Origin of the sequence: Nitrospira moscoviensis (assembly GCF_001273775.1) — a bacterium.
Lineage (GTDB): Bacteria > Nitrospirota > Nitrospiria > Nitrospirales > Nitrospiraceae > Nitrospira_D > Nitrospira_D moscoviensis.
Genome location: NZ_CP011801.1, coordinates 3,251,456 through 3,308,045 on the forward strand (window position 1 = coordinate 3,251,456; position 56,590 = coordinate 3,308,045).

The following is a 56,590-nucleotide window of genomic DNA, read 5'->3' on the forward strand; positions in this document are numbered from 1 at the left end:
ACGGCGGCTGGGTCATGGGCATCGCGGCCGGCAGCTTCGCCGCCAATCTGGCCATCGCCTTGCTGCTGCAGCATGGGGCGAAAGACGATCTCAACATCCGCAGCGCCTTCTGGCACATGTTGACCGACGCCTGGGTGTCGCTCGGCGTCGTCCTGAGCGGCGGCGCGATCATGCTCACCGGCTGGACCGTCCTCGATCCGCTCGTGAGTCTGCTCGTGGTCGGGGCGATTCTTCATGGAGCCTGGCCCTTGTTCCGGGAATCCCTCGACGTGTTGCTCGAATCCACGCCGCCGACGATCAGCGCCTCGCATGTGGCCGCCACCATCGAATCCCTGCCGGGCGTGAAGAACGTGCACGACCTGCATATTTGGGCCGTGGAGCCGCGACTCGTCATGCTGACCTGCCACGTGCTGGCGGACGGCGACGACGCCGTGCTGACCAACGCGCTGCTGCGATCCATCAGAACCCGCATCGCCGCCGATTTCGGCATCAAGCATATGACGATCCAGATGGAGAGCTACTGCTGCCATCCCGACGCCGTCCATTGCGATCTCAGCCGGCTCGCTCAGCACCAGGAGCTGGAGTCCTTCTCTCACCGCCATTGATCTTTTCCAGCCGGCCGTATCCCGATAGAATGCAGTCGCTGCCGGCCGAAGCACGCGGAGACTGTCCATGCCCGTTCCCTTTTATATCCTGTGCGGATCGCTCGGCGCGGGAAAGACCACGCTGCTGATGCGGCTGCTGGAACATTGGAAAGCCGAGGGCCGCCGAGTCGGCGTGCTCATGAACGAGGCCGGCGCCATCAGCATCGACGGCCCGCGCGCCGGCACGCTGGCGGAGCAAGTGATGAATCTGGCCGGTGGCTGCGTCTGCTGCGACACCAAGGAAGACCTGTCCTGGGGCATCGCGCAGTTGGTGCGGGACTACGAGTCCGATGTGCTGATCCTGGAATGTTCGGGATTGGCCGATCCCGCGGAAGTGGTGGACGCGGTGACCGACCTCTACACCGCCCGGCTGGCTTCGCTGGAACGGATCATCGCGCTGCTCCATCCGGTATCCGCCGAGGCCAGCCACTCCAGCGCCTATGTCACCGCCCAGGCGATCCGCTGCGCCGACGAGCTGATCCTGAACAAGCGCGACCTCTATGTGCCCGGTCACTGGGAGCGGTTCAAGGCCGACATCCTCGCGCAGAACTCCTTCGCTCGCCTGTGGGAGACATCCCACGCGCGACTCGATCCGTCGGCCTTGCTGGCTCCGCGCCACACCGCCGCCCGATCGATGCCGACCAACGTCGTATTCGGCGGTTCCCGCACGACCGAGCATCGGACACGCGCCTCCTACCACCCGATCGCGACGACCGTCCGCTTACCGGGGCCGCTCGATCGCGACCGGTTCCTTGCCTGGTCCCGGGCGTTGCCCACAGAGCTGGAACGCGCAAAGGGGTTTTTCCGATTCGCGGGAGGACCGGAGCTGCAGGAATTCCAATACGCCCCTCCGGGGGAGCCGGCGATCGCGCCGGTGATGTTGTTGGACGAACCGGAGCCAGCCGTCGTGCTGATCGGGCGCGGCTATGACGTCGACGCCTGTGCCGCGGGTCTGTTGGCCTGCGCGGATCCTTCGACAGGCCCGGAGCGATCGGAATGATGACGGGGGTCAACCGACTTTCTCGACGCTCGCCGTGAGTGTCTTGTCCGTTTGTGGTGAGCCTGCCTGTGGTGAGTCGGGCCGACCCATCGAAGCACTCCGCAATTGGCAGAATACCGGCCACTGCTTCAACAGCCAGGCCGCCCCCGCTCCGCACAAGCCGCCGATCAGCCAGCCGGCGATGACATCCGTCGGATAGTGCGCGCCGATGTAGACGCGCGTGAGTCCGATGAAACCGACCAGCGGCCAGCTGATCCAGCCGGACCTCGGATAGAGCACGTGCAGAAAGCCGGCGACGGTCGCCGTATTGATGGCATGGTTGGACGGAAAGCCGAAGACTTTGCCGCAAGCTTCGATCTGATGGATGTCGGGCAACGCCATGCAAGGGCGCGGGCGGGCCGCGAGGTCTTTGAGGCGTGCGCCGACAAAATCCAGAACGCCGATGGAGGCGGCGAGCAGCGGCGCGGCGATCACCATCTCCCGCCAGGACAGCCAGAGCCAATACAGGGCCAGCAAAATCCCGGGCGCCCAGAGCAGGCCGGCGTTGGAGAGCATGAGCGCCAGCCAATCAAGAACTGCCGATTGCCCGGCGAGTCCATTGATGACGCGAAGCAGCGACTCGTCCCATTGCATGAAGGGACGATAAAGCGTCACGCGTCACGCGTCAAGGGTTATAGGGTCGCTCACGTCTATCTGGTCACCGCGTGCGGAAGTGAATGCGGACCGTCAGCTCGCCGTCGACCGGATCGTCGCCCTTCATCTGCGGATCGAAGGTCCATTTTTTCAACGCCGCCATGCCCGCCTGCGTCAGCTCCCGGTGCTTCGCCGGCTCCAAGATCACGACGGTCACCTTGGCGTCTTTGGACACCAGCATGCGGGCCTTCATCCAATCATCGAGATCCTTGCCGTCCAGCGAAGGCGGGATCGCCGGCCAAGGCGTCGACTTGGGCACCGGCCCCAGCTGCTGATCCTTGTTCAGCGAGAGCCCATGCACATGCACTTCCGGCAGCTCCAGCACGTCTTCCTGGTGGTCGCTTTCGTGCGTGGCTTCGTCACCGGCCGCCGCGAACGCGGCGGCCGGCCAAAGTGCCACACACAATGCGCAGCACGGGACAATCCGCCTGGTCGCTTGGAATGTCTGTCTGAGCGAAAGAGCCATTATGGATGCTTATATCAGAATACCCACTGAGCCCGAAAGAAAAACGACCGCGGCATGCCCGCATGGGATACGCCCAGGCCGATACTGCCCTCGCCCTGATTGATAAAGTACTTCTGGTCGAGCAGATTGACGATGTCGAACCCGAGCAGCAGTTTTTGTCCGTCCCAGGGCAAGGGGAACACGTGCGTTATGGACGCATTGTAAATGGTATAGGAGGGACTGTGGCTGGAGTTCGTCTTGGCCTCTTCGTCCACTGCGGTCCTTAGCCCGGACGCAAACAGCATCTGGCCCGTGAACGTCGTGCGCTCCTGCAAGCGGTAGCTCACGACTGCCGAACTGGTCAAGGTCTGCATGTGGTCGCAAAAGACGCCGCCCCGCGAGCTGATATCGTCGATTTCTTTCTGTTCGAGGAGGAAATGCCCGGATTGCAGGCCGTACCCCTTGCACTGCCCCCAGGCCAGATTCAACCGGGCGATCACATCGTTCATCACCTGCACCTTCAATGCACCGTCGATGCCGCGCTGCCAGCCCCGCTCGAACGCGAAAAAGTTCAACAACGGCGTCGTCCCGAACTGCCCGGCGTCGCTGAGATACCGCGACAGCTTGTAATACGCCGCCAACTCCAGCCAGGCCCAGTTGGTGAGGGCGTGATAGCTGCCGACTTCGAAATAATGCGCCCGCTCGGCGCGCACTGTATTGTTGGTCGTATTTTCCGGTTGCGCCGTCGTCCCGGCGGTGTTCAACTTGGCGAAGGAAATCGCTTCGAGGTTCGGCGGGGTGAACATGCGGCCGTAGTAGGCGTGGAAGACGTTGGCCTTGTTGTAGCGATAGGTCACGCCGATCCGCGGACTGACCTGTCCCTCGCTGGTCTGATACTGCACCGCGTCGCCGCGGACGCCGAGGTTGAACGTCCATTGCTCGTGCGGCGTCCACTGGTCCTGCACCCAGAATTCCTGCCGATAGCCGATCAGCCGGTTGTCCGAATTGATGTTGACGACGTTGGCAAGCGCCTCATCGAATGCCGTGATCCGTGTCTTGTTGACCGCCTGCGTGCGATCGAACTGGAAGCCCGTTTTGATGAGATGCTCCTTGCTGTGCACATAGGTGTAGTCCAGGCGCACGCCGCCGGAATAGGCCATGCGGTCCTGATCGGCCGCCTGGGCGCCCTCGATTTCAGGCGAGTAGGCGAGCACGTTGAACGGGTCCGTCCTGAACGTGGCTCGCGTGTGCCGGAAATAGCCCGCGAGCATGAAGAAATTGCTGCTGTTGATGTCGTGGCGCCAGACCATGTGGGCATACTGATTGTTTTCTTTCTGGTTCTCGTCGATCGCCTGCGAGGCCACGGGCGAAAATCCAGGCCGCACACTCTGAAGCAGCGGAACCGCCTGCCCGCTCGGATCCAACTCCTGTCCGGGCTGGGTCGGAATTTGATACTTCGCCACGGAGTTCAGGAACAGCCAGGTAAAGTTGTTGTGATTGTCGTGTTGATAGTCCCCGCGAATAAATGTCTGATTCCGCTCGCTCTGTCCGTGAAAGATCGAATGCCCGAGCGTCGGGGGCTCGATCCCGCGATTCGTCGTCGTATAGCTGTTCAGAATGTAGTAGCGGAACTTTTCGCCGATCGTGCCCCCGTATTCGAACGAGGGATTGATCGTCTGATTACTGCCCCCGAAGATCTGCGCCGAGCCGAACCCCGGTCTCGTGCCGCTCTTCGTCGTGATATCGATGACGGCTGCGGTGCGGTTCCCGTACTCGGCGGGGAGCCCGCCCAAGAGAATGTCCGCCCGCTCCCATGCCCGCGGCGTGATGACGTCAGTAAAGGTCGACGAGACCGTGTCCGGGATGGGCACGCCATCGATGCGGAATTGCAGATTGGCATGGTCCTGACGGATATGGACTTGTCTCAAGGCGCCATAGACGGCGCTCGGAATGGTGACAAGGACGTCTTCCAAGTTCACGTTGTTGCCGCGGGGCAACAGTTCCACATCCTTCCGGCTCACCCCGTACGTGGAGCTTGACGCCCGGTACTGGAGCGGCGGCAGCGGCGACACCACTTCGATGGCGAGTTCTGTTTTGGGCGCCAGCGTCAGAATCACGGGCGTCGCCTGCACGGCGTCGCCTTTCACGATCACATACTCGCTCTTGAGATTGCCCTGGACCGCACTGATCGAAAAGGTCCCGTCGCCTGGCAGCGTGATGTGAAATTCGCCCGCGTCGTTGCTGGCCGTCTCGGCCACGACTTGGCCCTCTTGATCCCGCACCTGGACCGTCGCTTGTCCCACGCGCCGCTGATCCTGATATTGCACCGTCCCTGTGAATGACTGTCCACCGGCCCCGGGCTCCTGTGCGAACGCCATCGTTGTCTGTTGCAGCGGGGACAGCCCCACACCGGCTGCGAGCAAGAAAGAACATACGGCACGACATCCCAACCGTCTCATGGATTCATTCCTCCTGATCATCGACATTCGGCGCGGACCGACACATCGGTCGGCGCCGGCCCGACTGGATTGACTATAGGCTGTTGTCTGGATCAGGAGCGCGGAGGCGCGCGGGAAGGACCGACTGAGGACAGCTCGACCGACAGCAGGACCGAATCGACGGGAGGCGCGTGCGGGCGAACCAGGCCGCAGGCCGCTAAGTGCGGAACGTCATCATCAATGGAGCCGGCCGTATGGTGCTGCACCCATTGGCAGAGGTCCGTGTCCGAGTGCTCATGCCCGTCGGTATCGGCCGCCGCCAATTCATGGTGGACGTCCTGAGCGACGGCGAGAGGGGCGAGGCCCAGCAGGACGGCAAGCAGAACGAGCGCGATCGCCGACCGCACCTCGATTCCGATGCCACGATGGAGAATGAGCCGGCTCATTGAAAACCTCAACGGCGGGCGCTCACAACGATTCGAAGGCCGCAAAATGTAAGCTCTTTTTCACCGGCTGTCAACAAGGTATAGACATTGGCCGGAATTCACGATAGATTTGGCGCAATTTTTAAGCGTATTTCCCGGCCGTTGCCAGGGATTTTCCCGTTTGCAGGCGCGTTATGAACAGACCCATCGACAATCAACATGTTCTTGAAATCAAGGCGCTGCCGTCTCCCCGCGCCATCAAGACCAAGCTGCCCATCACCGATCAAGCCGCCGCCCTGGTTGTGGAATCGCGCGCCGCCGTCCGCCGCATTTTGCACGGTCAGGATGCCGACCGCCTGGTCGTCATCGTCGGCCCCTGTTCCATCCACGATCCCGACGCCGCCTGCGACTACGCCGCCCGGTTGAAACCACTGGCCGACAACCTCAAGGACCGGCTGTTCATCGTGATGCGGACGTACTTCGAAAAACCGCGCACGACCATCGGCTGGAAAGGCCTCATCAACGATCCCCATCTGGACGGCACCTGCGACATCGCGACCGGCATGGAGTTGGCCCGCACCATCCTGCTCAAGATAAACGAGTTGGGCCTGCCCTGCGCCACGGAACTGCTCGATCCGATCAGCCCGCAGTACATCGCCGATCTCATCAGCTGGACCGCCATCGGCGCGCGGACGACCGAAAGCCAGACCCATCGCGAAATGGCGAGCGGCCTGTCGATGCCGGTCGGCTTCAAGAACGGAACGGAAGGCAGCCTGCAAGTCGCGGTCAACGCGATGACCTCGGCCCGGACGCCGCATCACTTCGTCGGCATCAATGCCGACGGCCAGACCTCGATCATCAAGACCATGGGCAATCCCGACCGCCACATCGTCCTGCGCGGCGGAGGCGGCAAGACCAATTACGACGCGGAGCACGTCGCCAGGGCGGAAGCCGCCGTAGCCGGCGAAGGCATCGCCCGGCCGATCATGATCGACTGCTCGCACGACAACTCCAGCAAGGACCATCGGCGGCAGGGCCTCGTGGCGCGGGAAGTGCTCCGGCAATTCCGCGAAGGCCGCCAGTCCATCATGGGCCTGATGCTCGAAAGCAATCTCCATCCCGGCAAGCAGACCTGGAAACAAGGCGTGCCCCTCGCCTACGGCGTGTCGATCACCGACGCCTGCCTCGGCTGGGATGAGACGGAATCGCTGCTGGTCGAGTTGGCCGAAGCCCTGGCGCCGCGGCCTGCTTAGACCGCGCTCCGTCATCCCCGTCATTGCTCCGTCGCCCGCACCGATGCCCGGCATCAATTCGCCGCCTCCCTGAACTCTGTGATTGATTACCACCCTTCCACCGTCCTAGAATTTGTCACCTACCTCTAGCCCAGGAGACAAGCATGGTCACCGTCCATCACGTGCATGACGCTCACGTGCACCGGCACGGACCCAATTGCGGTCACCGCGCCATCCACCATGAAGACCATCAGGACTACCTCCACGACGGTCATCTTCACCACCTGCACGAAGACCATGTCGACGAGCATGTCCTAAGCGTTTCGGCGGCCAATCCCGCAACCTGCACGCCGGGTCACGCCTGCAGCAGCCATGACACCACCCATCGTCACGGGGCCGACTGTGGTCACGACGCCGTTCCGCACGGGGACCATATCGATTATCTCGTCGACGGCCACCTGCACTTTGCGCACGGATCGCATTGCGATGATCACGGCGCCGTGCGGGTCGCTTAGTTCCGTCGAATCCAGTCTGCCGCAAGGTCGCCGAGGGCACAAGGGCCTCACCTAATGAGGCAACATCGTCAACGTCGCGATCGTCACCATGCCGGCGATCATCATGGCGAACTGCCAGACACCGCTCGCGGCGCCGATTCGTCCGTGCAGTCCGGGCACGAGATCGGCGAGCCCGATATAGAGAAAACTCGCCGCGGCGATGCTGAGCGCGTAGGGCACGATCGGCTCCGCATACCCGAGCCCTCCGTAGGCCGCCGCCACCCCCACGAGGGTGCCGAGCCCCGACAGGGTGTTCCAGAAGAAGGCTTTCCCACGCGAGAATCCGCTCGACAATAGGATCGTGAAATCGCTCAACTCCTGGGGCACTTCATGGCCCAAGACGGCCAGTGTCGTGACGAGGCCGAGTCCCGGAGAGGCCACGCACGCGGCGCCGATGGCGATGCCGTCCGCCATGTTGTGAACCCCGTCCCCGATCAGCACCAACATCCCGGTCTTCCGACCCAAGTCGTGTGCCTGGACCTCGCCGTGTGCGTGCCTTGCATGGTCGGGCCCGATGTCGGGAGCCCCTCCGTGTGCATGCCGCCAGATCACCGTCCATTCCAGCACGAAAAACAGCACGAGCCCGCACAACAATGAGACGCCCACCTCGTGAATGGGAATATGCTCGAGGGCCTCCGGAATGAGGCCGACGATGGCCGTGGCGAGCATCGTGCCTGTCGCATAACTGAGCAGATAGGGCATCACCCGCCGCCGCCAGCCGTCCGGAATGAACAAGACGACGGCCGCCGGCACCAGCGCCCCCAGGCTGCCGAGCAGGCCCATCATGACGGCGAACCACCAGGTAGATTCGGCGGCGATCGTCACCGCTTGTCACGCAGGCCATGCCGCCCCTTTTCCCTCACACTCGTTGCTCGCACCGTCTATCGGTCCCTTTCCTCCCGGCAGGTCAGCGCGTCGTGCACGACCGCGCACCAATGGCGAGCCTCGGACAACCGGACCATCCACCGCGCCTCGCCCTCCTCGTCTCCTGCCTCCGCCAGCAGATGCCGCACCGCTTCGGCCAGGGCCGCCGCCTCCGCGGCATGCTCAAGACGGCCGAGCGACAGCTCGGTGCTGCGGGCCAGTTCGGAGGCCCGGTGAAACAAGATGATCAGCGGCAGCATCGAAGCGGATTTGACTCGCTCCACCGGCAGGATCTCAATTCCCTTGCCGGCCTCCGGGCGAGAGCCCTCCGGAACCCCGCCCGACTCGACGCGTTCTTCGCTCATTCCGACACCTCGTGCGCGGCCAACTCGATCACCCGAGTCTTGACGGAACCGCGCTCGCCGAACGACACGCGGCGGCGCAGCGGCAGCCAGACCCCGTTCACCTCCGTGTACTTGGACATCACGGTCTTTTCCTTCTCGTCCGGCTCCATCGCTTGGTCTGGCGGGGCGGCCTGACGAGACACTCCGCGAGCCCCTTGAGGAAGCGTTCCCAGGGCACGCGCCGGCCGATCACGACGATCTGCGCGCGGGATTGCCTCCCGCCTTTGTACGGCGTGATGGCGAGCGATCCCATGATCCATTGCAGCTCTTGCCACCCGTCACGGCCCGGCACCTTGACGAATCCTTTCAACCGGACCACGGAGCGTTGAAAGCGCCGGAGCCAGTCCTCCAAGCGATCGGGATCCACCGGACGTAAAATCTTGAAACTTCCGCTCTGATAGCCAGCCGCCGAGTCCTTGACCGCGCCATTGGCGACGATCGCCGTTCGCCCTTCTTCCGGCACCTGCAACAAGCGGTCGACCGCGACTCTGCATGCACCGCCCTGACCACGCGCGCCCGGGGATTGACGGACCTGACCCGCCGCTCCACCAAGTCGGCTTGCCGTCCGTCGATCTGATCCAGCTTGTTGAGCACCACCGTATCGGCTTGCTTCAGGTGGTCTTCGGCCGCAGGCCAGAAGGCGCCGAGTTTCAGGAATCGCGGGGCGTCCACCATCACGATCACCGAGGCCAGCCTTCCTTTGTCCTGATGCTCCGCCAACGCCTGTTGGACACCGGCCACCACCTGGCCGGTGTCCGCCAAACCGGTCGTCTCGATGAACAGCGGCGCGCCCTGCGTCTCCTTCATGAGATGGCCGACCTTGTCGGTGAATTCTCCGGAGAGGTCGCAGCAGATGCAGCCGCTCAGCAGCGACTGGAGCTCCACATCCTGCAAGCGGGGATGCTCGTGGAGCAGCGCCCCATCGACATCGACTTCGCCGAACTCGTTCATCAACACCGCGGGTTTGACGCCCCGGTCCAACTCATACGCCAGCGCCCGCTTCAGCAGGGTCGTTTTCCCGCTGCCCAAGAATCCGGCGATCACGTAGATCGGCGTTCCGGCGGTCTGGGACTTGAGACGCTTAATGGACATGGTGCGGCTCCTCTCCTGCGGCCAACCGTTCGACGTCTGAGCGGGACACATCGGCGGCCGGCTTGTGGATCTTGTATTGCCGCCTGCGGCCCGGCCCTTCGAGCAGCGCGATCACCGTCTCGATCGGCGGGCAGCCCGGCTCCCGGCACTCCAACTCCGTGACCATGACCGTCATGTCTTCGGGCAGATGCCAGTATGCGCGCGCCCACTCTTTGACGCGTTCCGCCTGCTCCGGCGCAATGGTCCTGCGGCCGCCGAACAGATTCATGCTCCAATCCCTTCCACCGAAAACAACGAGACGACGCCGTCGCTGGAGCCGGTCGCGAGCCGCTTGCCTTGAGGACTCCAGGCCACGCATGACAGGCCCCCTTGCTTGTTCACTTCCTGACTGAAGAGCGGTTTGGTGCTCTGCGGCTCCCAAAGACAGAGCAGGCCGTCCTCTCCTACTGTGGCAACGATCGAGCGGTTGGGATGACAGGCGATCTCCTGAATCCAGCCCAGGTGCCCCTTGAAAAGTCGCCCGCCGGTGCCTTCGAACTTTTTCATATTCCATGACACCAGCGCAGGCCCGGAGGCGGTGAAGAGGTTCAGCCCGTTATGGTCGAACCGCACCGACGTGACCTTCACGGGGTAGCCGGACATGTGCCAATTCTGTTCGTTGTCCGTGCGGAAGAGATGAACCGATCCGTCGAGATTTCCCGAGGCCAGGTACTCTCCGCTGGGGCTCACCGAGATCGAGAGGAGCGCGCCGTCATATGGAAAGGGCCGGACCGGCTTGTCGTTGCCGATCTTCCACAGCCAGGCCCCGCCATAGCAGGACGCAAGCACTCCCTCGCCGCGCGGCATCCAGGTCAACGCCGAGACGGTCGTTTTGTGCGCGGGCACTTCACCGGCTGCCTGTGGAAGGGCGCCGGCCGGGACAGTCCAGATCCGCAGCAGCTTCCCGGCCGACGCGGCCAGAAACTTCCCGTCCGGAGACCAGGCGAGATGTTCCGCCCAGGCCTGCGGCGCGCCGACGGGCAACAGCGCGATGTCTTCGCCCGTCTTGCCGTCCCACACGCGCACGACGCCGTCCTGCCCGCCCGTCGCCAACTCGCTGCGCGTCGGATGCCAGGCCAGCGTCAGGGCCGACTGCTCGTGACCCTTGAGATCGCCGACCGGTTTCAATGACGGAAGCTGCCAGATCGACACCTGACCCGACGCAGCGCACGCGGCCAGGCAAGCGCCGTCTGCCGAGAAGGCCACCCGATTGATGTAGTCGCCGAGCGCGGCGTAGCCTACCGGACTCAGCGTGACGACCGATTTCGGTTTGGCTAAACGAGGCATGCCCGAAATCCCTTCTCCAACGCCGCACGATCCAGGTCCCGTCCGATGAAGACGAGTTGGTTGTTCCTCGCCTCCCCAGGCTTCCACGGGCGATCCGCCTTGCCGTCGAACAACATGTGCACGCCTTGAAACACGAACCGCTGGTCGCGGCCCTCGACGTTCAGGATGCCCTTCATCCGATAGATGTTCGTTCCCATGGTGGAGAGGACTTCCCGGAACCAGTCGTTGACCCTCCCCTCGTCGACGAGCCCGTCCTCGACCAGGGCGACGGAAAAGACGCTGGGATCGTGCTGGTGCGCGTCCTCGCCGAGAAAGTTCGGATCGATCTCCAGCTTGCGGCTGAGATCGAAGGCGCCGATGTTCAGCAGGCAATTGATTTCCACCTGGGCATCTTTCGTCCGATGGATCTTCGCCATCACGTTGATGGCCCGGATGCGCGCCTCCAATTCGTCCACTTCGGCCGGGGGCACGAGGTCGATCTTGTTCAAGAGGACCACGTCGGCGAACGCGATTTGCTCCTTGGCCTCCGGACTCTTGTCGAGATGCTCCCGGATATGTTTGGAATCGACGACCGTGACGATGCCGTCCAGCAGCAGGCGGCGCTTCATCTCGTCGTCGACGAAGAAGGTCTGCGCGACGGGCGCCGGATCGGCCAGGCCCGTCGTTTCGATGACCATGTAGTCGAAGCGGTCTTTCCGCTTCAGGAGATTGCCGATGATGCGGATCAAGTCGCCCCGCACGGTGCAGCAGATACATCCGTTGTTCATCTCGAAGATCTCTTCGTCGGCGCCGATCACGAGCTGGTTGTCGATCCCGACTTCGCCGAACTCGTTCACGATCACCGCTACGCGCTTGCCGTGCTCGGTGGTCAAGATGCGATTCAGCAAGGTCGTCTTGCCGGCGCCGAGAAACCCGGTCAGCACCGTGACCGGGACCAGTTCCTGTTCTGCCGTAGGCATAGCTTGCTCCTTCTTCTCAAGACGGGGATCGATCGCCGCGTCCTCTGCAGGACAGGATCACGCGCGGACACCGGGTCCCAACCCGATCCGTTCCTGCACGGGAAGCGGTGACAGAACTGATGGGGGTTAGATCAGAGCGGGGGGACCGCGTGAGGGATCGCTGAACAGGGGGATGGAACACAGCGGGGCTTGATAGGGAAGTTGGACCGGGGCGACACCCGGGGTCATGGTCAGCTCGGGGTGGGCGGACTGGAGGGACGTCCCGGCGACGTGGTCGAGCCAGGCGCAGACATCCGACTCGCTGTGATGGGAATCCGACGGAAGCGCCAGCTCATGTTGGAGGAGCAGCGGACTCAGGAACAAGGCGAGCATCAGATAGACCGACGCCAGTCCGAGCCTGAGCCAGCAGGATGTGGACGCGGCTATCGGCATTGCGGGCACCACCCGAAAAACTCCAGCGCGTGGCCTTCGACGGCAAACTTCGTCCGGGCCTCCACCAACTCGGTCAGCTTCTTGAGGGGACAGAGCATGAGGTCGACGATCTTGCCGCAACCGCGGCATTGGATATGGTGATGATGTTCCCTGCCATGCCGCACTTCGTACCGCGTCTGGCCTTCGTGGAGGCCGACGGGGTTCACCAGGCCGAGCTCCTGCAGCATCGCCAGGTTCCGGTACACCGTGACGAGATCCGCCGGCATGCGCTCTTTCTTGAGCCGGTCATGGACCTCCGCGGCCGTGATGGGCAGCGCGCTGCGTTCCAGGATGGCGAGAATCGCCTTCCTCGGCTTCGTCAGCTTTTTCCCGCCCGCTTTGAGGCTGTCAAAAATCGAGCTCGCCATCGCCAATTCTTAATTGCAAGTGACTTGCATTTACCACTGCGATGAAGCCGAAGTCAAGTCCGAAAGGCGACCGGCTCGTCTCTTCGCTGCCGGCATGCTAGGATGCGCCTATGTTGATCGACACGCACACCCATCTGGACGATGCCCGCTACAACGACGACCGGGACGCGATGATCGCGCGGGCCCGCGAGGCCGGCGTCGACGCGTTCGTCACCATCGGGTGTGATTTCGCGACGAGCCGCGCCGCCGTGTCTCTGGCCGAACGATATCCCTTCGTGTATGCCTCGATCGGGGTCCATCCCCACGAGGCCAAACACATGCAGGACGACTGGTACGACGAATTTCGCCGCCTCGCGAAGAACAAGAAGGTCGTGGCCTACGGAGAGATCGGGCTCGACTACCATTACAACCATTCCTCCCCGAAGGAACAGCGGGACCGGTTTCGCGAACAGATCCAACTCGCGCGCGAGCTGGCGCTGCCCGTGATCATCCACACGAGGGAGGCGCAGGAAGATACGATTGGGATTTTGAAGGAAGAGAAGGCGTCAGAGGTCGGCGGGGTGTTGCACTGCTTTTCCGGGGATGCTTGGCTGGCGAAGGAGGCGTTGGATTTGGGATTTTACCTCTCCTTTTCCGGCATCGTGACCTTTCAGAACGCGGCGATGCTGCGGGAGATTGCCAAGCACACACCGCTCGATCGCCTCCTGATCGAAACCGATTGCCCCTATCTCACCCCGGTCCCGCACCGGGGAAAACGCAACGAGCCGGCCTACGTCGCCCACGTGGCCCGGCAACTGGCGTCCGTTCATTTCGGCGAGGCCGATGCGATTGAGCGGATCGGACAGGCGACCACCGCCAACGCCAAACGGCTCTTCAAAATCGCTTGAGCTGCCTGGCGCGCCGGCGGAGCGCTTTCGGCAGTTTCCTGGGATTTCCCTTCTTTTCGGGCCCTCGTTGAGGCGGCTCATCCTCGGTGTCCAGTTCTTTGTGCGGAACGTTCGGGCTAGGGCCGGCCCCCTGCAGCCGCGCAAGAAACTCCTGCGCCTTCATCACCACTGCGCCGTGCGCCCTCGCCGTCGCGATGATCTCATGGTCGGAGCTGACCACGGCGCAGTCGCTCCCGTAATCGCGCGCGAGCCGCTGGATGACCTGATCGGCTTTTTCTCCCCGCTTGGAGTAGATCACCTGGACACCGGTCCGATATTCGCGCCCTTCCACCGGCTGTCCCTGCTGCCAACCGTCGAAGACGACCGTGATCGCATGTCCTTTCCGATGACGATAGGCGGCCAGATCCCGCAGAAGAGACTCCCGGGCCATCTCCGTCCTCGTAGACGAGACGGCGCCCAGAAGGTTGTAGCCGTCGATGATCAGATGCATCGCCATGGCGGGACGCTACCCTGTCGTCGAACGGGCTGTCAATGAAGGACCCTCGCCAGACAGTCTTCGCAATTGCTTGACAAGACACCGGACATCTGAGAAACATCAGTCATTCCCTGCCAAGCGACTCAGTCTAATGGGGTCACGCGTGCGTCGTCTTCGCTTTCATACCCTTTTCCTGCTGTTGTTGATCGGCCCGTTGTGGATCGGTGCCGACGTGCCTGCCGCTTGGGCCGGCCCCTCCGCGGACGGACCGCGGAAAGCTCGGCCGACGGACAAGAAGCGATCCCGCGTGAAGGGCACGCCGGCGTCTCTCCTGCCGGCAACGGTCACAAACTTCCGCGTCCTCACGAGCGAGGACAAGACGCGGTTGGTGCTGGATCTGGACCGCGAAACCAAGGTGGTGGAGCGCCGGGCCACGAATCCGGGCCGGATCGTCATCGCCTTGCCCAATACCGCCCTGAGCGCCTCGGCCCGGGTCAAGAGCGAAGACGGCACGGTGCCGGCTCCCTTCATCGTCACGCAAAGCGCCGCCCCATCCGTCGCGGTGACGTTGCCGGCGACGGGGTTCCGGACGTACAAACAGTTCACCCTTTCCAATCCACCCCGGCTCGTGGTCGATATTACCCCGCCGGCCGACCAAGGGCCTGCGCCGACTTCAGAAGTCCCCCCGGCGCTCTCTGTTCCAAGCCCCCCGTTGATCCAGCCGGCCGCGCCGCCGAACAAAGGGTACACGACCATCGTGATCGATCCCGGCCATGGCGGCAAAGATCCCGGCGCGCACGGCCTGCGCGGGACGGAAGAGAAAGACATCACGCTCAAGGTGGGCTTGAAGCTGCGCGACCTGTTGAGCAGGCAGCCCGGCGTGCGGGTGCTGATGACCCGCGACCATGACGTGTTCGTGGAGCTCGAGGACCGGGCCAAGTTCGCGAACGGCCACGGCGCCGACCTGTTCGTCTCGATCCACGTGAATTCCCATCCGTCGCGCCAAGTCAAGGGCATCGAGATGTATCATTTCGGCGAGGCGAAGGATCAGCGCGCGCTCGAGGTGGCCGCGCGCGAAAACGGCACGCCGCTCAGCAGCACCGGCGTCGGCTGGGAGTACTTGGTGGCCGATTTGCTGACGACGAAGAAGATCGAGGCCTCGCTGGAGCTGGCCTGGACCGCGAAAGAAGCGATGGTCGCCCGCATGAATGGCCATTACGCGCTCATCGATCACGGCGTCAAGACGGCGCCGTTCTATGTGCTGCGCTTCACCAGCATGCCGAGCATTTTGGCGGAAATCGCCTACATCTCGAACCCCGCCGAGGAAGACTTGCTGCGGAAGCCCGCCTTCATCAGAGACGTCGCCGAGTCCCTCTATCAGGGCGTCCTCGCGTACCTCGCCAATAAGTCGACTATCCGATAACTTCCCTCTACAATCCGGGCGCCATGCCCACGGTCAAGCTGATCCTCGAATACGACGGCACGGCGTATGCCGGATGGCAGCGCCAGCTCGATCAACCGACGATCCAGCAAGCGGTCGAGACCGCGATCGAAGCCGTCACGCAGGTCCGGGTTCCGGTAATCGGCGCCGGCCGCACCGATGCTGGCGTGCACGCATGGGGACAAGTCGCCAGTTTCCGCATCGAGCGCGAGATGACGCCGCTCGAATGGACCAGAGCGCTCAACGCCCGCCTGCCCGAGGCCATCTCCGTGCGGGCGGCCGAGATCATGCCCGACACGTTCCACGCCCGCCATCGCGCGACCGGAAAGCTGTACGAATACCGCATTCTGAATCGGCCCGAGCGCCCGGCGCTCGAGCGGCACTTTTGCTGGCACGTTTACAAGCCGCTGGACGACGCCGCGATGAACCAGGCGGCGCTGGCGCTCGTCGGCCGCCACGATTGTTCCTCGTTCGAAACGCAGCCGACGGAAAACGAGGACCCCGTCTGCCACGTCCAACGCCTGGCGGTGTTCCGTCAAGGCGACCTCGTGCGGATCGAGATCTACGCCGATCGGTTCCTGAAACAAATGGTCCGCTCGATCGTCGGCACATTGGTGGAAGTCGGCCTCGGCAAGCGGACGCCCGAGAGCTTCGCCGCCGTTCTCGCCGCGCGTGACCGCGCCGCCGCCGGCAAAACGGCGCCGCCTCAGGGCTTGTTTTTGGTGCGGGTGGATTACTGAGCGCTAGGAAGGGTCGGGAATTTTCGTCCTGGCGATAATCAAATCGTCATACCAGGTGTATCCCGGGGGATGGTCTTCGGCGGGGTCTTTGTAGGTGTTGTACGGCAGCAGCCAGATCTTTCCGTATTTCGCCTCGGGGTTGGTGTTGGCCAGATCGTAGCCGGATCCGGTTCCCGGTATGGTGAGGCCGAAGAGCACCGCCGGCTCCGGGCTGTGATTGACGACGAGCTTCGAGGGCCGGCCCTCACGCGCGACCCACAACTGGACCGTGCTGTCCTGGCGGTACACTCCATCGTTCTTGTACCACGTGCCGATCTTGACGTGGATCTGGAACGTCATCCATTCGTCCGGCGCGTAGCGGACGCTGTCGGATGCAAACAATCCGTCAAATTGCCCGTCCTTGGCTCCGCAGCTGTGATACATCGCCGGATAGCCGAGATGATAGGGGTTGTTGACCACCAATTCGAGCTGGGTGCAGGAATTGGCCGTGGAACCGGGCCGGTCTCCTTCGCCGATAATGATCTGCTTCCATCCGCCGCCGCCCTGATAGCTCGCCGCCAGGAAGTCTTTGGAGAATCGCTGCCGCCACTGCACATAGAACTCCTCGTGCTCGCCGAACTGGACCGAGAGATCGTCGGCAACGTTGAGCCAGAAGCTGCCGGAGCTGTCCGATCCGGACCTGGAGGGAATTTCAAAGCGCAGCGAGCCGGTTCCCGACGCCTTGACGTCGCTCACGACGACGGCGCGCTTCACGGTCTGTCCCCAGGGGGGATACACGTGGGGATCGGTTTCCGCGGCGGAGTCGAACCCGAAACAGCGCACGGCCGCTGCGGCGGCGCAGCGCGCCTGAAAATCCATGCCGGGCGTCTTGTTAAGCTGAGTGCCGGCGCATCCGGTCAAGGCGCTCAGCAGGCTCACACCGATTGAGGCGAGAAGATAGCGGTTCGCCATGTCGGACTTAGCTAGAACGGCAGCTGCGGATCCCGGTTGTCGAGCTTCTTGCGGAGCTCGATCAACTCCTGCTCGAGCGCGGCAAAGCGGTCCATGATGGGGTCCGGGATATTCGTGTGATCCATCGTCGCGTCCGGCAGGCGCTCGCCTTGGGATTTGATGATCCGCGCGGGCACGCCGATGACGGTGGAATTGGCCGGGACGTTTTTCAGCACGACCGAATTCGCGCCGATCTTCACGTTGTCGCCGATTTTGATCCCGCCCAGGATCTTCGCACCCGCGCCCACGACTACATGATTGCCCAGCGTGGGATGGCGCTTGCCGCGCTCTTTCCCCGTGCCGCCGAGGGTGACGCCTTGAAAGAGCGTGACGTAGTCGCCGACCTCGGCCGTTTCGCCGATGACCACCCCCATCCCATGGTCGATGAAGAACCCGGTTCCGATCCGGGCGGACGGATGAATCTCGATCCCGGTCAGCCAGCGGGCCAGCTGCGAAATCGCGCGGGGGAAAAACGGCACCCCGTGCATCTTGAGCCAATGGGAAATCCGATAGGCCAGCAGCGCATGGAAGCCGGCGTAGGTCAGCACCACTTCGAGCCGGCTGGTCGCCGACGGGTCCCGATCGAACACGGCCTGCAGATCGGCCTTAATGGTCTTAAACATGGCTGACAAGCTGACAGGCTGACACGTGGACACTCTCGGTAACTAGACTGCCTCCGATGACTCCAGGTGCTGAATAAATCTGAACAAGCCTTGCGAAAGAGCTGCAGCTTGGTTTTTCATTTTCTCAAACTCTGCTTGGTTAATGTAAGCCAAATCTCTGGCGACATACAAATGGCTCCTGACCTCTCCTGCCGACCCTCGTGCCATATAAAGAAACCTGACAAAGTCTCGTTTCGAGCCTCGCTCAAAACCTTCCGCGACGTTTGACATACTGGATACCGCCGCTCGTCTTACTTGATCGCATAACATGCGATCTTTCTGAACAACCTGCCTACTCGTCATGACATACATCGACCGGACCAATTCTCTAGCAAGTTGCCAGACCTTGAGGTCCTCAAACCCATGTGCTGCCATCAGCCGCCCTCCTTGTCAGCCTGTCAGCTTTCTCTCTTGTCAGCTAGATTCAATCAAACAGACGGCATGGGCGATCATGCCTGCTTCGTTCCCGACCGCATCCAGGCCTTCCCCGCTCTTGACTTTCACGTTCACGAGACCGGCGTCGATGCCGAGCGTCTCGGCCAGCCGTTTGCCCATGGCCGCCAAGTAGCCGCCGAGCCGCGGAGCCTGAGCCACGATGACCGTATCGATATTGCCGACCCGGTATCCCTTGGCCTTGAGTTTCGCCGCCACGTCCGCCAGCAGCGTCAGACTGGAGATATCTTTGTAACGCTGATCCGAGCTGGGATAATGGCGCCCGAGATCCCCTTCCCCCATCGCGCCCAGCAGCGCATCGCACACCGCATGCACCAGGACGTCCGAATCGGAGTGGCCCAGCAACCCCTTGTCGTGTGGAATCTCGATGCCGCCCAGGATCAGCTTGCGACCTGGTCCCAGCGGATGCACGTCGTAACCGTAGCCGATTCTCATGCTGACACCTCGTGATGAGTGACGGGTGATGAGTGATGAACGAATCCTATGCCGACGAACGCATCACACATCACTCATCACCGATCACTCGATTGTCGCGCCGCCCAGATCGCTTCGCCGATGATCAAATCTTCCGGCCGCGTGACTTTGATGTTCTCGCCGCTGCCTTCCACGACCGAGACCGGATGTCCGGCCCATTCGACCAGATAGGCATCGTCCGTGGCATGCACCCGTTCCGCGTGAGCCTTACGGTGGGCGGCCACCAGCCAATCGCGCCGGAACGCTTGCGGGGTCTGCGCGAGCCACAGCGGGCGGCGGTCGATCGTCCGTTCGATGACGTGATCGGCCCCCACGTGCTTGACCGTATCCTTCATCGGCAGGGCGACGATGGCGGCGCCTTTCGCCCGGGCCGCCGCGACCACTTCTGAGACCATGCGCTCGGTCAGAAAAGGCCGGACGGCGTCATGGATCAGGACGATATCGGTCTCGTCGCCGACCTCTTCCAAGGCGTGCCGGACGGAATCCTGCCGCTCCGCCCCTCCGGGAACGATTTTCGTGACTTTCGTGAAGCGATGCGGCGTGACGAGATGGGACAGGCAATAGTCCATCTCGCTCTGCGGCACGGCCAGGATGATTTCGTCGACGGCGGGCGACGCCTGCAGGACGCGGAGGGCATGGACGACGAGCGGCTGGCCGCCGAGCGCGAGAAACTGCTTCGGCACCGGACCGCCCATCCGGAGCCCCCGTCCGGCGGCCGGGACGAGGGCGACGGTACGGCTACGCACGGCCGGCGCTACCCACGAGCGACTTGCAATTCTTCACGCTCGGTTTCTTCTTTGAGTCTGGTAAAGATCATCCGGCCGGCGGTGGTTTGCAGCACGCTGGTGACGATCACATCGACGTTGCGGCCGATGTAGCGGCGCGCGTTGTCCACCACGATCATCGTACCGTCGTCGAGATAGGCCACGCCCTGCCCCGCTTCCTTGCCTTCCTTCAGGATGAAGACACGGATCGTTTCGCCCGGGAGGACGACCGGCCGGAGGGCGTTGCACAGTTCATTGATGTTCAGCACCCGCACCCCTTGCAGCTCGGCCACCTTGTTCAAATTGAGATCGTTCGTGACGATCTTCGCACCGACTTTTTTCGCCAGCACGACCAACTTGGCGTCCACCTCTTTCACCTGCGGAAAATCCTCGTCGACGACCCGCACGTCCAAATCGGCCATCTTCTGGATCTTGTTCAGGATATCCAAGCCCCGCCGCCCGCGCGCGCGCTTGAGCGAGTCCGAGGAATCGGCGATGTGCTGCAATTCGTTCAGGATGAACTGCGGGACCAGAAAGGTCCCTTCCAAGAAGCCGGTCTCGCAGAGGTCCGCCACGCGGCCGTCGATGATGACGCTCGTGTCCAGGACCTTCAGGCTGCTCTCGCCTTTCGGCAGCCCGGCGTCCGGCTGCTCATGAAGCGCGAATTTCTCCCGGCCGAACCGCGCGCCGAGGACCAATCCCAAATAGGGGAACCCCAACAGAAACACGAGCCCGCCGATATGGAACAGGAAGGTCTGGACGTCGAAAATCTCGCCCCCGACCCACTCCACCAGCCCCGTCAACAGGAGGCCGGCCGCCAACCCGGCTGTGCCGCCCACGATGATGCCGAATGAAAGCGTGCGTAACGCATATTCCCCGGCGACGATCAGCCCGCCCGTCACGGCGCCGATTCCGAACCCGTACAAGCCGAACAGCCCGCCGCCGTCCTGCGCCCGAATGAACAGGGCCATCCCGGCCAGCGCACTGAGAAGGATGAAGATGGCACGAGGGATCATACCGTGACCTCCTCTCCCTAACAGGACGCTGAAAAAACCGCTCTCCTCACCCACCCAGCCCGGCGCGCCGAGACGCGCCTTTCACCAGGCAGCGTTCTCGCTGCGGGCTTGCCGAACGGGCTTTTTGAGCGTCCTGCGATGATGATATCCCTACCCCTCAAGGGCGGAGCGTCAGATAAATCGTCCGCCCTTGCCGCTTCAGTAACAGCAAGACCGCTTGGTCCTTCGGGAGCTTGGCGGCGATCCGCTCATAGGTTTTGAGGGAGGTCACGGCCTGCCGGTTCACTTCCAGGATCAGATCGCCTTCGCGGACACCCATTTCCTCCGCCGTGCTGCCGGGCTTCACGCGCACCACCACGACGCCGCGCTCGCCGCTCTTCAGGCCGTAGCGGCTCGCCAATTCGTCGTTCAACTCGCGCACGTCCAGGTCCGACAGGACGCCCGTCGGGCTGGCCGATTCGCTCGTGTCTTCTTCGCCCGGTTGGGCCAGGGATTTGGGCTGTTCGGCGATCGTGAGCTCGATCGTCTTCGGCTTCTTGTCGCGGATGAGTTTGACGGCGACCTTCTTTCCGACCGGCGTCTGCGCCACGGCATTGCGCAGATGGGTGGGCGAATCCATCGGCTTCCCGTCGTACTCCACGATCACGTCCGCCCGCTCGAATCCCGCCTTCTTAGCCGGACTGTCGTCCATCACGTCGCTGACCAACACGCCTTTGGTGTCGCCCAGGCCGAATTGCGCGGCCAGTTCAGGAGTCAGCTCCTGGATCGAAACGCCGAGCCAGCCGCGAACCACCTTGCCGGTCTGCACCAGCTGTCCCATGATGGACTGCGCCATGTTGCTCGGGACGGCGAAGCCGATCCCCATGTTGCCGCCGCTCTGGCTGAAAATGGCCGTGTTGATGCCCACCAGCTCGCCGCGCACGTTGACCAAGGCGCCGCCCGAGTTGCCGGGATTGATCGCGGCGTCGGTCTGGATGAAATCCTCGTACTCCGCGATGCCGGCCGCGCGGCCCAGCGCGCTCACGATCCCCAGCGTAACGGTCTGGGTCAGACCGAAGGGATTGCCGACCGCGAGGACGAATTCGCCCACTTCCAATTTGTCCGAATCGGCCCAGGCCACGGTCGGCAGGCCGGTCGCATCGATGCGCACCACGGCGATATCCGTCTTGGGATCGGTCCCGATCAGCTTGGCCTTGAACTCGCGCTTATCCGACAACGTCACGCGGATCTCGTCGGCCTTGCCGACCACGTGATTGTTCGTGATGATCAAGCCGTTGGATTCGACGATGACGCCGGAGCCCAAGCCGCGCTCCTTCCGTTCCTTCGGCTGCTGCTCGAAGCGCCGGAAAAATTCGTCGCCGAAAAACCGGCGGAAAAACGGATCGTCGAAGGGCGTGGCGTGCGGGCCGTCGCTGCGGCCGCTCTTCGTCGCGTAGATGTTGACGACCGCCGGCTTCACCGCCTTGGCGATCTCGACGAAGCTTTGCCCGCCCATGCCGGGGAACACCGGTTGGGGCGCCGTCGCCACCGGACGGGCCGCCGGAGGCGCGGGGGCGTCGGGCACGGCGTGGCCGGTCGGGAGCCATCCCAAGTCGGAGGCCACGACGAAGCCGATGATCATGCCGGCCGTGAGCAGGGTCGCCGCCACGATCCAGCTGCGGTTGGAACGGCCGGGATTCTGATGCGGATACATATTCATCGCGTGGTTCTACCCCCGACGGATCTACTGTATCTCTCCCGCATAGATCCCCATGATCGTCTGCAAGAATTTGATGGCTTCGCCCTTCGGGCGCTGGAACGAATTGCGGCCGATGATGCTGCCGAATCCGCCTCCGTCGCGAATCGCGCGGGCCTCTTCGAACACGTTCTTGTCCTCGCTCTTGGCGCCGCCGGAGAAGATGACGATCCGCCGGCCGTCAAAAGCGCTTTGCACGACATGCCTCACGCGCTCGGCGAGGGTCTTGATCGGAATCTGCTCCGCCTCGTAGACCTTCTTCGCCGCTGGCTGCTCCAAATGGGCGCTCGGCAACTTCACCTTGATGACATGCGCGCCCAGCTGCGCCGCGATCTGCGCCGCGTAGGCCACCACATCCATCGCCGTCTCGCCCTCCTTGCTGAGGGCGGAGCCGCGGGGGTAGGACCACACGACGACGGCCAATCCCGCCTCTTTCGCCTCTTCGCCGATCGCCCGCAACTGCTCGTACATCGTATTGCAGTGGGCGGAGCCCGGATAAACGGTAAAGCCGACGGCGGAACAGCCCAACCGCAGGGCGTCTTTCACGCTGCCGGTCACCGAAGGCAATGGATCCTTCTCATCGTGCAGCACATCGTGATTGTTCAGTTTGAGGATCAAGGGAATCTGCCCGGCGAACTGGCCGGCACCCGCCTCCAAAAACCCAAGCGGCGCCGCGTACGCGTTGCAGCCGGCATCGATCGCCAATTGAAAGTGGTAGTGGGGGTTGTAGCCGGGCGGGTTAGGCGCAAAGCTGCGGGCCGGGCCGTGCTCGAAGCCTTGGTCCACCGGCAAAATGACCAGTTTACCGGTGCCGGCCAATTTACCCGAGCGCAAGAGGCGCGCAAGATTCGTTTTCGTACCTGCGTTGTCGCTTCCATACCAGCTCAGAATTTCCTGCACCCGGTCTCCCATGATGTCCCTCCGCGGATTGGTCTCTCAGGTTTGTCTGGTCTGTCTGGTCTATCTCGTCTGTCTCGTCTATCTGGTTTGTTTGGTTTGTCACCGTTTACCTTGGACGAACTCGTCGGCGATCTCGACGTCGCGGCGGCTTCCGATCATTAACGGCACGCGCTGGTGAAGTGACTTGGGCTCCACCTCAAGAATGCGTCCGGTTCCGGTGGTGGCTCTGCCGCCCGCTTGCTCCACTACCCACGCCAACGGATTCGCCTCGTACAAGAGCCGAAGCTTTCCCTCAGGCTTGTCGATCTCGCCCGGATACAAGTAGATCCCTCCTCCGATCAACAGCCGATGCACGTCGGCGACGAGACAGCCGGAATAGCGCCCGCTGTAGGGCCGTCCGGTCGCCTTGTCGGCCGCTTTCAGGTACTCGATGTAGCGCCGCATGCCGGTGGTCCACTTGTGAGAGTTTCCCTCGTTGGCGGCGTAGACCTTCCCCTGCTCCGGCATCCGTATGTGCTCATGGGACAGCACATACTCGCCGATCCCCTGATCCAGCGTAAACCCATGGACCCCCTGGCCGGTGGTGTAGACGAGCATCGTACTGGACCCATACAGCAGATAGCCGGCTGCCGCCTGATCCAGGCCTCTTGCCAGAAAATCCTGTTCGGACGGAGGCGTCTCTTTTCGGTAGGCCACCACGGAGAAGATCGCTCCCAGCGGCATGTTGCAGTCGGTATTTGAGGAACCGTCCAACGGATCGACTAAGAGCAGATACTCCGCCTGTGCATCACGTTGGGGGAAGACGACCGGCTCGTCCATCTCTTCCGACGCCAGCCCACGGACGGACGGCGCTCGCTCGAAGACGCTGAGAAAGATTTCATTCGCCCGCTCGTCGAGCTTCTTGACGGTCTCGCCCTGCACATTGATGCCGCCCGTCGTCCCCAACAGATTCAGCAACGCCGCGCAGCGCAGGTCCTGCGCCACCAGCTTGCCGACGAGACCGACGTGCGCCAGAAGATCCGCGAGCGGAGCTGGAATCGTGCGAGTAACATCGCTGAATGTAAGGGGAAATCCCATAATGAGAACGAGTATAACGGTTTTGAGAGTCCCGGGCAATCAATGTTCCGGCTTCCACTGCCACCCTACAATTTTGGCAGTCCGTCCATCAAGTCGGCGGTAATTGAACCGATGATCACCTTGGCTTTCATCCGTAACGGGATACGGCGCTCATCCGTGGTGAACCACACTCTGACGTTGCCTTGATTGAGGAAAATGCCTTGAAACGGCATGATCACCAGGACTCGCGCGGCTTCTCGCGTGCCCCACGGCCCCTTGATCTGTTCGATGTCCTCGACCCGGACCTCCAGTTTGTAGTTCTTCTTGTCATGATGCACGTTCATGGCGAGGCTTGCGCCGGCCTGAAGCGGTAAAGCGGTCCGCACGAAATACAGGCAGGAAATGGCATCCTGCGTGGCCGGCGGGATAGCAAGGACTTCGGAGCCGCCGTCCTTCACGGCTGTGACGGTCCCTTCGTGATGGCGGAATGTATAGTCGAAATCGTTCTTGCGCTTTCCTTCGCGCCGGCGAAAGGTCATATGCTGCGGCAGCAGACTATCGAGGTCGATCTGCGACTCGACCCGATTGTCGACGGGATAGAACTTCGTCACCAGCGGACTGGAGCGGGCGGTCGTCACCACGGTGGTCAGCGACGATGGATCCGAACCGGAAGACCCCATCACCTCCATGACCGCCGTGCCGGCGGTGATATTAAGCCAGGAAATGTCGTAGGTGAACCGTTCGCCGGGCTGAAACGGGCGAGCGGGACGGTCGGCCGCCTGGGCAGGGCTGAAAAAGCTTAGCGCGAGGAGAAGAACAAGAAACAAACGGGTCGCCATACCCGCCAGGCCGGCCCCCTCACCGTCTCCTCTCCCCCTCAGGGGGAGAGGGCAAGGATGATGGGATGCTGCGGGCGTGCGCCAGCTCGCTTTCGATGATGTCGCGGATCTCGGCCAGATGGTGATCGGATACCGCTTCAAATCGCAAGACCAGCGCCGGCTGTGTGTTGGACGCGCGGATCAGGCCCCAGCCCTGTTCGAAGACGGCGCGCACGCCGTCGATAGTGATGACGTCCCTCAAGCGCAGGCTCGAGGGCCCCAGCGCCTGCTTCGCCTGCAGATATCGCTCGAAGGCGCCGCGGATCCGCTCGACTACCGTGAACTTGATGGCCTCCGGCATGTCGACGCGGATTTCCGGCGTGACCACCGTGGCAGGCAGGTCGGCCACCAGAGCCGACAACGGCTTCTTCTCCTTCGCAAGGATTTCCACCAGACGGCAGGAGGCGTAAATCGCATCGTCGTAGCCGAAATAGCGGTCGGCAAAAAACATGTGCCCCGACATTTCACCGGCCAAGACCGCCGCTTCTTCTTTCATCTTCGCCTTGATCAGGGAATGGCCGGTCTTCCACATGATCGGGCGTCCGCCGCGCTGCGCGATGTCGTCGTAGAGGCTTTGCGAGGCCTTCACTTCGGAAATGATCGTACTGCCCGGCCTGGCGGCCAGGATCTCGCGTGCGTAAATCACCAGCAGCCGGTCGCCCCACAGCACCCGTCCCTGTTCGTCGATCGCGCCGATACGGTCCGCATCCCCGTCGTATCCGATGCCGACGTGCGCCTTGTGGTCCGACACGGCCTGCATGAGATCGGCCAGGTTCTCCAACACGGTCGGATCCGGATGATGGTTTGGAAACCGGCCGTCCAGCTCGCAGTACATGCCGGTCACCGTGCAGCCGAGCAGCTCCAACGCCTGTTTCGCCACCAGCGCCGCGGCGCCGTTCCCGCAGTCGATGACGACGTGGAGATGGCCGGCGTTGACGCCGGCAAAACTTTTCTTGATGTGGGCCAGATAGTCGGGAACGATGGGGTGCTCCGAGAGGCGGCCGCTGCCGGAGACGAACCGGCCGGCTTCCATCACCCGGCGCAGCGTTTGAATCTCTTCGCCGTGGATCGCTTCTTTCCCCACGCAGATCTTGAAGCCGTTGTACTCGGCGGCATTGTGGCTTCCGGTGATCATGATCCCGCCGTCCACCGGCAACGTGAACAGCGAAAAATACACCAGCGGCGAGGGGCAGACGCCGATGTCGATCACGTTCAGGCCGCCCGCCAGCAATCCGCGAACCAAGGCCTGATGCAGAGAGGGCGAGCTGAGCCGCCCGTCCCGCCCGACGCTCACCGTCTTCACGTTGCGGCCCTGGACGTGCGTGCAGTAGGCCCGCCCCACCTGCTCGGCGACGGCTTCGGTCAAATCCTGCCCGACGATCCCTCTCAAGTCATATTCGCGGAAGAGCCCCATGCTTGACTCCAGTGATGGGTGATGGGTGATGCGTGATGTGTGATCAGTGAGAGAAACGCTGACTGTCCCAACTCATCACTCGTCACCGATCACTCATCACTTCAGAGTTCGCCCGTAGTCGTCCTGGAACCGGACAATGTCGTCCTCGCCCAGATACGGGCCGTTTTGGACTTCGATGATGTGCAGCGTCTCCGCGCCGGGATTTTCCAGCCGGTGCTTCGTTTCGACGGGGATCGCGGTGCTCCGGCCGACTGTGAGATCGAACACGTCGTCCCCCCGCGTCACACGGGCGACTCCGGCGATGACCACCCAATGTTCGCTCCGTCGATGATGCATCTGGAGCGACAGGCGCCCGCCCGGCTTGACGGTCACGCGTTTGACTTTGAAACCAGGCCCCTCCTCCAGCACCGTATAGGACCCCCAGGGTCGCTGCACCGTCAGATGCTCCAGATGCTCCGGCGCCTGCTGGCGCTTCAACACGTCGACGACTTTTTTTACGTCCTGCGCCCGCGACTTCGGGCAGACCAGCGTCGCATCGGGCGTATCGACGACGACCATGTCGTTCAGCCCGATCGTGGCCACGACGCGCCGATCGGCATAGACGATCGACCGGCTGCTGTCGATATCCACCACCCGTCCGGTGATGACGTTCCCCGCTTGGTCCTTGGAGGCCACTTCATCCAGGCTTCCCCAACTTCCGACATCGGACCAGCGGAACCTGACCGGCACCATCGCGGCTTTCGCCGACCGTTCCATCACCCCGTTGTCGATCGAGACCGGCTCGATGGTCCGATAGATCTCGTCGACGGACTGTTTGGGCGCGCCAGAGTCGGTCAGCTTTCGGATGCGCTCCATCGCCCGGCCGAGCGCCGGCTGATGGTGCATGATTTCCTCCAGAATCGTGGCGGCCCGCCAGATGAACATGCCGCTGTTCCAATAGAAGTGGCCCGCTTTAAGATAGCGTGCGGCCTTGGCCGCGTCCGGTTTTTCCACGAACTGCCGCACGGGGTAGCCTTTGAGTGCGCCGCGCCGGCCGAGCACGGTCTTCGTGTCGGGCCGGATATATCCGTATCCGGTCTCCGGCCGGATCGGTTTGATGCCGAATGTCACAAGATAGCCCCCGACGGCCAACTGTGCGGCCAGGTTCACCGCCGCGTCGAAATCGCGCTGCCCTGTCACGATATGATCCGCCGGCACCACGAGCATCAGGCCTTCCGGATTGCGCCTCATGACTTCCAACGCCGCCAACGCGATGGCGGGCGCCGTGTTCCGCCCGTCGGGCTCCAGCACGAAGTTGTGCTGCAACGCATCCTTCCAGTCCGACAGCTGCCCCTTGATCAACTCAGCCTGCGAACCGTTGGTCGAAATCAGCACGTGGTCGGCCGGCGCACATCCCGCCACTCGGCGCATCGTCTGCTGGATCAGGGTGTCGTCTCCCCCGATGCGCAGCAGCTGCTTCGGGAAGAAATGCCGGCTCAGCGGCCAAAACCTGGTCCCACTGCCGCCCGCCATGATGACGGGATATAAGGAAGGTTCGAGGTTCGAGGTTCGAGGTTCGGGGTTCGGGGAAGAAGTGGGTGCGAAGGTCGAGGTTCGGGGTTCGAGGTTGGGAGCGGGACGTTCTGAGGTCAAGGTTCGACGTTGGGAGTGGGACGTTGGGCGTTTGCGACGCATCCTGAACCTCCGATCTATCGCTTCCGGGAACTTCGAACTTCGAACCTCGAACGTCGAACCTCTGATGTCGCACCTCGCACCTCGAACTCCGCCCCTTGGGCTTCCAAAATCATCTCGGCGATTTCCCGGACCGCCCCTTCGCCGCCTTTTTTCTCGCAGACGTAATCTACCGCCGCCTTGACGCGGGGCATTGCGTCCGCTGGCGCGGCCGAAAATCCGACGGCGGAGAGGGCTTCGAGATCGTTGATATCATCGCCGATGTAGGCGACCTGTTGGAGCGACAACCGGTAGCGATCCGCCATCTCGCGGATCATAGAGAGTTTATCCATCACGCCTTGATGCAGCTCGGGAATCGTCAGCTTGTCCGCGCGCCGGGCCACGAGCTTCGTGCGCTCCTGCGTGACGATCGCGGTGATGACGCCGGCCTTCTGCAGCAGCTTGATGCCCATACCGTCGCGGGTATTGAACTTCTTCAGCTCATCGCCCGCTTCCGAGTAGTACATGCCGCCGTCGGTCAGCACGCCGTCCACATCCGTCGCGAACAGACGGATGCCCTTGAGCACGCGCAGAAGCGCGTTCTTGGAATGTGCGGAGCCTGATGGAGATCGTCGCTTCATCCTGCGCCCTCTCGGAAGAAAGAGTAACCGTGGTTCTATAAAAGCATTCACCACCGCGAGGGTCAAGGATTTAATATGGGGACCGGACTGAAGGCAGGAAACTATGAGGAGGTTGCAAGAGGAGCGCGTTGGAGGCGCACGAAGCGTGACAAGGCCTGTCTCCAATCAGGAAGAACCTGACCCAGAGCTGCCAGGCGGTTATGGCTCAGAACAGAATAGGCCGGCCGTTTCGCCAAGCGGCCGGCCTGGGCGGTGGTGATCGGCAACACGGGCACCGTGAGTCCCATTTCCTGCACAATGGCTTGGGCGAACTCGTGCCAGGTACAGTCACCGCGATTCGTGACGTGCAAGACGCCTTCGACATCAAGATCGAGCAACGAGGCGAGGGCGTCCGCAAGGTCGCCCGCATAGGTCGGACAGCCGCGCTGATCGTCGACGACGTTCAATACGGGTTGTTCCTGAGCCGCCCGCATGATGGATTTCACAAAGTTCTTTCCCTGCATTCCATACAGCCAAGCCGTGCGAACCACCAGGGCTTTTGCGCCGGACGATAACACGGCTTGCTCCCCTTGCCGCTTGGTCAACCCGTACTGATTGAGCGGATGGGGCGAGTCCGTTTCCTCGTACGGCGTCCGTTTCGCGCCATCGAACACATAATCCGTGGACATGTAGATCAGCCGGGCGCCCGTTCGCGCCGCCGCCTTGGCGACCTGCTCAGTGCCCGTCACATTGACGGCCTTCGCACGGTCCGGTTCCCGCTCGGCCCCATCCACGTCGGTATAGGCGCCGGCATGGATGATGACGTCGGGCGCTACGTCAACGATCTCAGATTCGCAACGGGGACTCGAAAGATCGAACGCCGGCAGGTCTTTGAGAATCAACTGATGCTGCGACAGCGCCGATTGGAGCGCCGAACCAAGTTGACCATGGGCGCCGGTGATCAGGATACGCATCGTCGAATGAGGGCTAGAGGGCTAACGGCATAGCGGGGTAGCGAGGTGCTTACCCCATTACCCCTCTACTCCCACTGAGCCGCTTGCCGTACTGCGCTTCATAATACGCACGGAACTCTCCCGATTTAATGGGGCGCCACCAGGACTCGTGGGTCCGGTACCACTCCACCGTCTCTTTCAGTCCGCGTTCAAATGAAACGGCCGGCCGCCACCCCAGGCGCTTCAATTTGGCGCAATCGACGGCATAGCGGCGGTCGTGGCCGGGACGGTCTTGGACCAATCGAATAAGGCTTTTGGGCTTCCCTAGGTAGGCCAACAGCTGTTCGGCCACGTCGATGTTTGCTCGTTCATTACCGCCCCCGATATTGTAAACCTCGCCCGGCTGACCGTGCAGGAAGACATGCTCGATGCCCGCGCAATGGTCTTCCACCGCCAGCCAATCGCGGCGCTGGCGCCCATCGCCGTAGAGCGGCAACAATTGGTCGTCGATGGCATTGGTGATAAACAGCGGAATGAACTTCTCGGGGTATTGGTTCGGACCATACGTGTTGCTGCCGCGCGTGACCACGACCGGAAATTGGTAGGTCGTCCAGTAACTCAAGGCCAGCACGTCGCCGCCCGCTTTGCTTGCCGAATAGGGACTGCGCGGAGCGAGTCGGTCGTCCTCCGTCGAGTGGCCGCTCTCGACGCTGCCGTACACCTCATCCGTACTGACTTGAAGAAACCGGCTCACGCCGGCCTTGCGGGCTTCTTCGAGCAGGACACCCGTGCCCACGACGTCGGTCTTTGCGAAGGCGCCGGGGTCGAGAATCGAGCGATCGACGTGCGTTTCGGCGGCGCAATTGATGACGCCGTCCTGGGCATGCTCCTTGAGCAGCGACGCGACGAGGTTCTGGTCACAGATGTCGCCGTGCGCGAAAACATAGTGCGGATGACTTTTGACATCTTCGAGATTGGCCAAATTGCCGGAGTACTTCAACGCGTCGAGGTTGACGACAAAATGGCCATTACGAAGCAACCGCCGGACGAGGTGAGATCCGATGAAACCGGCTCCGCCGGTTACGAGGATTCGCATCGCGAATCCTCGGGGGTAACGGGGTAAGGGGGTAACGGGGTAACAGAAGTATTATGCATGTTTGTCTTTGGCCTTTAGTGACCTTAAGAATGCATTCAGCATCCTGCTGATTCTTTCCGTTTTTGCTTCGAACTGCTCATAGTCCAACGATTGCATATACTCCAGATCCCTGGCCAACAAGCCATGGTATCGAGTCTCTTCAAGACTCGCTCTCGCGGTAGTCAGGAACTGGATGTATTCCTTCCTTGAATGCCGGGCATTTCCTTCAACGATGTTTGCGGGAACAGAACAAGCTGCTCTACAGAATTGATCGGTGAGCCGAAACTTTTCGTACTCGGGGAAAGACCGCGTGAGCTTATAGACCTCCAGCACCATTTCATGTGACAGCTTCCAGACCTCGAGGTCCTTCCAATGCATCCGATTTTCTTATCCTTATCCTATGCCTCTTCTTTATGCCCTGCCCCGCTATCCCGCCTATCCCTCTATCTCTGTTATCCCGTTACCCCCCGTACCCCTTTACCCCATCCTATTCGCCCCCGTCTGGCTGACGAGCTGGTTGGCCAGGTAGAGCGACTCGATCGTGCCCGCGTCGGTCCACCAGCCTTCAAGCACGTCCCACGTCAGCGTCCCGGCTTGGATATAGGCGTTGTTGACGTCGGTAATTTCGAGCTCCCCGCGCGCCGACGGCTTCAACGTGCGGATGAAGTCGAACACCTGGGCGTCGTAAAAATAGATCCCGGTCACGGCATACGGCGACTGAGGGTCGGCCGGCTTTTCTTCGATCTTCAGCACGCGATCACCCTGCAGCACCGGCACCCCGAACCGCTGCGGATCTTTGACTTCCTTCAACAAAATTTTCGCGCCGGCTCTTTGCTTGATGAACTGCTGCGCCGCCTTCGCGACGTTGCCTTGGATGATGTTGTCGCCCAGGATCACGCAGATGGAATCCCCGTCCGCAAAGTGCTCGGCCAGACGCAGCGCGTCGGCGATCCCGCCCTCGCCTTCCTGATAGGTATAGTCCAGATGTTTGAGGCCGAACTCCTTCCCGTTTCCCAGCAAGCGGAGAAAATCGCCCGCGTTGTTCCCGCCCGTCACCAGCATGATCTCCGTCACTCCGGCGTTCACCAACGCCTGGATCGGATAAAAGATCATCGGCTTGTTGTAGACCGGCAGCAGATGCTTGTTCGTGACTTTGGTGAGCGGCAACAGCCGCGTGCCCAACCCACCCGCCAGGACGACGCCTTTCATGTTCGATACCCCCTGCTGTGCATCATTGGTATCGGTTGCTCTACTTTAGGACTGTAGCCCAGGAGTTGGTCAAGATACGCGCTGGGGTAATGAGGGTTGAAACGTCGGCACGAATCGTTTGAGGTCCTGCAACAGTTCCTCTTCGTCCATCCCCGAAAGTCTGCGGTGTAGCTCACCGATCCACTGTTCGAGATCGTCCGCTTGCAGAGGGGCCCCGACGGCGCGATTCACTTTCGCATGTGCCGTCGGCTGCGCCTGCTCGCTCTCCTCAAACAACTCTTCGTAGAGCTTCTCCCCGGCCCGCAGACCGGTGTAGATGATGTTCACGTCCTTGCCGGGCACCAGTCCAGATAACACAATCATGTTTCGAGCCAGGTCCGCGATGCGGATTTGTTCGCCCATATCCAAGACGAAGACCTCGCCGCCCTGTCCAAGCACGCTGGCCTGCAGGACCAGTTGGACGGCCTCCGGTATCGTCATGAAGAAACGCCTGATGTCGGGATGGGTCACGGTCACCGGCCCGCCTTTGCGGATCTGTTCGGCAAAGAGCGGCACCACACTGCCGTTGCTCCCCAGGACGTTGCCGAATCGGACGACGGTGAATTTCGTCAATCCTTGCCGGCCCAGCCCCCGAATCACGTGCTCGGCAATCCGCTTGGTCGCGCCCATGACGCTCGACGGATTGACGGCTTTGTCCGTGGAGATCAAGACGAAGCGATCGACTCCGGCCGCCACCGCCGCTTCGGCCACCACCCGCGTGCCCAGGACATTGTTTCGGACGGCCTCCTTCGGATTCAACTCCATGAGAGGCACGTGTTTATGGGCGGCCGCATGGAAGACGATGTCCGGGCTGGTCTGCTTGAAGACTTCCTCGACCCGCTCCGGCATCGTGACATCTCCGATCACCGGCAGCACGCCCACGTGAGGAAACGCCGCCCGCAATTCCAACAACAACGTGTGCAACGCGTTCTCATAGCGCTCGAACAAGACCAACGACGCGGGTTTATATTGCGCAATCTGGCGGCACAGCTCAGAGCCGATGGAGCCTCCGGCCCCCGTCACCAAAGCCGTTTTTCCCTCCAACAACGGATGCAACTCTTGCCGGTCGATCCGGATCGGCTCACGCTGCAGCAGGTCTTCCAGACTCATCGGGCGGATCCGAGCCAGCGACGCGGGGTCGTCCAGCAACTCCTTCACGTTGGGAAGGACTTTGATCGGCACCCCGCACCCCTCCGACGCGGCCAAAATCTTCTGCTTGAGACTCGTCGTCGCGGATGGGATGGCCACGATCACCTCGTCGGCCTGGCATCGCCTCGCCAGGGCGGCGATCTCACTCACCGTTCCGATCACCGGCACGCCGTGGATTTTCGCTCGCCGCTTCACCGGGTCGTCATCGACAAAGCCGACCGGACGATAGTGGTAGCGGTTGTCCGTCAGCATGTCGCGAACGAGCAGCTCCCCCGCATTGCCGGCTCCGACGATCAGCACGCGCCGAGCATTGGAACCCGCAATCCGAATCCATTCCCGGAACCAACGAACAGCCAGCCTGATGCCGGCAAGGTACAACCCGCTGAGGAGGCCGGTAAGAATGATGATGGACCGTGGATACTGAGTCCACCCGAGGAGGCCGTGCAGCACGAGGTATACGACCGCGACGCCCGCGACGGACGCCCACAAAATCCTGCCGAGATCGTGCAAGCCGACATAGCGCCACAACCCTCGCTGGATGCCGAAGACCCACAGGGAGGAGCCGAACACCAACAGGACTATGGGGAGGGATTTCACACCGATCGCGGCGTATTCGGAAGGGACCGCTCCATCGAACCGCAACGCGAACGCCGTCGCGTTGGCCAACGCGATCAACAACCACTGCACGCCGAAGACCAACCACGCGCGGTAGGCGAGCAGCACGTTGCCGTACCGTCCACCGACAGTCTGGAATAGCCTGACTGCAAGTACTCTCAGCGTCATATCAGTTCATTCGCGGTGGCCGGCTGTTTCGGCACATACAGCATGCCGACTGCCAGTAGAACCCAGAACAAGACCGCCAGCGTCCCCACGAGCATGAGATCGAACTGAAATCGGATCAATCCTCCGATGACAGCGACAAAAATAGCCGCTGCCATACCATAGGAATGCTGATCCGAGCTTCCTTGTACCCCAATCCATAAAGTTTTGACAGCACGAACCATCAACCAGACAAACAGCAACGCTCCGGGGATTCCCACGTGGAGCGCATGGTAGAGGACAATATTGTGAGCCCCGGCATTTTTCACTCGAACGTGTCCCGGCTCAACTTCTTCCGGTTCCTGGCCGTACACGAGCAAGAAATTATCCTTTCCGTAGCCGATGCCGACCACCGGATGCTTCTGAATCTCACCCAGCATGAATTTCCAAATGTCGAACCGGTGAATGATCGAACCCACATTTTTATTCATGGGAATTGTGCCGCCATTCGTGCCCGGCAACGTCACATTCGACAGGCTCACGAGCCAGAGGGCCCCCATCAGAACAAGGGCGGAGACTGTCGCGAACACCACGTGCTTCCACCGGCGGAACAGCCATGCCATCAGAACCAATTCGGCGGACAAGGCCACGGCCCCGGCGCGCGATCGGACGAGGACTAAACAGATGATGGCGCTCGCAGCGACACCCCCCGCCACCCAACGCATCCAGGGTCGTTCGCCGGCAGAGGAAGCCCCGACACAGAGCGGGATGAGCAGGACGAGATAGGTCGTCAGCCACACTTCCGCCGGCAAGAAGGATCTCATGGCTTGCTGGTTTGCCGGATCGAACTGGCTGATCCCGTAGATCGAAATCAGGCCGGTCGTGCCTACCATAAGATAGAGAAGGTTCCGGCGGCCGGCTGCATCGCGAAGGAAATACAGCACGGCATAAAAGATCACAATGCCCTGGAGGAGTTTGCCGAATTCTTTCAGGCTATAGGCTGGAAATTGCGCGAAGGGGATGCTCAACGCGATCCAGGAAACATAGGCCAACAGCGGAATGTCCAACGCGGTCGGTTTCCAGAACAACCGTTTGTGAACCAGCGACCAGCCTACGAGCAGCGCGAGGAGCAGAATAAAGGCGTGTCGTTCGACAAACAGCAAGGGGCGAAACGGCAGCGACGCCACATAGATCCAGAGAAGCGCGCGAACGGCCGCAGTCACATACCGGGAAGCGGCGCCCGTGAACTGGCCTGATACGGGAGTCGCATCGACGGAGGCGCTGCCGAGCACGTTCATGATCGGACTCTTCGCTCCACCAACTGGACGCCGACGATAACGCCGCCATAGACGGCAGCGACCGCCAACAGGACGCCGGCCTGCTGCCATTCCGTTCCCCCGTGATACAAAACGGCCAAGGCGCCGCACAGCAACATGAGTCCGTATTCGACCAAGACCGTTCGCCGGTGGCCCCATCCCGCGAGCACCAATCGCTGGTAATAATGGGTGCGATGGGCTTCCCAAATGCGCTCCCCTTTCCACGTGCGCCGGATCAACGTCATCGTTGCATCGACGACAAAGGGAGAGAAGAGCACCAAGGGAACCCACAGATCGAAGCTTCGCTCCCGCATACCGAGCACAGCGAGGGAGCCGCTCAAGAAGCCGATGGGCACGCTGCCCACATCGCCCATAAAGATCCGCGCCGGTGGGAAGTTATGGAAAAGAAAGCCCGCCGCCCCGGCGGACAACACCGACGCCGTGACGAAAATGAACGGATTCCCGGACTGCCAACCGAAATAGGCGAGCACGGCGAAGCCCAGCATCGTCATGCCGCCCGCGAACCCGTCCATTCCGTCCATGAAGTTGTACAAGTCCGTCATCCACACTAGAAACAGGACGGTCACGGGCAAGGCCACCCAACCAATTCTGATTTCTCCGGCAAACGGCACGGAGATGGCTTCCAACACCAGCCCCCCTCCGACAACCACTCCGATCGCTGCGGCGACATGGATACATAACCGCAGAAGCGGCGGCAGGCCCCATCGATCGTCACAGAAAGAAACGGCCGCCAATACGGCCGTCGCGCCCATGATCCACATATCAACCGACTTCAGCGTGACGACATCGCTTAACAGGATGAGTCCAAACCCGACGCCGGCGCTGAGAAGCACCGCCAGACCGCCGGTCCGAGGAGTCGGCCTATCGTGGAGGGACCGTTCATTGGGATGATCGAGCAGGTGGAGGGCAGACTCTTGGTCGCAGAGGCGCCGCGTCAGCCACCAGGAGAACAAAAACACGATGCAGGGGGCGATAACAATACTCACGATGTGAAATGATGGCACGAAGCCGGGACAGCGTTGGAGACCCGATCAGCGACGATGGCGGCGCGCACCTGTGAGTGCGTCACATTGCCGATCCAGCCAGCGCATCCGGGCCTTTTCGGGTCAATCGAGCGATCGCATTATGTGCAATCCACGTCCGGCTCGTCAATAAACGCAGAACGTTTGCGGATCCGTGAGATCCTCACGACCGACCGTCACCATTTCTCACTGGTCCGTCCTCGCCACTGCGCCGCTTTCACGCTGAAGCCCTAGGGCGCGAGGTGAAACGGCGGTAAAAGGCAATGAGTTCGGGCACGGCATCCTCAAACGACAGGGAGGGTCGATATCCCACGTCGTTGGCGAGAGCTTGAGAGCTGTACCAAGCCGGTTCGATCAGCTTCGAAAGACTGGTGGATGTAAAGGGGAATGGCCGCCTTGTGACCCCCTGAACGATATCGCCTCCGATAGCACCCATCTTCAGCAGCGACAGCGGGACGCGCCGAGCAGGAACCGGTTTTCCAAGCCCCGCACACAGCTGTTCATAGATCGTTGTGACGTTGTACGGCTTTGCATCCGTGACGATGTAGCAATCCTTGAGCGGTTTGTCGGATTGAAGCAACTGCACCACCGCCTGCGTAAAGTTGTCGACATGCAGCATGCTGCGCACGGTCGAGAGCCGGGGGAGCGGCGGAAAGCGCCCGCGATCAATGGCCTCGATCATCCTGAACAAATTGCCCTTCTCGGTGGGGCCATACACCATCGGCAAACGAAGAGACACGCCTGAGAATCTATATCGTCCCGCATATTCCCGGACCAACTGCTCAGCAGCCCATTTGGATTTCGCATACGCCGACTGAGGAGCCGGCGCTTGCGACTCATCGACGCACCCGTCCGTCGTCTCCCCGAATACCTTGACGCTGCTGGCAAAGATAAACCGCCGAACCCCGGCCGCAGCCGCGGCATCCAGCGAATACCTAGTTCCCTCAACATTGATAGATTCGTATTCACCGTCATTCCCGGATCTCTCATCAACCGCATGCGCCTTCCCGGCGAGATGGACGACTGCCTCACATCCCTCGACCGCGCGCTTGGCTGCCAGGGGATCGCGAAGGTCGCCGCAAATGACTTCGCAGCCAATGTCTTCACGATAGGACAGGGCAGAATGACAATATACTCGGACTGTATAGCCGTTATGAGTTATCGCTGGAACGAGATTCCTTCCGATGAAACCGGCCGCACCCGTAACCAAAATTCGTCCGGCCACGTTCCTATTTACTCCAAACGAGACGATTTACATAGTCCGTATAGCTCAGAATGATGCGAACCACTTTTTCGGATACGTTGGGCACATCATAATCCCGCACTATCCGCAACGCACGTTGTTCACCACGAGGCTGTTTTTCCAAGATCGTCAGCGCTTGTAGCACCCGCTCTTTTTCCAAGCCGGTCATCATGACAGCGCCTTCTTCCATGCCTTCAGGACGCTCGTGCGCTTCGCGGATATTCAGAGCGGGAAAATTCAAGATGGACGATTCTTCCGTAATCGTCCCGCTGTCGGACAAGACCGCGATGGCGTTCATTTCCAGGCGGACGTAATCAAACAAGCCGAACGGCTTGTGCAGCTCCACCAAACGGGATAATTGGATTTTGGCCGCCTCGATCCGCGCACGCGTTCTTGGATGTGTCGAGACGATGACGCGTCGACGGAAGGAGGCCGCCAATGAATCGAGGAGGTCGATCAGCTTACGGAACTGGGTCGGGGAATCAACGTTCTCCTCGCGATGGGCGCTGACCACGAAATAGTCGCGTGGTTTCAGACGGAGTGCCTTCAGGACTTGGGATTGCGCGATCCGAGACCGATAATGGCTCAACACCTCATACATCGGGCTGCCGGTCTTGATGATACGCTCTGGCGGCAAACCTTCTCTCAAAAGATACTCCCGAGCCAAGTCACTGTATGTCAGATTGACATCGCTCAAGTGATCGATCATTTTCCGGTTCAATTCTTCAGGAACGCGCTGGTCAAAACAGCGATTACCCGCCTCCATATGGAACACCGGTATCCTGCGCCGTTTGGCCGCAATTACCGCAAGACAGCTGTTGGTATCACCAAGAACGAGCACAGCATCCGGCGACTCCTTCTCCAGTACGGGATCCACTGCGATGAGAATGTTGCCGATGGTTTCCATGACTGTCTGACCCGCAGCCTTGAGCATGTACCGGGGCTTACGGATGCCAAGCTCTTTGAAGAACACGTCGCTGAGCTCATAATCGTAATTCTGTCCGGTATGGACCAGACAATGGTCGGTGTGTTGGTCCAGCTTGGCCAACACCCGGGAGAGCCGAATGATTTCCGGGCGCGTGCCTACGAACGTCATGACTTTCATCTTTTTCATCATATTTCCACAGGCTCCCGAATGGTGTCGGAACGTTGTGGATCGTAAATTTCGTGCGCCCAAAAGAGAGTCATGAGGTCCGTAGGGCCGATATTCGTGATGGAGTGCGTGTGAAACGTCGGCATATCGATGTATTCAGGCACAGCCCCATTCACCGGAAACTCGACGACCTCTCGCGACATCAGCTTCCGCAATCGAATTACGGCTTGTCCGCTCAGGACAAGAAATCGTTCGACCTTTCTCGTGTGATAATGGTTGCCTCGCGTCACACCCGGCTTGGTCGTCGAGATAAAGCATTGTCCGCCGCTACGTTCTTTGACCGCCTCAAATAAGTTTCCACGGGCATCGGCATGCAGCTGCAGTTTCACTGGATAAAACTTCGGAAACAGATATGACCGGTACGCATTGAATAGGTCCAGATCGAGGTCGTCGGAGAGGTTGGGGACCAAATGGGCACGATACGCCTTATCGAACAGCACGAGCTTACCCAGGCACTCGGAAACGAGAATCCGATGTCCCGTCAGCCGCAGATCTCCTGAGATTCGGTTTTCGATCGCCTTTCTGATATGCCGCATGACGTCCTGCGCATGGATCAATTCCAGCTCACTGTCCTGGATCACGCGTGGTTCCTCTCCAGAGGCCAACTGATGACAAAATGTCGCTATCGCTGAGTTGTAGAACGGCCGACCGCCTTCGCCAAACACGTTCGGGATGACGACGTCCGTAAAGATGCTGCCGATTCTGACGCTCCACTCTGTCAACAACTCGGCAGAGCGCCGCTTGGACCGCCCGTACGCCGTGTCCCGATCGCGATGCGTGGAGTTTGCGAACAGAATGTGAGGACGCGCCCCGGCGGCGTCACAGGATGCAATCAACCGCCGAGCCAAATCTACATTGGTGTGCTCAATCTCCTCATCCGCGCCCCGATTCACGCCTGCCAAGTGAATCACCGCGTCGGCCTTCCGTACGGCGCGCTCCAGCTGCGCCTCGTCGCAGAGATCCTGGCGCGACAGCCCAAGGACGTGCCTTTCTCCGTGCGGATGAAAATGCACTCTCGCGTGCCATCCCAGAAAACCTTCTACCCCTGTCACTACGATAACGGACATCGTCGGCTACGCCGATCCGGCCAACTCCTTCTGGATCTCGGGCAACGTGCGCAGCAGCGCTTCGACTTCTTTCGCATTGAGCCGTTGCGTGTTGTGCGACGTATAATCTTCCCATTCCGCTTCCTGCACATCGCCCTCCGTGAAGTACTTACTGTAGTTCAAATCACGCGTATCCATTGCGACGCGATAGTAGTCCTTCATGTCCTCGGCGCGGCGCAGCTCTTCCCGCGTGGCCAGCGTTTCGTACAACTTCTCACCATGCCGCATGCCGATCACCTTGACGGGAACATCGGAATCAAACACGCGCTTGAGCCCGTCGGCCAAATCGCTGACCGTACAGGCCGGGGCTTTACGAATCAGAATATCTCCTTGGCGGCCTTGTTCGAAGGCGAACAAGACCAAATCGACCGCCTCGCGAAGAGGCAAGAGAAACCGCGTCATGGTCGGTTCCGTGATCGTCAACGGCTTCCGCTCTTTGATTTGTTGGACGAACAGGGGAATGACCGAGCCACGGGAGTACATCACATTGCCGTACCGCACCACACTCGCAATAGTGGGTCCCTCCCCGCTGACCCGGGCCGCAGCCTGTGTCACCTTTTCCATCAGCGCTTTCGTCATCCCCATGGCATTGATGGGATAGACGGCCTTGTCGGTGCTCAGGCATATGACCTTGGTTACGCCATGTTTAATCGCCGAATCGACTACATTGTGGCTGCCGTACACGTTGGTATACACGGCTTCCATCGGGAAAAAATCGCACGACGGCACCTGCTTCAACGCGGCGGCATGGAAGACGAAATCCACACCCTTCATCACGTCGTCGACGCTCATTCGATTCCGCACGTCGCCGATATAGAACTTCAGACGAGGATCCCCGAATTCGATACGCATCAATTCTTGTTTCAATTCGTCGCGGCTAAAGATACGAATTTCTCGTACCGGACGCGCGCGTAAGACTTCGACAAAGGCCCTACCGAATGAGCCGGTTCCGCCTGTGATGAGGACGGTTTTGCCATCGAATACGTCTTTCATAGGACCCTACCCCTTTGCTCCCGCTAGCGGCGTTGACTTCATCGCTAATGATGAGTGCGCCAATTCCTGCATCCAGCCTTCCAGTCGATCGAAAAGCATATTGCGCTCGAAATGCGTCCGATAATACTCGGCGGCGCACCGGCCCATCCGTTCTCGGGTCTCCGGAGCGCAGTCCGCCATCTGTAACACCGCTCGCGCCAAGGCCTCCGAATCTTCCGCCGGGCCGACACAGCCGGCCCCCGCCTCTTGGATAATCCGGGCGCCCTCTCCGTCCAGCGCCGCCACAATGGGACGTCCCGCGGCGAGATAGGACTGGACCTTCCCGGGAATCGTCAGCGAAAAAATCGGATCCCGACGCAGCGTCACCAGCATCGCATCGGCCTGAGCATAGAACGCCGGCATGCTTTCCAGCGGATAGTGCCCCAGCATGTGGACGGTCTTCCGCAAGCGGAGTCGATCGATCTCCTGCCGCACCCACGTAAACATGCGTCCGTCGCCCAAAATAATCCAGTGAATGTCGTCGCGCGATTTCAGCCGTTCAGCCGCACTCAGGATCGTCGCGAAATCCTGGGCCGCCCCCACATTGCCTGCGAACATCACTCGAAATCCCTTCGGCAGTACAACTCCCTCCGGCAAAGGCAATTGCGCCGTGGTCGCCTCATAGAGCGCCTCGGCCCAACTCGGAAAATAGCGCATTGCGTCCGGTGGAACCTGCTGCTGCGCCACGTGCGGCATGAAGGCCATCGACTGCACCAAAATGCGATCGCAGTGGCGATAGATCATTTGCGCCATGCGCTCGACTAAATTCAGCACACGAGGGGATCGTATGGCACCGGTCGCGGAAAGGCTTTCCGGCCACAAGTCCAGCACCCACAGAAGAATCGGCGCCATTGTGAGCCATTTTATGACGATGGCTGGCAAGCAGACCGTCAATGGCGACGGTTCATGCACAAAGATCAGATCGTACCGGTCGCGGCTTGATAGAAGACCTCGAATCGAAGCCATGGCAGCGAACGAGAGATAGTTCAACACGAGGCGAAGGCGAGTGCCGCTTCCCCGCAAGACCATGGGACAGCGAATAACTTCAATGCCGTCGTACGTTTCCCGGTACGGTCCGGTAAGACCGTATCCATCGGCGAATCGCCCCGAGGGATAATTCGGCATTCCCGTCAAGACCGTCACCGCATGGCCGCGCTTGTGAAACTCCCGGGCGAGATCGTTGATGCGGAAATTTTCCGGCCAGAAGTACTGCGTGACGATGAGCAGACGCATCAAGTCTCTGGTGCTTCTCAACCCTTAAATGCTAGCACTCAACCATGTATTACTCGGCAAAGCGGCATTCGGCCAGACGCCATAACGGCTTTAAACATCTTCTGATAATCGTTTAGATTCTGGTTAGCGGATCGCCAAGCAGCAACATAGCTTCTACATTTGTGCCGCTCTTGAGCCATTTCTTTCTCGGTCATCGCTTGATAGCGAAGCAACGTCTGCACAAAAGCATCTTCGTTGTCGATAGGAAGATCCGCACCTACTCCAGCGGAGGCGAGATTGCGCCAAGGTGTTCGGTCGCTAATTATTACAGGAAGACCAGCCATGAGAGCTTCAACAATCGCATGGCCGAAGTTTTCTCCTAAGGTTGGGAGCAACATTACATCATAGTCGCGCAGCCGTTCAGACAACTGTTCGTGGGCGATCTCCCCTCTATAGTAAACCTTTACATTGGATGGACAATGCGCGATTTGCCGTTGACAGGCATTCCAATAGGACGCGTCCTCAATAATTCCCCAAATATCGAGGGTCACTTCACCACGAAGGTGGGAGGCGATACGGATTGCTGCTAGCGTGTTTTTCATTGGGACAACCCGTGAAACGACCACTATCCGCAAACGATTGGCCAGTTTATCGTCATGCTGAAGCATGTAACCATTCGCAGGGCCCGGCATGTTGCTGGCAAGGAAAAGATGACTTCCATCAGTCGAGAACAGATTCCGTATCTGATGTGCCTCCGGTTCAGAACAAGCATGCCAATAGATGTGCCCGTAGAGTCTCGCTTGCCTGGCCAGCAAGAGGTATGTTTGTTTACGAATCGATTTGAGGCTGAGGGCTCCCGGAGAGAACTCTCCTCTGGGGGTCACAAGCATTGGCGTAGACTTACCACGTCCCAACGCAAGAAACGGTGCTATCGAAAATGCCCGGTCGAAGAAGCTATTCAAGTAAATCATGTCCGGCTGAACATCGCGCAGCACACTTTTGTAAAAAGCCATCCTCATTCGCGAAGGAGCTTCATAGAAAACTGTAGCTCTCTCCCACTGTTGCCATCGCCCCCTCTCGATTCCTTGATACGGCGAACTCGCCAGATGATCTCGATCCTGACAGACCACTCGGAATTCATACTCGTTGCTTAAAGCCCGCACTAGATTGACTAGGCTTCGCACTGGCCCACCAGCCCTATACCCTGGCCAAAAGTACCGCGAGAAGACCAAAACTACTGGCATGTGAGCTCAGGAAGGACTTATCATGCGTAGACGCATTGCGAGACAGCCACCGCCCACCGGCGACTGGCTTGCCCTTCGCTGATAATCGGCAATTCTTCTCCGTCCAAGGCAATTCCTTTTTGCCCAATCCATTCTGCTAGCGGAATTCCGAACCCGGTCTTGGCTCGACTAAGGACCGTCTGGTTCAGCGGTGCTTTAAGGCTACCAGCAAGTAAACTTTTCCCATTGAAACGTCCGAATGATCTCAACACAGGTACAAGATCATGCAACAGCCAGGCGTCCACAAGCGGTGTTCGCAACTCAACGCTATGATCCATACTGGCCCAATCACTATCCCGCAACAACTGATTGCGCAGATAAGTCATCGATTCGATCTGGCCAACTGCTGCCATGGCATCCACCGGAAGAGCGTCCACCATTGACTCGATCAAATCGCCGGGGTCCAGGCTTAGAACAATTTCACATGACTGCTTCCCACCCAGCAGTGTCGATAATTCCACCGGTGTAAAGAGACCTCTGCGAAGCCAGTACGCCCCGTACATATTCCGTGCTTGGGTAATGTAGCGCCAGCGAGGATTTCCACTACGATATGCCCATATATTCATGACGAGGTTTGTGACTGGTTGCACCCCTGGTATCCTACTCAGCTGTCGCCAGCAACTGAGGAAGAATGGAAGTTGCTGAAAGCTGGGGTATCCATAAAATAGTTCATCACCTCCGACCCCTGAAATGACCACTTTTAGTCCTAGTTCAGCGGCGGCCTTACTGGCATACCAGGTATTGATACCGTCAATGCTAGGCTGATCCATGGCCGATAATAGCCTGGACAAATCGGATTCAAATTCTTTCCGGGTAACGGTCCTAACGTGATGCCTAATTCTGAAACTCCTGGCAATTTTGTTCGCCACAGGCACTTCGTCGTGGTGTCTTCCTTCAAACTCTTTGAATGCCACTGTGACGGCCTGAATCTCCTCAACACCGTGCTCCTTTACCAATCCGGCAAGAGTCCCAGAGTCGATACCACCCGATAGGAACACACCAACGGGAACATCCGCTACCAAGTGACGCTTCACAGAATCCGAAACTGCAGCCTGGACGACTTTCTGCACGTCGTTTCTCGTCATGTGGCAATCCGGAGCCGAACGCCACGAGTCGCCGATATCCCAATACTTGTGCGGCCCGATCAACTTCCCTTGAGCTGTAATCCGACACCAACTCCCTGCTGGCAGTACACTGATGTTACGAAACCACGTCCGTGGCTCTGGAACGTAACCTAGAAGCCAAAAACCCACCTGACCATGGATGTCAGCTTCGTCGGACACTAAATCAGAAGCGAGAAGAGCCTTTACCTGCGAAGCGAAGAGCCAATAGTGATGGCCGTCACCGATATATAAAGGCTTAATTCCATATGGATCGCGTGCCAAGAGCACCTCACGAGCTAACCGATCCCATATGGCAAGAGCAAACATGCCGCGCAGACGAGTGAACATTCCTGGCCCTTCCCGCGCGAACAGTTTGATCAAGACTTCTGTGTCGCTCTGAGTACGGAACTGATCGCCAAATTGTTCGAGTTCGTGGCGCAACTCGCGAAAGTTGTAAATCTCTCCGTTGTAAACAATGACATACCGACCATCATCAGAATGCATCGGCTGATTCGCACGAGCATCGAGATCGATCACCGACAAACGGCGATGGCCAAGACTGATGCTCCCATCGCTCCAATATCCCAAAGCGTCGGGGCCTCGGACTGCCATTCTTCCACACATTCGCCGGACGGCATCGTGCACTATGGATTGCCTCCCCCCACAGCCGTGCATAAACACACCTGCGAACCCACACATGATCAGAGCTCTCTAGTGAAAGACTATGCTCGTGATTTTGGTAAGAATGAAGCATGTGGCCCGCCTCTATAACGGCCCCACACGCATAACACAGGACTTAGATGTTGAACCGCTAAGGGGAAGGCCATGTTGCTGCTAAGGTACTCCTTTATGTCCGCTTATAGAGGGCGTAGCAGAGACGAAGGATGGGACGAGGCATGAGCATAAGTATTGAAGCGAGATAGAATTCTGGATAATTCCAATATAACTTAGCCATTTTGACCATCTTCGGTGATGCACAAGCGAAACCGGTTGTAAAACCCTGCGCGCGCTCAACAACGACTGCTCTCCAAGAGCGCCCGAACTTGTAGGCCAGCACTCGCTTCAAGATCTTTCGATCGAAGAACTCTTCAAATTGGCGAGCTACAATTGAGTAGTTTATTCCATGAACCTCAAAAGAGTCGTACCAACGGGTTTCTCCCGGCGGCTTGGGATCGCTCAGAAAATTCTTTCCGTCGAGAAGGTAGAACGTTCTTCCTACGACCAATGCATTTAGAGACAGAAACAGGGTCACCCACGATGTACCAATAAATTGCTCAGCTCTATCCATTCCCGTTAACAGTATTTCCCGTTTAAAAAGCATCGCCGAGCAAAAACCAAGTTGATCCTTCAACTGAGCCAGCATCTCGTTTCTGTCTTTGACCATTCGGCTTCCACAAATCTGAACTGAGTACTCTGCTCCGCTAAGATCGGTGGAATTGATGTACATAAAGTCTATGGTGGGATGGGTCATCAAAACCTTCATCACATTTCCAATGGCTCCGGGACAGAACACGTCGTCACCAAACCACCACACAAAATTTCCCTCTGCTTCTCTGCTTAGAAACATGAAGGCACGATCTACCCCTTCTTTCCTTAATCTGAAATATCGGATGGGTAATTTCCCACGATAGGCGGCTACCATCTTCTCTGTCTCAGCATCTGAGTTGTCATCTCGGATAACAATTTCAACATCCTGAAGATCCTGACCAAGCAAACTATCCAAGGTTCGCTTGAGTTGACGGGTCTGACCGTAGGTGGGAATGCACACGCTCATAAGCATAGAGATGCAAACCCTAAACCAGCCCTATCAAGGATAAGAGAACCAACACGGCTAGCACAGGTTCAAGACGGTAGGAGTGGTAATTGTTCAGCAATAGAGGTTCAAAAACGAGTGGAGCACTTGCAGATAGCGTGTTTACCTTACCATGGCCGGACGATGCCAATAAACATCGCATTAGCGTTATTGTAAGGTTCACCAAACTTGGCACCGGAGACTTTGGAATATTCCGTCTGCTCCCACCTATTGTCTACCGACACTCTCTTTAAATAATAACACTCTGAGAACAGAGTACCTCCACGCTCCAGATACTCATCGAAAAATGGATTGTACCCGAGAGGCAACGTTACGAGCATAGTCCCACCGGGGGAGAGGCACTTATCTCGCAGGTTCTTGATCGCAGCAGGAATCTTTCCAGGGTCATGCTCTGGTTCATCCCACCCCACATGTTCCAACGTCGAAATGCTAATAATCGCGTCGTATTTCTGTTCCGGAAGAAAATCCACTACATCCATATTGATAAGGCCCGGGGCGGCATCGTACTTGTCTAGGATATCTCTCCGTTGACTGAACCCATAGTTCCTAAGAACATTGCCAACCTCAAGGATCCTGGCATCGCACTTCTGTGCTCGAAGGAACCATTCAGCTATTGGAATCTCCACTGTTCTTTCGTTTTGGTAGGCGAGGTTATAGGTATGCCGAAAATACTTTAAGTGATGAGTCGAAAATTGGAACGTACCAGAAGGTGTAATATAAAAGTAAATGTTCGTTAAAGAGTTCGCTAGCATCCGTTGGCCAACGTTGAGCAGTTTCTTAGTAAAACCTGCCAAACCACCTTCTTGATAAAGTTCCCGCAGATCACTCTTCATTGCGGTATATCCAGTTCAGAAATTGCCCAATGTTTCTATAGCCTCGTGCCTCATCCACGATCATCAATCGATTCTCTTCGCAAGAATATGCCCGGTATACATATTTCTCGCTTCTTCTCCAATGAGGTGGGGCACATAGACATGAGTTGGACCCGTGTGGTACGTGGAATACCCGCACTCTTGCAGATAAGGCTCTAGCCTCTCAAAGCCATAATGGTATTCGATCATCATGTCAGAAAATTTCCTCAGCACCGCCTTAGGGGTCTTTAATAGTATCTCATACTCAAACCCTTCTGTATCCAGCTTGAGAAAGGCATCTGTCACACCGTAACGCTTCACGATTTCGGTCAGCGTTACCATTGGAACAGTCTGACCGGTCTCCGGCGTAGCGAAATTCGCGCCAAACATGGCTTCTGATCCAGGATCCACTATGATGCTTCCAGGTTCCCCACCCACCGCGGATAAAACAACCTCACAAGAATCCGCCAAGCCATTCTTCCGTATGTTTTGCTCCGCAAGTCTGTAATAGCCAGGGAATGCTTCAAATCCTACAACACGGGTGGCTCCTTGCAGCAAAAAGTAAATAGCCGTGTCTCCGAAAGCCGCACCAATATCTATTACACATTTCCCCTTGGGGCTCAGCCTGCTTAGAAATCCCCTATAAGGATCAAACGCAAATATCTCGAAGATGGTATCAAACCCGTACTTCCCAAACTCAAACTCCAACTCCCGGCCAAGATAATGAAATTGGATTGACTCATTGGACAATTTCGCGGAAGGCAGCAAACTAAACAAATGGGTATGCAGGATGTATTTTTCCCAGGTTGGTCTAGTAACGTCTATTTGGAATCCATTCCGAAAAATGGCTCGACTGTTCTCCTTTTTACCGTATCGGACGAGGAGCGCGTCAAACCAGTTCTTCGTCGATTTGATCACATAATACAAGCTTCTGATTCTTGTGGCCGTATCACGTAGCACTATCACTGTCGACCTGCCTAGTGAAGTCATATGCATCCTTATTCATTCCAGTGATCTTTGCCCTTAAGTAGGTGGGGTTTCCGAATCGATCAAAGTACCTCCACACTTCTCGCACCGGAATGAGAAACAAACGGCATGGACTTTAGAGAAGGATGGAACAGAATTTTAGGGATTGAAGTGCTCGCAAATGACCTGTTTCTCACGGCTGCAACAGGCCTGTTGTCTGAGCGAGCGGTCACGCATTTAGAACTGGAGATGGTTTCAGTACTCTTGTAACAGGCGAAATTTCCGTTGGCTAAAAAGCATCTTATACATTTTGTACAGAACCTTGTTTGCTGCCAATGGCAGAAGAAAAAGAGGAAGTGCAATCCAGAATTCCGGAAAACTCCAATAGTATTTGAACATCTTCCATCGCTTTCCACTCGGAGTGTCCCACCCGCCAACCCACCCCACAAGCATGCCCCTCCAGAGCGCCGCAAAATTGGTTTTCAGAATTCTCCGTATAGCTCGTCGAGTAAACTTGTCCTCGAACTCCTTGACAATCGAGTAAAAGTGGATTCCGTAAACGTTGAATCCATCGTTTATAATTTTCCCAGACTTATTTGTCTCACTCTTAATTTCTTCTATTGTTGTGGGGTGGTTTAAGACATACGGACCTGCCAGAAAATAGAACTTTCCTTTTCCGGAAAGTACGTGCAGGTATGCGCATGTCGACGCGAATGAGAAATCTACTACATGCCTTCTAGCGACATCTAGGCCAGACAATCCATTCTGCCGACGCATAATCTGTGTAGAAACCAGGCCAATTCCGGTTCCCAAGACTTCCAAGGCCTCACTGCCGTCCTTAAAAAAACCAGATGGCCTTCCTTGTATCGCCACACCTCTAGGAAGGTCAGAGTCAAAGTTGGCCCAAATTAAATTCAACTCCGGATTTGCCTTAACTAGAGATACAACAGCTTCCACCCCGCCAGGAAGCAGCTCATCATCGTCGCTGAATAGCCAATAGAACTCCCCTCTAGCTTTCTCCAGTAAGAACAAGCTGGCAGCATCGAGGCCAATTTTCGGACCAGTGAAGTACTGATAATTAATGTGTTTCCCAGTGACCAACTGATCGAAAATCTCTTTCGATTCCGCATTTGTACTGTCGTCCCTTACTACCACTTCAGTTTCCTCAGTCAGTTGCGGCAACAGTCCGATGAGCATTCGCTCGAATTGACGGGGCCGGTTGTACGTGGGGACGCATATGCTCAAAATGATGTTCTTGCCACTTTCTTTCATAAGTCATGACCATAATACGGGGAGCGCAACGGATAATACGCTGAGCTCATGGTGAAATCAGGCCACAAGCTTTGCATAAATATTTCCCACTTGCATGTTTCTCGACGGCTCGTCCTTAAGATAAGGCATGTATACCCAGTGTGGGGCAGTATGGTGGACGACAAATCCCGCGTCCTCGAGATGAGCCTTCAGTCTCTCAAAGCCGTAATGATATTCAATGACCATATAGGAAAATCGCTGCAAGACCTTCTTTTCTGCATTCAGGAGTATTTCGTACTCATACCCTTCAACATCGAGTTTTAAAATTCCATTATTGATCCCGAACCTATTCACAACTTGCTCTAGCGTTACGATAGGCACTTCGGCACCCACTTCTGAGGGCTGAACACCGGCACCAAACATATCTTCCAAATTGTGATCGATGGACAGAGTTCCAGGGCTTCCTCCAGCAGCTGCGAGGATGACCGTACAGACTTTTGAGAATCCATTCCTCTGCACGTTCTCCTCTGCAAGACGGAAGTAACCTGGGAAGGCCTCTATCGCGTAAACTTGACTCGCACCTTCCAGAAGGAAAGAAATAGCGGTGTCACCAAACGCAGCTCCAATATCGACTACCTGCCTCCCTTTTATTGGAGTGGACTCAAAGAACTCTCTGTAAGGCTCACCCCCAAAAATTTCCAAAATGGTATCGAATCCATAGCTCCCAAAATTGAAAGAGAGATTTCGATTCTTGTACGTGAAACTAATGATGGTACCGGCAAGCTTCGCAGAAGGGAAATGATGAAAAAGATAAACACACCTTAAATATTCTCCCCATGTACTCTTGTTGAATTTAAGAGTATGCCCTCCCCTAAACTTTGCCGTACATTCCCTTGTGAGCCCTAGCCATACCGATATTGCACAGGGCCAGTTTCTAGTCGTTTTAATTGCGAGCCCAAGTCTCTTCAATCTAGTTTCCATCACCTCATCCCAATAAAGATGAAATCCGCCTCACTCTCCACTGCTATTGCAGTCGTATTAACCTTCTCTGCATTCGTTTTGATCCCGTACCAGTTCACGCCTAACAACTTCAAGGTCGTTCTCAATCATCATTTTGATAAGTTCTTTAAATGATGTCTTCGGACTCCATCCCAAGATACGCCTCGCCTTTGTCGCATCGGCAAGCCAGGGGTTTGTCTCAGCTGGCCTGTACAGGCTTGGGTCCACAACAACGTGACGTTTCCAATCCAAGCCTAGGTAATCAAAGACACGTTCGACAAACTCTTGGATCGTGTGGTTTTCCTCCGTGCCAATCACATAGTCATCTGGTGAACGGTGCTGGAGCATTGCCCAAATCGCTTCGACAAAATCTCCCGAGTATCCCCAATCTCGTCTTGTCTCGAGATTACCGAGGAATACTTTTTCTGCCAGACCGTACTTGATTCGTGCGGCAGTCGATGTAATTTTCCTTGTCACAAAAATCTCCCCACGGCGAGGAGATTCATGGCTGAAACAGATACCAGAGCATGCAAATATCGAATACTTTTTCCGATAAAGCTTGGTTAGATAGAAGCCTGCGACCTTTGATATCCCGTAGGGCGATATAGGATTGAAAGGCGTATGTTCGTTCTGTGGCGACTCCACAGCATCGCCAAACAACTCGCTACTTGCAGCAAAATAGAACTTTGCACTGGGCATTCTATCTTTAATAAGTGAAAGAATCGCAAGGGTGCTTTGGGTATTCGTTTGGAATGTACCCCAGGAGTCTTCAAAAGATTTTGGCGTATGGCTCTGTGCAGCGAGGTGATAAATCTCGCTTGGACCTATCTCGCAAATGGTCTTCTTAAGCGACTTCTCATCTGCCACGTCAACATGATGGACGGTAAGTTGCGGCAATCCAACGAGATGGCGAATATTTATGAATTCGTTACTTGTTGCTTGCTTTTGAGAAATTGGACGCACAAATCCGTGTATTTCGTAACCTTTTGCAAGTAAGAACTCCGCTAGATAAGAACCGTCCTGTCCGTTAACTCCAGTAATTACAGCTATCTTATTTCGATTATTCATATCTCAAAGAGTTAGCTGCCGATTACGCGAAACTCTGGCATGGGAACGATGAATTTCCCCCCTCTGCGGAGATAATCAGCCTCTCTTGCCAAGAATTCCGGCAAGAAATGCCAAGCTAAAAGGAAATAATAATCTGGCCTCTTGGCCCGTGACTCTTCTTCGGAAATCACAGGAATAAGAGTGCCCACAGTAAATTTTCCCCATTTTTGATGGTTGCGATCCGCAATAGCCTCTACCAACTGCGGGGTAAGGCCGTAAAACTGTAGCGTGGTATTGCCTTTCGTGGATGCCGCGTACCCATGAATCTTTTTGCCGTTGCTCACCTCCTGCCGTATGAGCGCCACCACTTTGTCCTTAGCATCAAGGATTCGTCTCACCAGCGCATCATAGGTCTCCTTCTCATCAAGCCCGAGGCGTCCTTCTTTCTCCCTGAGGGCAACGACGCGGGCATCAGCACCATCATCCAGCTTCAAGGAGTCGCCTTTGCCGGTTTTCTTGACGAACACTCGAATACTGCCCTCATTGATATGCTCTCGCATTTCAATATCGCATACCTGCAATCCATGCCGATCCAACAGCCTTTCGAGTGACCGCAAAGAGTAGTATTCAAGATGTTCATGGCATATTCCGTCGAATGCATTTCGCTCCAGGAACGACGGGAGGTACATCATCTGTATTACCAGTAGCCCCTCGTCATCTAGACACTTCACAATGTCCGACACGAACGTATTCGGGTCATCCAAGTCATAGAACATACCGATTGCAGTAATTACCTTCGCCCGCTCCGCGCCGTAGGCCATTTTCCAAGCTTCATAACCGAAAAAATCTACAATGATTCTGGTCGTGCCCTGTCTCCCAAACACTTCTAAGTTTCTCGCAGGTTCGAAACCAATGGTTCTTAGCCCTTTCACCTTGTAACCACGGAGCAAGGTTCCATCGTTCGCACCTATATCGATTACGCAATCACCACGTTTGAGGTCGGCAATCTTGGTCACCTTTTCAGCAATACTATTTAACTCATCAGTCATCGTTCTATTGATACCGGAACGGTACCAATAATTTCTGTACATGGCTTCACACGAGACCGTGTGCCTTAATTGAAGCAGCCCACAACCTCCAGCCGTTCTATTGCACAACACCAGCTCAAGGGGAGCTTTGATTCCCTTTTCTTTGTCAGGAGCATCCAGGAAATCCGATACGTATAGCTCCCCTAGCGACAAAATGCTCACCAGATCGCTTGCTCCGCAGACTCGGCACCGATCAATGACTCGAAAGTTAACCTTTCTCATGGTCGCCACTTTCTTAAAGGATACACTTTCACCTCAATCTGCCCTCATAAAATACGTGTCGCTGCCACTCCAAATTATCTTGTACCCGTATTGCTTCAAGAGATTTAGAACCTCATCGACGGATTGCCCACGATTGGCCAAAAAGCTGGAATGTATAGAGATATCAAGCGCCGGCTTTCTCGACAGGATTTCATGGGCATTGCGAAGGGCATCTAATTCATACCCCTCGATATCCATTTTAATGAGATCCGGATAGAGGTTGTTTTCTCTCGCATATTCGTCCAGAGACAACGCCTTACCAGAAGCCCTCACTAGAGGATCAGAGTAATGGGTTTCTTGCCCAGGGCTACCAACTGCTCTATTGATTACCTCGGCCGGAATGCCATTCCTCACGAAGGTGTTTTTTGTAAAACTCGCATACTCCTTCGTGAACTCGAAGGCGACAATTCTTTGCACCCCTGCAGCCGAAGCAAGATAGCTATAGAAACCGATGTTGGCGCCAACATCGAAGAACACCTTTTTACCGGCTGCGAGCTTCATAAAATAAGGTACTTCTCCAGGCTCGTAAAACATCCGGCCGACGTTTCTGTTCCTGCCTTCGTACTGAATGAGCGTCGTATCGGTCCGACACGGGATGGCTACTTGCCAGCAACGAGCGGGCAGTGCAATTTGAGTATTACCGACGTAGAGCATCTTGGGTAGATACAGAAACGCCCAAAGCGTTAGCTTCATACGATAGTAATGCGCTTTTATTGCAGCCCAAATAGGGGAAGACACAGTATTCATGCCCGGGTAGTCATATACCCGAAAGCACCGCTAACAAGGTGCGCTTTGGCAATGCGCCACTTCCTCCATCATTTTCGCCAACTGAACTCGCATACTGTAACCACTCCTTATACATCGTTCTCTCCCCGCCTGTGCTATCTTCTCGCGCTCTTCGTCATGAGCGAGATAGTATTGAATCTTGGCTAGCAGTTCCTCGTTCGATGCAAAGAACTCCGCTTCCCTTCCTTCCTGAAAGAACTCCATGTGCCGAGCCGTCCTTTCCCCCAGCATGAAACCACCACAGGCAGGAATCTCCACACTTCGGCTTGTTACCTCGTCTCGATTGATCTTTCGCAGGAAATTTACATTGATCTTTGTTGCGCAAATGGCCTTTGCATAGTCCTCACCGAAAAGAAATTCATCCTTTACTACAAGGAATGGATGCCGATCCGCCCATTGCCTCCACCCGTTTCCCCAAACAAGAACCCGCACACCACTCTCGGCCAGATATAACAGTGATTCCGCCCTCTGCTTTTCGAAGGCGCCAATGGCGCTGACGTCGCATGCAAACCGATGACGTTCGCTATCCGTCAAACGCCAAGGCCTGTGAATATGCTCATCGTACGAATCGAGAAATAATTTCGTCTGTTTTGCGCCCCACAACTTCAGCTCCGCTAGATTGTACGCTTTTGTCGTAAAGACGACATCGTAGTATCGCAGGCCTGTTCGATACCAGATCGAATGACCATGCGAAGCGAACATATCATCCTCTGAGCATGACACCAACCGGATCGACGGCGCGAAGGCTTTGATCCGCAGCAAGGTCCAAGGCCATATCATGTTCCCTTTTTCAATCCATACGAGGTCAAATCTGGAGGAACGAACAGCTTTGATGACTTTTCTATTGACGTGCATGTCATCAAGAGGAATCTTCAGCTTCCAAAAAACTCGATACAGAAAGGAAGGAGGATCAATACGATGGGGCGCTGAGACCTTGGCGTGGGAAAATGCCACGACGTCATGCCCCATATCCTTCAAGGTTCGGTATCGTTGAAAACCTCTTCCATACTCGTTCAAGTCGCCGATATATAGGATGCGACTCATGCCGTCGCAGAACTGTCTTTTTGACTCCATCTAGGCAGATACACCACGTGTGATGCTTGGCATCCCCTGCATATAGCATGCGTTGCCTTGAGATCGAAGGCTCGCCCTTGACACATCGGACATTGCAGAAGATTCATCAGATCGATCGCTCTATTCCTGGCATTCTGAGAGAATAACTTCCGGATTACAGTCAGCGCCCATCGCTTCGCAATAGCCATGGACGATGAGTTTTCAGTAATCTCCGTCGGCTGTGCTCGCGGTCCTTGCCAGCTTGCATCACATTCCGGATTAAGAATGCGATATCTAATTCCACCCGTTTCTTTGTTCCAGTAATAGCGAACGTGAAAATGGAAGGGGAATTGAGCCACCCACTTCGGGAAAATAGGGCGGGCCTTGTGATGAAACAGGCTAACAACTTCCTCGTCTTGAATATAATGCTTCTTCTTTCTTATAACGAGCTCATTATCGACATCAGTAATTTCCAAACGATGAAACCCATAGTGTGTTAGTCTCTCCATAAAAGCATCGGGCACTTCAATGTATCCTGCCCGCCCCACTCGCTGGATCTCGCTCAGGAACCTCTCCGGATCTGCGGAGTGTTCCAGTACATGGGACGCGATCACAAAGTCAAAGCTTCTATCTCGAAATGGCAATTGCTCACCGAACGCCAGAATAGTTGGTCGGTCGTGAACAAGCTGCGCATAAAATCGCTCTTGCGTTTCTTCATAAGCATCGCACAGGACATTGGCCCTAAAATATGGAGACGCCCCACTTCCTATTTCGAGGACCAACGCATCCTTTGCGACTGGACAATAAAGACGCCGCAATGACCAGGCAATCGAATCCATACCAAGCCTTCGGAATAACCGCATCGGTATACTTTCCGTTGCCGTTTGTCCGTTCGAAGAAACCACACTCTTACCTGCTATAACCTCGGAGTGCGGCCAAGAATTCTTTTGATTTGAAAGATACCCCAATCACACACCCCTTTGCCGAGCACCACTAGTAAAACGACATAAATGTAATAAAGATACGAAGAATTGAATCCCAGCTTGTTAAGCTCTCCCACATAGCGAAGAAAGATCCTTACGCCTGCCTCACGATGAACGGCCAGACTCGGATAGAAATATTTTGACATGTCTTTCTTAATACGGTCGGTTGACGCAATGCCGTGCTCCCTGTCGACAAATTCTGTGATACGAGAAAAGCTCTTCAGGAAATTCAGCGATATTTGAAGAGTAGGGCGCCGTGGGATGAACTGTCCCTTTTCTCTATCGAACATGACGTCGCCGACATTGTGGTCATGGGATGCGTATTGCTGGGTAAACGGCTTATCAAGATACGCTGAGGGGTAGCGCAAGACTACTTCAGCAAGCACATAGAGTTGGCTAAGCATAGTTCCATTGAAGCGATCAGTCAGATATGGGACAGCACATTCCCGGCGGACCATGAATCCGGCTATATAGACACTCTTCCTAAATAACTCGATATAAGTTTCGACCCCAGGAGCAAAGAACTTCGTTTCATTAAAATATCTAAATCGCTCGATTGCCCCCCCACCATGAATCAAATTATGGGACTTCATCACATAGCCAAGCTGGGGTTGCTCATGAAGAAACCTCAACACTTGATCAAGGGCACCAGCCACAAACTCGTCATCGTCCCCCATGTAGATCAGC

At 58.0% G+C, this 56,590-nt stretch carries 60 protein-coding genes (2 of these 60 cut by a window edge); 7 read left to right on the forward strand and 53 right to left on the reverse strand.

The window, feature by feature from the left end; genetic code table 11:
- Both NITMOv2_RS15805 and NITMOv2_RS15810 read left to right on the forward strand, forming a co-directional pair.
- Positions 1-605 carry the 3' portion of a cation diffusion facilitator family transporter gene (locus NITMOv2_RS15805; RefSeq protein WP_053380785.1) on the forward strand. It extends 337 nt beyond the left edge of the window, so only the last 605 of its 942 coding nucleotides appear in the window; its start codon lies beyond the left edge, outside the window; its stop codon occupies positions 603-605.
- Between the two features lie 67 nt (positions 606-672).
- Entirely contained in the window at positions 673-1,644 is a 972-nt protein-coding gene (locus NITMOv2_RS15810; RefSeq protein ID WP_053380786.1) for a CobW family GTP-binding protein, read from the forward strand.
- A 9-nt stretch (positions 1,645-1,653) separates the two neighbouring features.
- On the opposite strand, the gene NITMOv2_RS15815 is transcribed toward NITMOv2_RS15810, so the two are convergent.
- The 4 genes from NITMOv2_RS15815 to NITMOv2_RS15830 form a co-directional block, all read right to left on the reverse strand.
- Positions 1,654-2,298 (reverse strand): phosphatase PAP2 family protein, encoded by a 645-nt coding sequence (locus NITMOv2_RS15815; RefSeq protein WP_053380787.1) that lies wholly within the window; start codon positions 2,296-2,298, stop codon positions 1,654-1,656.
- A gap of 43 nt (positions 2,299-2,341) precedes the next feature.
- The gene (locus tag NITMOv2_RS15820; protein ID WP_238590366.1) at positions 2,342-2,737 is read right to left on the reverse strand and encodes an energy transducer TonB family protein; all 396 of its coding nucleotides are present in this window, start codon (positions 2,735-2,737) and stop codon (positions 2,342-2,344) included.
- An 80-nt stretch (positions 2,738-2,817) separates the two neighbouring features.
- Positions 2,818-5,160, reverse strand: coding sequence for a TonB-dependent receptor (locus NITMOv2_RS15825; protein ID WP_187299242.1), 2,343 nt, complete (start codon positions 5,158-5,160; stop codon positions 2,818-2,820).
- Between the two features lie 173 nt (positions 5,161-5,333).
- Complete coding sequence (locus NITMOv2_RS15830; RefSeq protein WP_053380789.1) at positions 5,334-5,666, reverse strand: hypothetical protein; 333 nt, start codon at positions 5,664-5,666, stop codon at positions 5,334-5,336.
- A 173-nt stretch (positions 5,667-5,839) separates the two neighbouring features.
- Here NITMOv2_RS15830 and NITMOv2_RS15835 point away from each other — a divergent pair, with 173 nt between their 5' ends.
- Positions 5,840-6,898, forward strand: coding sequence for a 3-deoxy-7-phosphoheptulonate synthase (locus NITMOv2_RS15835; protein ID WP_053380790.1), 1,059 nt, complete (start codon positions 5,840-5,842; stop codon positions 6,896-6,898).
- A gap of 143 nt (positions 6,899-7,041) precedes the next feature.
- A complete protein-coding gene (locus NITMOv2_RS25130; RefSeq protein ID WP_083448097.1) occupies positions 7,042-7,392 on the forward strand; it encodes a hypothetical protein in 351 nt (116 codons plus the stop codon).
- 51 nt (positions 7,393-7,443) lie between these two features.
- On the opposite strand, the gene NITMOv2_RS15840 is transcribed toward NITMOv2_RS25130, so the two are convergent.
- From NITMOv2_RS15840 to NITMOv2_RS15880, 10 genes are all read right to left on the reverse strand, one after another.
- A complete protein-coding gene (locus NITMOv2_RS15840) occupies positions 7,444-8,256 on the reverse strand; it encodes a ZIP family metal transporter (protein ID WP_202967249.1) in 813 nt (270 codons plus the stop codon).
- Between the two features lie 56 nt (positions 8,257-8,312).
- Positions 8,313-8,660, reverse strand: a complete 348-nt coding sequence (locus NITMOv2_RS15845; protein WP_053380791.1) for a hypothetical protein — start codon at positions 8,658-8,660, stop codon at positions 8,313-8,315.
- The gene (locus NITMOv2_RS24730) at positions 8,657-8,779 is read right to left on the reverse strand and encodes a hypothetical protein (protein WP_274519474.1); all 123 of its coding nucleotides are present in this window, start codon (positions 8,777-8,779) and stop codon (positions 8,657-8,659) included. The genes NITMOv2_RS15845 and NITMOv2_RS24730 overlap by 4 nt, the downstream gene beginning before the upstream one ends.
- Positions 8,779-9,066 carry a GTP-binding protein gene (locus tag NITMOv2_RS22905; protein WP_187299243.1) on the reverse strand — a complete coding sequence of 96 codons (288 nt, stop codon included), beginning with the start codon at positions 9,064-9,066 and terminating at the stop codon, positions 8,779-8,781. The genes NITMOv2_RS24730 and NITMOv2_RS22905 overlap by 1 nt, the downstream gene beginning before the upstream one ends.
- Positions 9,006-9,791 carry a GTP-binding protein gene (locus NITMOv2_RS15855; protein WP_053380793.1) on the reverse strand — a complete coding sequence of 262 codons (786 nt, stop codon included), beginning with the start codon at positions 9,789-9,791 and terminating at the stop codon, positions 9,006-9,008. The genes NITMOv2_RS22905 and NITMOv2_RS15855 overlap by 61 nt, the downstream gene beginning before the upstream one ends.
- The gene (locus NITMOv2_RS15860; protein ID WP_053380794.1) at positions 9,781-10,059 is read right to left on the reverse strand and encodes a hypothetical protein; all 279 of its coding nucleotides are present in this window, start codon (positions 10,057-10,059) and stop codon (positions 9,781-9,783) included. The genes NITMOv2_RS15855 and NITMOv2_RS15860 overlap by 11 nt, the downstream gene beginning before the upstream one ends.
- Entirely contained in the window at positions 10,056-11,117 is a 1,062-nt protein-coding gene (locus NITMOv2_RS15865) for a WD40 repeat domain-containing protein (protein WP_053380795.1), read from the reverse strand. The genes NITMOv2_RS15860 and NITMOv2_RS15865 overlap by 4 nt, the downstream gene beginning before the upstream one ends.
- Entirely contained in the window at positions 11,105-12,076 is a 972-nt protein-coding gene (locus NITMOv2_RS15870; RefSeq protein WP_053380796.1) for a CobW family GTP-binding protein, read from the reverse strand. The genes NITMOv2_RS15865 and NITMOv2_RS15870 overlap by 13 nt, the downstream gene beginning before the upstream one ends.
- A 126-nt stretch (positions 12,077-12,202) precedes the next feature.
- On the reverse strand, positions 12,203-12,508 hold the full coding sequence (locus tag NITMOv2_RS15875; RefSeq protein WP_053380797.1) for a hypothetical protein: 306 nt from the start codon (positions 12,506-12,508) through the stop codon (positions 12,203-12,205).
- Positions 12,499-12,915, reverse strand: coding sequence for a Fur family transcriptional regulator (locus NITMOv2_RS15880; protein WP_053380798.1), 417 nt, complete (start codon positions 12,913-12,915; stop codon positions 12,499-12,501). Before NITMOv2_RS15880 ends, NITMOv2_RS15875 begins: the two co-directional genes overlap by 10 nt.
- Positions 12,916-13,025: 110 nt before the next feature.
- On the opposite strand from NITMOv2_RS15880, the gene NITMOv2_RS15885 reads away from it, so the two are divergent.
- Positions 13,026-13,802 carry a TatD family hydrolase gene (locus NITMOv2_RS15885; protein ID WP_053380799.1) on the forward strand — a complete coding sequence of 259 codons (777 nt, stop codon included), beginning with the start codon at positions 13,026-13,028 and terminating at the stop codon, positions 13,800-13,802.
- On the opposite strand, the gene NITMOv2_RS15890 is transcribed toward NITMOv2_RS15885, so the two are convergent.
- Complete coding sequence (locus NITMOv2_RS15890) at positions 13,789-14,298, reverse strand: NYN domain-containing protein (protein WP_053380800.1); 510 nt, start codon at positions 14,296-14,298, stop codon at positions 13,789-13,791. The two genes, NITMOv2_RS15885 and NITMOv2_RS15890, sit on opposite strands and share 14 nt — an antisense overlap.
- Positions 14,299-14,440: 142 nt before the next feature.
- On the opposite strand from NITMOv2_RS15890, the gene NITMOv2_RS15895 reads away from it, so the two are divergent.
- Both NITMOv2_RS15895 and truA read left to right on the forward strand, forming a co-directional pair.
- Complete coding sequence (locus NITMOv2_RS15895; RefSeq protein WP_187299244.1) at positions 14,441-15,700, forward strand: N-acetylmuramoyl-L-alanine amidase; 1,260 nt, start codon at positions 14,441-14,443, stop codon at positions 15,698-15,700.
- A gap of 23 nt (positions 15,701-15,723) precedes the next feature.
- Positions 15,724-16,458: a tRNA pseudouridine(38-40) synthase TruA gene (gene truA / locus NITMOv2_RS15900; protein WP_053380802.1), complete on the forward strand. Its 735-nt coding sequence runs from the start codon at positions 15,724-15,726 to the stop codon at positions 16,456-16,458.
- 3 nt (positions 16,459-16,461) lie between these two features.
- On the opposite strand, the gene NITMOv2_RS15905 is transcribed toward truA, so the two are convergent.
- The 38 genes from NITMOv2_RS15905 to NITMOv2_RS16090 all read right to left on the reverse strand — a co-directional run.
- The gene (locus tag NITMOv2_RS15905; RefSeq protein WP_053380803.1) at positions 16,462-17,409 is read right to left on the reverse strand and encodes a hypothetical protein; all 948 of its coding nucleotides are present in this window, start codon (positions 17,407-17,409) and stop codon (positions 16,462-16,464) included.
- Positions 17,410-17,420: 11 nt separating this feature from the next.
- The gene (gene cysE / locus NITMOv2_RS15910) at positions 17,421-18,071 is read right to left on the reverse strand and encodes a serine O-acetyltransferase (RefSeq protein ID WP_053380804.1); all 651 of its coding nucleotides are present in this window, start codon (positions 18,069-18,071) and stop codon (positions 17,421-17,423) included.
- Positions 18,072-18,113: 42 nt separating this feature from the next.
- On the reverse strand, positions 18,114-18,485 hold the full coding sequence (locus NITMOv2_RS15915) for a four helix bundle protein (RefSeq protein WP_053380805.1): 372 nt from the start codon (positions 18,483-18,485) through the stop codon (positions 18,114-18,116).
- 39 nt (positions 18,486-18,524) lie between these two features.
- Positions 18,525-18,998: a 2-C-methyl-D-erythritol 2,4-cyclodiphosphate synthase gene (gene ispF / locus NITMOv2_RS15920; RefSeq protein ID WP_053380806.1), complete on the reverse strand. Its 474-nt coding sequence runs from the start codon at positions 18,996-18,998 to the stop codon at positions 18,525-18,527.
- A 77-nt stretch (positions 18,999-19,075) separates the two neighbouring features.
- Positions 19,076-19,783 carry a 2-C-methyl-D-erythritol 4-phosphate cytidylyltransferase gene (gene ispD, locus NITMOv2_RS15925; RefSeq protein WP_083448101.1) on the reverse strand — a complete coding sequence of 236 codons (708 nt, stop codon included), beginning with the start codon at positions 19,781-19,783 and terminating at the stop codon, positions 19,076-19,078.
- An 8-nt stretch (positions 19,784-19,791) separates the two neighbouring features.
- Positions 19,792-20,817: a PIN/TRAM domain-containing protein gene (locus NITMOv2_RS15930; RefSeq protein WP_053380808.1), complete on the reverse strand. Its 1,026-nt coding sequence runs from the start codon at positions 20,815-20,817 to the stop codon at positions 19,792-19,794.
- 157 nt (positions 20,818-20,974) lie between these two features.
- On the reverse strand, positions 20,975-22,516 hold the full coding sequence (locus tag NITMOv2_RS15935; RefSeq protein ID WP_083448102.1) for a DegQ family serine endoprotease: 1,542 nt from the start codon (positions 22,514-22,516) through the stop codon (positions 20,975-20,977).
- Between the two features lie 24 nt (positions 22,517-22,540).
- Complete coding sequence (locus NITMOv2_RS15940; protein WP_053380810.1) at positions 22,541-23,464, reverse strand: class I fructose-bisphosphate aldolase; 924 nt, start codon at positions 23,462-23,464, stop codon at positions 22,541-22,543.
- Between the two features lie 87 nt (positions 23,465-23,551).
- Entirely contained in the window at positions 23,552-24,529 is a 978-nt protein-coding gene (fbp, locus tag NITMOv2_RS15945; RefSeq protein ID WP_053380811.1) for a class 1 fructose-bisphosphatase, read from the reverse strand.
- 65 nt (positions 24,530-24,594) lie between these two features.
- The gene (locus tag NITMOv2_RS15950; RefSeq protein ID WP_053380812.1) at positions 24,595-25,347 is read right to left on the reverse strand and encodes a DUF3108 domain-containing protein; all 753 of its coding nucleotides are present in this window, start codon (positions 25,345-25,347) and stop codon (positions 24,595-24,597) included.
- Between the two features lie 19 nt (positions 25,348-25,366).
- Positions 25,367-26,800: a phosphomannomutase/phosphoglucomutase gene (locus NITMOv2_RS15955; protein ID WP_053380813.1), complete on the reverse strand. Its 1,434-nt coding sequence runs from the start codon at positions 26,798-26,800 to the stop codon at positions 25,367-25,369.
- Positions 26,801-26,896: 96 nt separating this feature from the next.
- Positions 26,897-28,474 carry a mannose-1-phosphate guanylyltransferase/mannose-6-phosphate isomerase gene (locus NITMOv2_RS15960; protein WP_083448103.1) on the reverse strand — a complete coding sequence of 526 codons (1,578 nt, stop codon included), beginning with the start codon at positions 28,472-28,474 and terminating at the stop codon, positions 26,897-26,899.
- A gap of 14 nt (positions 28,475-28,488) precedes the next feature.
- Entirely contained in the window at positions 28,489-29,091 is a 603-nt protein-coding gene (locus NITMOv2_RS15965) for a KdsC family phosphatase (protein ID WP_238590368.1), read from the reverse strand.
- Between the two features lie 101 nt (positions 29,092-29,192).
- Positions 29,193-30,044 (reverse strand): dTDP-4-dehydrorhamnose reductase, encoded by an 852-nt coding sequence (gene rfbD / locus NITMOv2_RS15970; protein WP_053380815.1) that lies wholly within the window; start codon positions 30,042-30,044, stop codon positions 29,193-29,195.
- Positions 30,045-30,093: 49 nt separating this feature from the next.
- Complete coding sequence (gene rfbB, locus NITMOv2_RS15975) at positions 30,094-31,119, reverse strand: dTDP-glucose 4,6-dehydratase (RefSeq protein ID WP_053380816.1); 1,026 nt, start codon at positions 31,117-31,119, stop codon at positions 30,094-30,096.
- Positions 31,120-31,170: 51 nt separating this feature from the next.
- Positions 31,171-31,536 (reverse strand): four helix bundle protein, encoded by a 366-nt coding sequence (locus NITMOv2_RS25135; protein WP_053380817.1) that lies wholly within the window; start codon positions 31,534-31,536, stop codon positions 31,171-31,173.
- 99 nt (positions 31,537-31,635) lie between these two features.
- Positions 31,636-32,367 carry a sugar phosphate nucleotidyltransferase gene (locus NITMOv2_RS15985; protein WP_053380818.1) on the reverse strand — a complete coding sequence of 244 codons (732 nt, stop codon included), beginning with the start codon at positions 32,365-32,367 and terminating at the stop codon, positions 31,636-31,638.
- A 69-nt stretch (positions 32,368-32,436) separates the two neighbouring features.
- A complete protein-coding gene (locus NITMOv2_RS15990) occupies positions 32,437-34,338 on the reverse strand; it encodes a polysaccharide biosynthesis protein (protein ID WP_083448104.1) in 1,902 nt (633 codons plus the stop codon).
- The gene (locus NITMOv2_RS15995; RefSeq protein WP_053380819.1) at positions 34,335-35,612 is read right to left on the reverse strand and encodes an O-antigen ligase family protein; all 1,278 of its coding nucleotides are present in this window, start codon (positions 35,610-35,612) and stop codon (positions 34,335-34,337) included. The genes NITMOv2_RS15990 and NITMOv2_RS15995 overlap by 4 nt, the downstream gene beginning before the upstream one ends.
- Complete coding sequence (locus NITMOv2_RS16000; protein ID WP_145976381.1) at positions 35,609-36,637, reverse strand: glycosyltransferase family 4 protein; 1,029 nt, start codon at positions 36,635-36,637, stop codon at positions 35,609-35,611. Before NITMOv2_RS16000 ends, NITMOv2_RS15995 begins: the two co-directional genes overlap by 4 nt.
- A gap of 253 nt (positions 36,638-36,890) precedes the next feature.
- A complete protein-coding gene (locus NITMOv2_RS16005) occupies positions 36,891-37,898 on the reverse strand; it encodes an NAD-dependent epimerase/dehydratase family protein (protein ID WP_053380821.1) in 1,008 nt (335 codons plus the stop codon).
- Between the two features lie 4 nt (positions 37,899-37,902).
- Positions 37,903-39,030: a non-hydrolyzing UDP-N-acetylglucosamine 2-epimerase gene (gene wecB / locus NITMOv2_RS16010; RefSeq protein ID WP_053382121.1), complete on the reverse strand. Its 1,128-nt coding sequence runs from the start codon at positions 39,028-39,030 to the stop codon at positions 37,903-37,905.
- On the reverse strand, positions 39,030-40,136 hold the full coding sequence (locus NITMOv2_RS16015) for a polysaccharide biosynthesis C-terminal domain-containing protein (RefSeq protein ID WP_053380822.1): 1,107 nt from the start codon (positions 40,134-40,136) through the stop codon (positions 39,030-39,032). The genes wecB and NITMOv2_RS16015 overlap by 1 nt, the downstream gene beginning before the upstream one ends.
- 6 nt (positions 40,137-40,142) lie before the next feature.
- Positions 40,143-41,168: a polysaccharide biosynthesis protein gene (locus tag NITMOv2_RS16020; protein ID WP_053380823.1), complete on the reverse strand. Its 1,026-nt coding sequence runs from the start codon at positions 41,166-41,168 to the stop codon at positions 40,143-40,145.
- 6 nt (positions 41,169-41,174) lie between these two features.
- Positions 41,175-42,440 carry a glycosyltransferase family 4 protein gene (locus NITMOv2_RS16025; protein WP_053380824.1) on the reverse strand — a complete coding sequence of 422 codons (1,266 nt, stop codon included), beginning with the start codon at positions 42,438-42,440 and terminating at the stop codon, positions 41,175-41,177.
- Between the two features lie 38 nt (positions 42,441-42,478).
- Entirely contained in the window at positions 42,479-43,432 is a 954-nt protein-coding gene (locus NITMOv2_RS16030) for a glycosyltransferase family 4 protein (protein WP_053380825.1), read from the reverse strand.
- 251 nt (positions 43,433-43,683) lie between these two features.
- Positions 43,684-45,504, reverse strand: a complete 1,821-nt coding sequence (gene asnB, locus NITMOv2_RS16035; RefSeq protein ID WP_083448108.1) for an asparagine synthase (glutamine-hydrolyzing) — start codon at positions 45,502-45,504, stop codon at positions 43,684-43,686.
- Between the two features lie 148 nt (positions 45,505-45,652).
- The gene (locus tag NITMOv2_RS16040; RefSeq protein ID WP_187299246.1) at positions 45,653-46,573 is read right to left on the reverse strand and encodes a glycosyltransferase family 2 protein; all 921 of its coding nucleotides are present in this window, start codon (positions 46,571-46,573) and stop codon (positions 45,653-45,655) included.
- Positions 46,574-46,725: 152 nt separating this feature from the next.
- Complete coding sequence (locus NITMOv2_RS16045; protein ID WP_053380828.1) at positions 46,726-47,451, reverse strand: SAM-dependent methyltransferase; 726 nt, start codon at positions 47,449-47,451, stop codon at positions 46,726-46,728.
- 63 nt (positions 47,452-47,514) lie between these two features.
- The gene (locus NITMOv2_RS16050; protein ID WP_187299247.1) at positions 47,515-48,387 is read right to left on the reverse strand and encodes an FkbM family methyltransferase; all 873 of its coding nucleotides are present in this window, start codon (positions 48,385-48,387) and stop codon (positions 47,515-47,517) included.
- Between the two features lie 303 nt (positions 48,388-48,690).
- Positions 48,691-49,707: a glycosyltransferase family A protein gene (locus NITMOv2_RS16055; RefSeq protein ID WP_053380830.1), complete on the reverse strand. Its 1,017-nt coding sequence runs from the start codon at positions 49,705-49,707 to the stop codon at positions 48,691-48,693.
- A 57-nt stretch (positions 49,708-49,764) separates the two neighbouring features.
- Positions 49,765-50,667 (reverse strand): FkbM family methyltransferase, encoded by a 903-nt coding sequence (locus NITMOv2_RS16060; RefSeq protein WP_083448109.1) that lies wholly within the window; start codon positions 50,665-50,667, stop codon positions 49,765-49,767.
- 57 nt (positions 50,668-50,724) lie between these two features.
- On the reverse strand, positions 50,725-51,753 hold the full coding sequence (locus tag NITMOv2_RS16065) for a GDP-mannose 4,6-dehydratase (protein WP_053380832.1): 1,029 nt from the start codon (positions 51,751-51,753) through the stop codon (positions 50,725-50,727).
- Positions 51,754-51,764: 11 nt separating this feature from the next.
- Complete coding sequence (locus NITMOv2_RS16070) at positions 51,765-53,042, reverse strand: class I SAM-dependent methyltransferase (protein ID WP_053380833.1); 1,278 nt, start codon at positions 53,040-53,042, stop codon at positions 51,765-51,767.
- A 33-nt stretch (positions 53,043-53,075) separates the two neighbouring features.
- Positions 53,076-53,828: an FkbM family methyltransferase gene (locus NITMOv2_RS16075; RefSeq protein WP_083448110.1), complete on the reverse strand. Its 753-nt coding sequence runs from the start codon at positions 53,826-53,828 to the stop codon at positions 53,076-53,078.
- A 30-nt stretch (positions 53,829-53,858) separates the two neighbouring features.
- Positions 53,859-54,836 carry a CgeB family protein gene (locus tag NITMOv2_RS16080; protein ID WP_187299249.1) on the reverse strand — a complete coding sequence of 326 codons (978 nt, stop codon included), beginning with the start codon at positions 54,834-54,836 and terminating at the stop codon, positions 53,859-53,861.
- A gap of 71 nt (positions 54,837-54,907) precedes the next feature.
- Positions 54,908-55,759 (reverse strand): class I SAM-dependent methyltransferase, encoded by an 852-nt coding sequence (locus tag NITMOv2_RS22910; RefSeq protein ID WP_145976382.1) that lies wholly within the window; start codon positions 55,757-55,759, stop codon positions 54,908-54,910.
- A gap of 77 nt (positions 55,760-55,836) precedes the next feature.
- Positions 55,837-56,590, reverse strand: the 3' portion of a protein-coding gene (locus NITMOv2_RS16090) for a glycosyltransferase family 2 protein (RefSeq protein WP_053380837.1). Its footprint extends 260 nt past the window's final position; the window shows 754 of its 1,014 coding nt (coding positions 261-1,014); its start codon lies off the right edge, out of view — the gene reads right to left on this strand; it ends in the stop codon at positions 55,837-55,839.

Bases quoted from the DNA above. Each gene is read 5' to 3' on its own strand.
- NITMOv2_RS16055 (WP_053380830.1), bottom strand. From the start codon at position 49,707: ATGAAAGAAAGTGGCAAGAACATCATTTTGAGCATATGCGTCCCCACG.
- NITMOv2_RS15960 (WP_083448103.1), bottom strand. From the start codon at position 28,474: ATGCGTCGCAAACGCCCAACGTCCCACTCCCAACGTCGAACCTTGACC.
- NITMOv2_RS15825 (WP_187299242.1), bottom strand. From the start codon at position 5,160: ATGGCGTTCGCACAGGAGCCCGGGGCCGGTGGACAGTCATTCACAGGG.
- NITMOv2_RS15855 (WP_053380793.1), bottom strand. From the start codon at position 9,791: ATGTCCATTAAGCGTCTCAAGTCCCAGACCGCCGGAACGCCGATCTAC.
- NITMOv2_RS16020 (WP_053380823.1), bottom strand. From the start codon at position 41,168: ATGAAAGACGTATTCGATGGCAAAACCGTCCTCATCACAGGCGGAACC.
- NITMOv2_RS16030 (WP_053380825.1), bottom strand. From the start codon at position 43,432: ATGGCTTTTTACAAAAGTGTGCTGCGCGATGTTCAGCCGGACATGATT.
- NITMOv2_RS15810 (WP_053380786.1), top strand. From the start codon at position 673: ATGCCCGTTCCCTTTTATATCCTGTGCGGATCGCTCGGCGCGGGAAAG.
- NITMOv2_RS16060 (WP_083448109.1), bottom strand. From the start codon at position 50,667: ATGGAAACTAGATTGAAGAGACTTGGGCTCGCAATTAAAACGACTAGA.
- NITMOv2_RS15905 (WP_053380803.1), bottom strand. From the start codon at position 17,409: ATGGCGAACCGCTATCTTCTCGCCTCAATCGGTGTGAGCCTGCTGAGC.
- NITMOv2_RS16080 (WP_187299249.1), bottom strand. From the start codon at position 54,836: ATGGGGCATGACGTCGTGGCATTTTCCCACGCCAAGGTCTCAGCGCCC.
- NITMOv2_RS16075 (WP_083448110.1), bottom strand. From the start codon at position 53,828: ATGAATACTGTGTCTTCCCCTATTTGGGCTGCAATAAAAGCGCATTAC.
- ispF (WP_053380806.1), bottom strand. From the start codon at position 18,998: ATGAGAATCGGCTACGGTTACGACGTGCATCCGCTGGGACCAGGTCGC.
- NITMOv2_RS15950 (WP_053380812.1), bottom strand. From the start codon at position 25,347: ATGGCGACCCGTTTGTTTCTTGTTCTTCTCCTCGCGCTAAGCTTTTTC.
- NITMOv2_RS15955 (WP_053380813.1), bottom strand. From the start codon at position 26,800: ATGGGGCTCTTCCGCGAATATGACTTGAGAGGGATCGTCGGGCAGGAT.
- asnB (WP_083448108.1), bottom strand. From the start codon at position 45,504: ATGTGTGGGTTCGCAGGTGTGTTTATGCACGGCTGTGGGGGGAGGCAA.
- NITMOv2_RS25135 (WP_053380817.1), bottom strand. From the start codon at position 31,536: ATGCATTGGAAGGACCTCGAGGTCTGGAAGCTGTCACATGAAATGGTG.
- NITMOv2_RS15965 (WP_238590368.1), bottom strand. From the start codon at position 29,091: ATGAAGCGACGATCTCCATCAGGCTCCGCACATTCCAAGAACGCGCTT.
- truA (WP_053380802.1), top strand. From the start codon at position 15,724: ATGCCCACGGTCAAGCTGATCCTCGAATACGACGGCACGGCGTATGCC.
- NITMOv2_RS15915 (WP_053380805.1), bottom strand. From the start codon at position 18,485: ATGGCAGCACATGGGTTTGAGGACCTCAAGGTCTGGCAACTTGCTAGA.
- NITMOv2_RS15830 (WP_053380789.1), bottom strand. From the start codon at position 5,666: ATGAGCCGGCTCATTCTCCATCGTGGCATCGGAATCGAGGTGCGGTCG.
- wecB (WP_053382121.1), bottom strand. From the start codon at position 39,030: ATGAAAAAGATGAAAGTCATGACGTTCGTAGGCACGCGCCCGGAAATC.
- cysE (WP_053380804.1), bottom strand. From the start codon at position 18,071: ATGTTTAAGACCATTAAGGCCGATCTGCAGGCCGTGTTCGATCGGGAC.
- NITMOv2_RS15890 (WP_053380800.1), bottom strand. From the start codon at position 14,298: ATGGCGATGCATCTGATCATCGACGGCTACAACCTTCTGGGCGCCGTC.
- rfbB (WP_053380816.1), bottom strand. From the start codon at position 31,119: ATGCGAATCCTCGTAACCGGCGGAGCCGGTTTCATCGGATCTCACCTC.
- NITMOv2_RS15875 (WP_053380797.1), bottom strand. From the start codon at position 12,508: ATGCCGATAGCCGCGTCCACATCCTGCTGGCTCAGGCTCGGACTGGCG.
- NITMOv2_RS16065 (WP_053380832.1), bottom strand. From the start codon at position 51,753: ATGAATAATCGAAATAAGATAGCTGTAATTACTGGAGTTAACGGACAG.
- NITMOv2_RS15835 (WP_053380790.1), top strand. From the start codon at position 5,840: ATGAACAGACCCATCGACAATCAACATGTTCTTGAAATCAAGGCGCTG.
- NITMOv2_RS16015 (WP_053380822.1), bottom strand. From the start codon at position 40,136: ATGTCCGTTATCGTAGTGACAGGGGTAGAAGGTTTTCTGGGATGGCAC.
- NITMOv2_RS15845 (WP_053380791.1), bottom strand. From the start codon at position 8,660: ATGAGCGAAGAACGCGTCGAGTCGGGCGGGGTTCCGGAGGGCTCTCGC.
- NITMOv2_RS15930 (WP_053380808.1), bottom strand. From the start codon at position 20,817: ATGATCCCTCGTGCCATCTTCATCCTTCTCAGTGCGCTGGCCGGGATG.
- NITMOv2_RS15870 (WP_053380796.1), bottom strand. From the start codon at position 12,076: ATGCCTACGGCAGAACAGGAACTGGTCCCGGTCACGGTGCTGACCGGG.
- rfbD (WP_053380815.1), bottom strand. From the start codon at position 30,044: ATGCGTATCCTGATCACCGGCGCCCATGGTCAACTTGGTTCGGCGCTC.
- NITMOv2_RS15865 (WP_053380795.1), bottom strand. From the start codon at position 11,117: ATGCCTCGTTTAGCCAAACCGAAATCGGTCGTCACGCTGAGTCCGGTA.
- NITMOv2_RS22910 (WP_145976382.1), bottom strand. From the start codon at position 55,759: ATGGATTCGATTGCCTGGTCATTGCGGCGTCTTTATTGTCCAGTCGCA.
- NITMOv2_RS15985 (WP_053380818.1), bottom strand. From the start codon at position 32,367: ATGAAAGGCGTCGTCCTGGCGGGTGGGTTGGGCACGCGGCTGTTGCCG.
- NITMOv2_RS24730 (WP_274519474.1), bottom strand. From the start codon at position 8,779: ATGTCCAAGTACACGGAGGTGAACGGGGTCTGGCTGCCGCTGCGCCGC.
- NITMOv2_RS15860 (WP_053380794.1), bottom strand. From the start codon at position 10,059: ATGAATCTGTTCGGCGGCCGCAGGACCATTGCGCCGGAGCAGGCGGAA.
- NITMOv2_RS15995 (WP_053380819.1), bottom strand. From the start codon at position 35,612: ATGAACGTGCTCGGCAGCGCCTCCGTCGATGCGACTCCCGTATCAGGC.
- NITMOv2_RS16025 (WP_053380824.1), bottom strand. From the start codon at position 42,440: ATGCGTCTGCTCATCGTCACGCAGTACTTCTGGCCGGAAAATTTCCGC.
- fbp (WP_053380811.1), bottom strand. From the start codon at position 24,529: ATGGGATTTCCCCTTACATTCAGCGATGTTACTCGCACGATTCCAGCT.
- NITMOv2_RS15885 (WP_053380799.1), top strand. From the start codon at position 13,026: ATGTTGATCGACACGCACACCCATCTGGACGATGCCCGCTACAACGAC.
- NITMOv2_RS15935 (WP_083448102.1), bottom strand. From the start codon at position 22,516: ATGAATATGTATCCGCATCAGAATCCCGGCCGTTCCAACCGCAGCTGG.
- NITMOv2_RS16070 (WP_053380833.1), bottom strand. From the start codon at position 53,042: ATGAGAAAGGTTAACTTTCGAGTCATTGATCGGTGCCGAGTCTGCGGA.
- NITMOv2_RS15990 (WP_083448104.1), bottom strand. From the start codon at position 34,338: ATGACGCTGAGAGTACTTGCAGTCAGGCTATTCCAGACTGTCGGTGGA.
- NITMOv2_RS16045 (WP_053380828.1), bottom strand. From the start codon at position 47,451: ATGAAGAGTGATCTGCGGGAACTTTATCAAGAAGGTGGTTTGGCAGGT.
- NITMOv2_RS15880 (WP_053380798.1), bottom strand. From the start codon at position 12,915: ATGGCGAGCTCGATTTTTGACAGCCTCAAAGCGGGCGGGAAAAAGCTG.
- NITMOv2_RS25130 (WP_083448097.1), top strand. From the start codon at position 7,042: ATGGTCACCGTCCATCACGTGCATGACGCTCACGTGCACCGGCACGGA.
- NITMOv2_RS15940 (WP_053380810.1), bottom strand. From the start codon at position 23,464: ATGGGAGACCGGGTGCAGGAAATTCTGAGCTGGTATGGAAGCGACAAC.